51 protein-coding genes (1 of these 51 running past the window's edge) are annotated in these 56073 nt (G+C 68.0%); 24 read left to right on the forward strand and 27 right to left on the reverse strand.

The window, feature by feature from the left end; genetic code table 11:
* Positions 1-1256, forward strand: partial view of a M16 family metallopeptidase gene (locus tag IEY31_RS12140; RefSeq protein ID WP_188972333.1) — the 3' portion only. 19 nt of this gene lie to the left of the window's left edge; only the last 1256 of its 1275 coding nucleotides appear in the window; its start codon lies beyond the left edge, outside the window; it ends in the stop codon at positions 1254-1256.
* A gap of 42 nt (positions 1257-1298) precedes the next feature.
* Here the strand turns inward: IEY31_RS12140 and IEY31_RS12145 are convergent, their stop codons facing one another.
* Positions 1299-2477 (reverse strand): CaiB/BaiF CoA transferase family protein, encoded by a 1179-nt coding sequence (locus IEY31_RS12145; protein WP_188972335.1) that lies wholly within the window; start codon positions 2475-2477, stop codon positions 1299-1301.
* A 174-nt stretch (positions 2478-2651) separates the two neighbouring features.
* Here IEY31_RS12145 and IEY31_RS12150 point away from each other — a divergent pair, with 174 nt between their 5' ends.
* Together IEY31_RS12150 and IEY31_RS12155 are read left to right on the forward strand one after the other, a co-directional pair.
* Complete coding sequence (locus IEY31_RS12150) at positions 2652-4913, forward strand: xanthine dehydrogenase family protein molybdopterin-binding subunit (protein WP_188972337.1); 2262 nt, start codon at positions 2652-2654, stop codon at positions 4911-4913.
* Positions 4914-4936: 23 nt separating this feature from the next.
* Positions 4937-5557 carry a GNAT family N-acetyltransferase gene (locus tag IEY31_RS12155; RefSeq protein WP_229723558.1) on the forward strand — a complete coding sequence of 207 codons (621 nt, stop codon included), beginning with the start codon at positions 4937-4939 and terminating at the stop codon, positions 5555-5557.
* Positions 5558-5608: 51 nt separating this feature from the next.
* Here IEY31_RS12155 and IEY31_RS12160 read toward each other — a convergent pair whose 3' ends face one another.
* The 12 genes from IEY31_RS12160 to IEY31_RS12215 all read right to left on the reverse strand — a co-directional run bounded on the left by IEY31_RS12160 (position 5609) and on the right by IEY31_RS12215 (position 17208).
* Positions 5609-6283: a V-type ATP synthase subunit D gene (locus tag IEY31_RS12160; RefSeq protein ID WP_188972339.1), complete on the reverse strand. Its 675-nt coding sequence runs from the start codon at positions 6281-6283 to the stop codon at positions 5609-5611.
* Positions 6284-6387: 104 nt separating this feature from the next.
* A complete protein-coding gene (locus tag IEY31_RS12165; protein WP_188972341.1) occupies positions 6388-7806 on the reverse strand; it encodes a V-type ATP synthase subunit B in 1419 nt (472 codons plus the stop codon).
* A complete protein-coding gene (locus IEY31_RS12170; RefSeq protein ID WP_188972344.1) occupies positions 7803-9551 on the reverse strand; it encodes a V-type ATP synthase subunit A in 1749 nt (582 codons plus the stop codon). Before IEY31_RS12170 ends, IEY31_RS12165 begins: the two co-directional genes overlap by 4 nt.
* Before the next feature lie 116 nt (positions 9552-9667).
* Positions 9668-10027, reverse strand: coding sequence for a V-type ATP synthase subunit F (locus IEY31_RS12175; protein ID WP_308424328.1), 360 nt, complete (start codon positions 10025-10027; stop codon positions 9668-9670).
* Entirely contained in the window at positions 10024-11001 is a 978-nt protein-coding gene (locus IEY31_RS12180; RefSeq protein ID WP_188972346.1) for a V0D/AC39 family V-type ATPase subunit, read from the reverse strand. The genes IEY31_RS12175 and IEY31_RS12180 overlap by 4 nt, the downstream gene beginning before the upstream one ends.
* A gap of 8 nt (positions 11002-11009) precedes the next feature.
* Complete coding sequence (locus IEY31_RS12185) at positions 11010-11588, reverse strand: V-type ATP synthase subunit E (RefSeq protein WP_188972348.1); 579 nt, start codon at positions 11586-11588, stop codon at positions 11010-11012.
* Position 11589: 1 nt separating this feature from the next.
* A complete protein-coding gene (locus IEY31_RS12190) occupies positions 11590-11895 on the reverse strand; it encodes a V-type ATP synthase subunit K (RefSeq protein WP_188972350.1) in 306 nt (101 codons plus the stop codon).
* Positions 11896-11912: 17 nt separating this feature from the next.
* Positions 11913-13979: a V-type ATP synthase subunit I gene (locus IEY31_RS12195; protein ID WP_188972352.1), complete on the reverse strand. Its 2067-nt coding sequence runs from the start codon at positions 13977-13979 to the stop codon at positions 11913-11915.
* A complete protein-coding gene (locus IEY31_RS12200; RefSeq protein WP_188972354.1) occupies positions 13976-14293 on the reverse strand; it encodes a V-type ATPase subunit subunit G family protein in 318 nt (105 codons plus the stop codon). The genes IEY31_RS12195 and IEY31_RS12200 overlap by 4 nt, the downstream gene beginning before the upstream one ends.
* Before the next feature lie 368 nt (positions 14294-14661).
* Positions 14662-15966: an ammonium transporter gene (locus IEY31_RS12205; RefSeq protein ID WP_188972356.1), complete on the reverse strand. Its 1305-nt coding sequence runs from the start codon at positions 15964-15966 to the stop codon at positions 14662-14664.
* Between the two features lie 29 nt (positions 15967-15995).
* On the reverse strand, positions 15996-16367 hold the full coding sequence (locus tag IEY31_RS12210) for a P-II family nitrogen regulator (protein ID WP_188972357.1): 372 nt from the start codon (positions 16365-16367) through the stop codon (positions 15996-15998).
* A 280-nt stretch (positions 16368-16647) separates the two neighbouring features.
* Positions 16648-17208 carry a DUF4126 domain-containing protein gene (locus IEY31_RS12215; RefSeq protein WP_188972359.1) on the reverse strand — a complete coding sequence of 187 codons (561 nt, stop codon included), beginning with the start codon at positions 17206-17208 and terminating at the stop codon, positions 16648-16650.
* A gap of 318 nt (positions 17209-17526) precedes the next feature.
* On the opposite strand from IEY31_RS12215, the gene rpmI reads away from it, so the two are divergent.
* Positions 17527-17733: a 50S ribosomal protein L35 gene (rpmI, locus tag IEY31_RS12220; RefSeq protein ID WP_188972361.1), complete on the forward strand. Its 207-nt coding sequence runs from the start codon at positions 17527-17529 to the stop codon at positions 17731-17733.
* Positions 17733-18101 carry a 50S ribosomal protein L20 gene (gene rplT, locus IEY31_RS12225; protein ID WP_188972363.1) on the forward strand — a complete coding sequence of 123 codons (369 nt, stop codon included), beginning with the start codon at positions 17733-17735 and terminating at the stop codon, positions 18099-18101. Before rpmI ends, rplT begins: the two co-directional genes overlap by 1 nt.
* Before the next feature lie 145 nt (positions 18102-18246).
* Here the strand turns inward: rplT and IEY31_RS12230 are convergent, their stop codons facing one another.
* Both IEY31_RS12230 and moaA read right to left on the reverse strand, forming a co-directional pair.
* Positions 18247-18939 carry a GntR family transcriptional regulator gene (locus tag IEY31_RS12230; RefSeq protein ID WP_188972365.1) on the reverse strand — a complete coding sequence of 231 codons (693 nt, stop codon included), beginning with the start codon at positions 18937-18939 and terminating at the stop codon, positions 18247-18249.
* Between the two features lie 297 nt (positions 18940-19236).
* Positions 19237-20250, reverse strand: a complete 1014-nt coding sequence (gene moaA, locus IEY31_RS12235) for a GTP 3',8-cyclase MoaA (RefSeq protein ID WP_188972367.1) — start codon at positions 20248-20250, stop codon at positions 19237-19239.
* A 131-nt stretch (positions 20251-20381) separates the two neighbouring features.
* Between moaA and IEY31_RS12240 the strand changes: the two genes are divergently transcribed.
* The 7 genes from IEY31_RS12240 (at position 20382) to IEY31_RS12270 (ending at position 25585) form a co-directional block, all read left to right on the forward strand.
* A complete protein-coding gene (locus IEY31_RS12240) occupies positions 20382-20672 on the forward strand; it encodes a YbaB/EbfC family nucleoid-associated protein (protein ID WP_188972369.1) in 291 nt (96 codons plus the stop codon).
* A gap of 58 nt (positions 20673-20730) precedes the next feature.
* Positions 20731-21342: a recombination mediator RecR gene (recR, locus tag IEY31_RS12245; protein ID WP_188972371.1), complete on the forward strand. Its 612-nt coding sequence runs from the start codon at positions 20731-20733 to the stop codon at positions 21340-21342.
* 148 nt (positions 21343-21490) lie between these two features.
* The gene (locus tag IEY31_RS12250) at positions 21491-22090 is read left to right on the forward strand and encodes a DedA family protein (protein ID WP_188972373.1); all 600 of its coding nucleotides are present in this window, start codon (positions 21491-21493) and stop codon (positions 22088-22090) included.
* A gap of 162 nt (positions 22091-22252) precedes the next feature.
* A complete protein-coding gene (locus tag IEY31_RS12255) occupies positions 22253-22996 on the forward strand; it encodes an endonuclease III domain-containing protein (protein WP_188972375.1) in 744 nt (247 codons plus the stop codon).
* Entirely contained in the window at positions 22993-24051 is a 1059-nt protein-coding gene (locus IEY31_RS12260) for a 3'(2'),5'-bisphosphate nucleotidase CysQ family protein (RefSeq protein ID WP_188972377.1), read from the forward strand. Before IEY31_RS12255 ends, IEY31_RS12260 begins: the two co-directional genes overlap by 4 nt.
* Positions 24048-24656 carry a GNAT family N-acetyltransferase gene (locus IEY31_RS12265; RefSeq protein ID WP_229723560.1) on the forward strand — a complete coding sequence of 203 codons (609 nt, stop codon included), beginning with the start codon at positions 24048-24050 and terminating at the stop codon, positions 24654-24656. Before IEY31_RS12260 ends, IEY31_RS12265 begins: the two co-directional genes overlap by 4 nt.
* Positions 24657-24661: 5 nt before the next feature.
* Positions 24662-25585, forward strand: a complete 924-nt coding sequence (locus IEY31_RS12270; RefSeq protein WP_188972379.1) for an NAD(P)-dependent oxidoreductase — start codon at positions 24662-24664, stop codon at positions 25583-25585.
* Between the two features lie 71 nt (positions 25586-25656).
* Here the strand turns inward: IEY31_RS12270 and IEY31_RS12275 are convergent, their stop codons facing one another.
* From IEY31_RS12275 to IEY31_RS12285, 3 genes are read right to left on the reverse strand one after another with little or no spacing between them, the layout of a single operon-like run.
* Positions 25657-26265, reverse strand: a complete 609-nt coding sequence (locus tag IEY31_RS12275) for a site-2 protease family protein (protein ID WP_188972381.1) — start codon at positions 26263-26265, stop codon at positions 25657-25659.
* A gap of 35 nt (positions 26266-26300) precedes the next feature.
* Positions 26301-27416 (reverse strand): CCA tRNA nucleotidyltransferase, encoded by a 1116-nt coding sequence (locus IEY31_RS12280; protein ID WP_188972383.1) that lies wholly within the window; start codon positions 27414-27416, stop codon positions 26301-26303.
* A gap of 41 nt (positions 27417-27457) precedes the next feature.
* Positions 27458-28849, reverse strand: coding sequence for a S1C family serine protease (locus tag IEY31_RS12285; protein WP_188972386.1), 1392 nt, complete (start codon positions 28847-28849; stop codon positions 27458-27460).
* A gap of 79 nt (positions 28850-28928) precedes the next feature.
* Here IEY31_RS12285 and IEY31_RS12290 point away from each other — a divergent pair, with 79 nt between their 5' ends.
* Positions 28929-29939 (forward strand): nucleotidyltransferase domain-containing protein, encoded by a 1011-nt coding sequence (locus IEY31_RS12290; protein WP_188972388.1) that lies wholly within the window; start codon positions 28929-28931, stop codon positions 29937-29939.
* A 58-nt stretch (positions 29940-29997) separates the two neighbouring features.
* Here IEY31_RS12290 and hslO read toward each other — a convergent pair whose 3' ends face one another.
* Positions 29998-30909 (reverse strand): Hsp33 family molecular chaperone HslO, encoded by a 912-nt coding sequence (hslO, locus tag IEY31_RS12295; protein WP_188972390.1) that lies wholly within the window; start codon positions 30907-30909, stop codon positions 29998-30000.
* Between the two features lie 380 nt (positions 30910-31289).
* Here hslO and IEY31_RS12300 point away from each other — a divergent pair, with 380 nt between their 5' ends.
* The 3 genes from IEY31_RS12300 (at position 31290) to IEY31_RS12310 (ending at position 36879) form a co-directional block, all read left to right on the forward strand.
* Complete coding sequence (locus IEY31_RS12300; protein ID WP_188972392.1) at positions 31290-33110, forward strand: ABC transporter substrate-binding protein; 1821 nt, start codon at positions 31290-31292, stop codon at positions 33108-33110.
* 104 nt (positions 33111-33214) lie between these two features.
* The gene (locus IEY31_RS12305) at positions 33215-33916 is read left to right on the forward strand and encodes a response regulator (protein ID WP_188972394.1); all 702 of its coding nucleotides are present in this window, start codon (positions 33215-33217) and stop codon (positions 33914-33916) included.
* A gap of 62 nt (positions 33917-33978) precedes the next feature.
* Complete coding sequence (locus IEY31_RS12310; RefSeq protein WP_188972396.1) at positions 33979-36879, forward strand: GAF domain-containing protein; 2901 nt, start codon at positions 33979-33981, stop codon at positions 36877-36879.
* Here the strand turns inward: IEY31_RS12310 and IEY31_RS12315 are convergent.
* Together IEY31_RS12315 and IEY31_RS12320 are read right to left on the reverse strand one after the other, a co-directional pair.
* Positions 36863-37696 carry a nitroreductase family protein gene (locus IEY31_RS12315; protein WP_188972398.1) on the reverse strand — a complete coding sequence of 278 codons (834 nt, stop codon included), beginning with the start codon at positions 37694-37696 and terminating at the stop codon, positions 36863-36865. The genes IEY31_RS12310 and IEY31_RS12315 overlap by 17 nt on opposite strands.
* Before the next feature lie 94 nt (positions 37697-37790).
* Entirely contained in the window at positions 37791-38816 is a 1026-nt protein-coding gene (locus IEY31_RS12320) for a YkoP family protein (RefSeq protein WP_188972400.1), read from the reverse strand.
* A 166-nt stretch (positions 38817-38982) separates the two neighbouring features.
* Here IEY31_RS12320 and IEY31_RS12325 point away from each other — a divergent pair, with 166 nt between their 5' ends.
* Positions 38983-40200: a glycosyltransferase gene (locus IEY31_RS12325; RefSeq protein WP_188972402.1), complete on the forward strand. Its 1218-nt coding sequence runs from the start codon at positions 38983-38985 to the stop codon at positions 40198-40200.
* Here IEY31_RS12325 and IEY31_RS12330 read toward each other — a convergent pair.
* On the reverse strand, positions 40145-40834 hold the full coding sequence (locus IEY31_RS12330; RefSeq protein WP_188972404.1) for a glycosyltransferase: 690 nt from the start codon (positions 40832-40834) through the stop codon (positions 40145-40147). The genes IEY31_RS12325 and IEY31_RS12330 overlap by 56 nt on opposite strands.
* A 77-nt stretch (positions 40835-40911) precedes the next feature.
* Between IEY31_RS12330 and IEY31_RS12335 the strand changes: the two genes are divergently transcribed.
* Positions 40912-42153, forward strand: a complete 1242-nt coding sequence (locus IEY31_RS12335) for an MFS transporter (RefSeq protein ID WP_188972406.1) — start codon at positions 40912-40914, stop codon at positions 42151-42153.
* Between the two features lie 3 nt (positions 42154-42156).
* The gene (locus IEY31_RS12340) at positions 42157-42897 is read left to right on the forward strand and encodes a polysaccharide deacetylase family protein (protein WP_229723562.1); all 741 of its coding nucleotides are present in this window, start codon (positions 42157-42159) and stop codon (positions 42895-42897) included.
* 8 nt (positions 42898-42905) lie between these two features.
* Here IEY31_RS12340 and IEY31_RS12345 read toward each other — a convergent pair whose 3' ends face one another.
* Positions 42906-43583 carry an NUDIX hydrolase gene (locus IEY31_RS12345; RefSeq protein WP_188972408.1) on the reverse strand — a complete coding sequence of 226 codons (678 nt, stop codon included), beginning with the start codon at positions 43581-43583 and terminating at the stop codon, positions 42906-42908.
* Positions 43584-43681: 98 nt separating this feature from the next.
* Positions 43682-45718 (reverse strand): amylo-alpha-1,6-glucosidase, encoded by a 2037-nt coding sequence (locus IEY31_RS12350; protein WP_188972410.1) that lies wholly within the window; start codon positions 45716-45718, stop codon positions 43682-43684.
* A 180-nt stretch (positions 45719-45898) separates the two neighbouring features.
* Between IEY31_RS12350 and infC the strand changes: the two genes are divergently transcribed.
* Together infC and IEY31_RS12360 are read left to right on the forward strand one after the other, a co-directional pair.
* Complete coding sequence (gene infC, locus IEY31_RS12355; protein WP_188972412.1) at positions 45899-46597, forward strand: translation initiation factor IF-3; 699 nt, start codon at positions 45899-45901, stop codon at positions 46595-46597.
* Between the two features lie 194 nt (positions 46598-46791).
* Positions 46792-47037, forward strand: coding sequence for a glutaredoxin domain-containing protein (locus tag IEY31_RS12360; protein ID WP_188972413.1), 246 nt, complete (start codon positions 46792-46794; stop codon positions 47035-47037).
* Positions 47038-47214: 177 nt separating this feature from the next.
* Here IEY31_RS12360 and IEY31_RS12365 read toward each other — a convergent pair whose 3' ends face one another.
* Complete coding sequence (locus IEY31_RS12365; RefSeq protein ID WP_188972415.1) at positions 47215-48579, reverse strand: serine hydrolase domain-containing protein; 1365 nt, start codon at positions 48577-48579, stop codon at positions 47215-47217.
* A 110-nt stretch (positions 48580-48689) separates the two neighbouring features.
* On the opposite strand from IEY31_RS12365, the gene IEY31_RS12370 reads away from it, so the two are divergent.
* Positions 48690-49148, forward strand: a complete 459-nt coding sequence (locus IEY31_RS12370; RefSeq protein ID WP_188972417.1) for a DUF488 domain-containing protein — start codon at positions 48690-48692, stop codon at positions 49146-49148.
* 92 nt (positions 49149-49240) lie between these two features.
* On the opposite strand, the gene IEY31_RS12375 is transcribed toward IEY31_RS12370, so the two are convergent.
* Both IEY31_RS12375 and dnaE read right to left on the reverse strand, forming a co-directional pair.
* The gene (locus IEY31_RS12375; RefSeq protein WP_188972419.1) at positions 49241-50089 is read right to left on the reverse strand and encodes a hypothetical protein; all 849 of its coding nucleotides are present in this window, start codon (positions 50087-50089) and stop codon (positions 49241-49243) included.
* Positions 50090-50134: 45 nt separating this feature from the next.
* Positions 50135-54139 carry a DNA polymerase III subunit alpha gene (gene dnaE, locus IEY31_RS12380; protein WP_188972421.1) on the reverse strand — a complete coding sequence of 1335 codons (4005 nt, stop codon included), beginning with the start codon at positions 54137-54139 and terminating at the stop codon, positions 50135-50137.
* 93 nt (positions 54140-54232) lie between these two features.
* Here dnaE and IEY31_RS12385 point away from each other — a divergent pair, with 93 nt between their 5' ends.
* Together IEY31_RS12385 and IEY31_RS12390 are read left to right on the forward strand one after the other, a co-directional pair.
* Positions 54233-54760, forward strand: a complete 528-nt coding sequence (locus tag IEY31_RS12385; protein ID WP_188972423.1) for a GNAT family N-acetyltransferase — start codon at positions 54233-54235, stop codon at positions 54758-54760.
* A gap of 137 nt (positions 54761-54897) precedes the next feature.
* The gene (locus tag IEY31_RS12390) at positions 54898-55974 is read left to right on the forward strand and encodes a TRAP transporter substrate-binding protein (protein ID WP_229723564.1); all 1077 of its coding nucleotides are present in this window, start codon (positions 54898-54900) and stop codon (positions 55972-55974) included.
* The last annotated feature ends 99 nt before the right edge of the window (positions 55975-56073 follow it).

The raw sequence follows: 56073 nt of genomic DNA on the forward strand, positions 1-56073 counted from the left end.
GCTCCAGGACGGTTGAGGGCCTGAGAGGGCCGGTGCGGCACGTTCTGCCGGGCGGGCTGACCCTGCTGCTGGAGGCCGATCCTGACGCGCAGACCGTCGCCGCCGGGTACTTTGTGAACACCGGGGCACGCGACGAGCGGCCCGCCGAGATGGGCGCCAGCCATTTTCTGGAACACCTGATGTTCAAGGGCTCCGAGCGCCTGTCGGCGGGCGTGCTGAACGAGCGCCTCGACGATCTGGGCGGCCAGTCCAACGCCTTTACCGGCGAGGAGGCCACCGTCTACCACGCCGCTTGCCTGCCGGAACAGACCGCTGAACTGCTGGACACCCTGACCGAGCTGATGCGCCCGGCGCTGCGCGCCCATGATCTGGAGGCCGAGCGCGGCGTGATTCTCGAGGAGATCGCCATGTACGCCGATCAGCCGGGCGTGCGCGTGATCGACGAGTTGCGGGCCGATTACTGGGGCACGCACCCGCTGGGGCATCTGGTGCTGGGCACGGCAGACACCGTGGGGGCCCTGACCCGCGAAGTGCTGGCTGAGGACCACCAGCGGCGCTACGGCGCGGACCGCGTGACGCTGGCGCTGACCGGCCACTTTGATCCGGAGGCGGTGCTGGCGTGGGCCGCCGCGCATCTGGCCGGGTGGCCTGCGGCCGCTGCGCCTGCCGCCGAGGAGCCGCCCCCCATTCCAGTCCACCCCGGCCACGTGCGCGTCATCACCGATCCCGAGTTGAACCGCGTGCAGGTGGCCGCCGAGGCCCCTGGCCTGAGCGTGACCCACCCGCTGCGCGAGGCCGCCGCCGTGCTCGCGGACCTGATCGGCGGTGAGAACGGCGCGCTGTACTGGGCGCTGCTGGACACCGGCCTGGCCGACAGCGCCGACCTGGCCCACCTGGAATACCGCGATGCCGGGGCCTTTGAGGGTGGCTTCTCCTGTGATCCAGAGCGGGCCCAGGAGGTGCTGGACACCTTCCGGGCCGTGTTGCGCGACGCCGGAGCACTGATCACCGAGGAAGCGGTGCGCCGCGCCGCCCGCAAGCTGGCCGTCTCCACGCTGCTGCGCGCCGAGACCCCACAGGGCCGCCTGTTCGCGCTGGGCATGGAGCACCTCGCCACCGGACGGGCCGAGACGACAGAGCAGCTGGTGGCCCACTACTCGGGCGTGACGGCCAGGGACGTGCGTGAGGTGCTGAGGCTGTGCCCGCTGGACCGCCTGACCGTGGTGGCGCTGGGGCCGCTCAAGGCGCTGCAGTAAGAAGCGCTGGAGTCAGAAATGCTGCTCCGGCCTGCGGACCGGCTATTCCTTCAGCTCCTTCAGAATCTCCGCCGTGTGCTGCCCCAGCGTGGGCGGGGCGCGGCGGACGGGCAGCGGCTGGCCCCCGATTTCCCACGGCGGCGAGGTCACGGTGGTGTGGCCCAGCGACGCGTGTTCCACCCGGACCGCCACGCCCCGCGCCCGCACATGCGGGTCGTCGAAGACCTCGGCCATGTTGTTGACCGGGCCGCACGGCACGCCCGCCCGCTCCAGCCGGGCCATGATCTCCTGACGGGTGTAGCGGGCCAGCCCAGCCAGCATCAGCGTGTCCAGTTCGGCGCGGTTGTTCACGCGGCCCTCGTTGGTGGCAAAGCGCGGGTCCGCGCCCAGTTCATCCAGCTCCAGCGCCACGCAGAAGCGCCGCCACAGCGCGTCGTTGCCCACGGCGATGTTCACGAAGCCGTCGCCGCAGGCCACCGTGCCGTACGGCACGATGCTGCGGTGGTCATTGCCGACCGGGACGGGAATCTCCCCGGTGGCCAGGTAGCGCCCCACCTGCGATGACCCCAGCGCGATCACACTTTCCAGCAGGTTCACGTCCACCCGCTCGCCCTGTCCGCTGCGCTCCCTCTGAAACAGCGCGGCCAGAATCGCCTGGGTGATCAGCGATCCGGCGAACACGTCGGCCACGGCCACGCCCACCCGCAGCGGCGGCCCACCGACGTCGCCGTTGTAGCTCATCATGCCGCCCATACCCTGCGCGATCACGTCGTAGCCGGCGCGGTCCCGGTACGGCCCCGACAGGCCGAAGCCGGATATGCTGGCGTAGACCAGCCGCGGATGAGCGGCATGCAGGGCGTCCCAGCCCAGGCCCAGGCGGTCCAGCGTGCCGGGGCGGAAGTTCTCCACCAGCACGTCGCTGGTGGCGATCAGTTCGCGGGCGGCGGCCATCCCTTCCGGCGTCTTGAGATCCAGCTCCACGCTGCGCTTGTTGCGGTTGACGCTCAGGAAGTAACTGGACTCACGGCCCTCCGGCGACTCCTGAAACGGCGGCCCCCAGGCGCGCGTGTCGTCGCCGCCGGGCGGCTCGATCTTGATCACGTCCGCGCCCAGATCGCCCAGCAGCATGGTGCAGAACGGCCCGGTCAGCACGCGGGTAAAGTCGGCCACCCGGATGCCGGACAGCGGGAGGCCGGAAGCGGCAGCGACAGACTCGGTCATGGGTGGGGGGCAGAACAGGGCATGGCGGGACAACCTCCAGGAAGAACGGGGTGGGCGTGCAAAGGATTCCGCCGGAGTGTAGCCCAGTGCCCGCCCCCTGACTGCTGCGGGCCTGGTGGTGTCGGCTGCGGTCACCCCGTAGAATCCCGGTAACACACCCCACTGGAGGTCCGCGTGAAGGACACGGTTCATCTTGGCAAACGGCGCAGGATCATTGACGGCCTGGAAAAGGTCAGCGGCAAGGCCCGCTTCACGGCGGACGTGGCCCTGGCCGGCATGCTGCACGCCCGCCCCGTCCTCTCGCCCTATCCTCATGCCCGCATCCGGGCCATCGACACCGCCGCCGCCCTGGCCCAGCCTGGGGTGACTGCCGTGCTGACCGGGTCTGACCTGAACGGCGGGCGCACCGCCCACTCGCGGCCCAGCATGTTGCTGGCGCAAGGCGAGGTCCGCTTTGCCGGTCAGCCGGTCGCGGTGGTGGTGGCCGCCACCGAGGCCCAGGCCGCCGACGCCGCCGCCCTGCTCGACATCGACTACGAGGTGCTGGACAGCGTGGACGACGCGGCCCAGGCCATGACCGACGAGCGGCTGGTGTGGCCCCAGGGGGTGCCGCAGGCCGACAGCAGTCTGGCCAGCCTGCACGGCGGTGAGGCGAGCGTGCAGGGCGACGAGACGAGATCGAACGTCGACGAGCGCCGGGTCTTCGCGCGTGGCGACGCCGGGGCCGCGCTGGCCGCCGCACACGTCGTGATCGAGCATACCTACACCAACGCGCGGGTTCATCAGGCCTACTTGGAGCCGCACGCGGTGGTCGCCGAGCCGGGCCGGCGCCCCGGACAGGTCACGGTCTACACCAGCACCCAGGGCCAGTACGCGGTGCGCGGTGAGGTGGCCGGCGCTCTGGGCCTGCGCGAGGGCGATGTGCGCATCGAGCCCATGACCGTGGGCGGCGGCTTTGGCGCGAAGTACGGCATTGTCGACGCCCTGGTGGCGGCGGTGGCGCTGCACGTGGACCGTCCGGTGCGGCTGGTTCTCTCGCGCAGTGAGGACATGCTGACCACCATGCCGGCCCCCAGCACCTCCATCCGCGTGCGCCTGGGGGCCGATGAAAGCGGTCAGATCGTCGGCCTCGACGTGCAGGCCGTGATCGAGAACGGCGTCTTCCGCTTCGGGCACGCGGGGATCCTGGCCACCGTGATGGGGGGGATGTACCGCTGCGACAACGTGCATATCGAGACGCTGGAAGTCCTGACCCACCGCGCCCCGGTCGGGGCGTACCGCGCGCCCGGCGTCCCGCAGGCCCTGTTCGCCCTGGAATCGAGCGTGGATGAGCTGGCCCGCGCCCTCGGCCACGATCCGCTGGAGTTGCGCCTGCAGAATGCTGTGGAAGGCGGCGACTCCACCGGCACGGGGCGTCCCTGGCCCGACATCGGCCTGAAGGCCTGTCTGGAACGCGCCCGCGAGCATCCGCTGTGGCGCTCGCGCGGCACGCGGCCCCACGAGGGGGTGGGACTGGCGGTGGGCGGCTGGCCGGGGGGCTTCTCGCCGGCCGGGGCAGTGTGCCGCGTGGACACCGACGGCACCGTGCGGCTGCATGTCGGCAGCGTGGACATCAGCGGGGTCCACAGCTCGATGGTTCTGATCGTCGCCGAGACCCTGGGGATTGACCCTGAAACTGTCGAGATCGTTCAGGGGACCACCGACAGCGGCCCGTACGCCCCGGCCTCGGGCGGCTCGCAGGTCACCATCAGCCTGTCGGGCGCGGTGCTGGGGGCCAGCCAGCAGGTCCGCGAGCAGTTGCTGGACCTCGCGGCCTCGCATTTCGAGGCGCACCGCGACGACATCGAGCTGGCTGAGGGGCAGGCCCGTGTGCGCGGCGTGGCCGGACAGGGCGTGACGCTGGGGCAGCTCGCGCAGCGGGGACAGCGGCTGGCCGGTGGTCCCGGCCCTGTGGTCGCCGAGGGCCGCGCGGCCCTTAAGGGTGGCGCTCCCGGCTTTACCGCCCAGCTGATGCGGGTGCGGGTGGACCCCGACACCGGCCACGTCACGCCGCTGGAGGCCGTGTGTATTCAGGACGTCGGCTACGCCCTCAACCCATTGCTGGTCGAGGGCCAGATGCACGGCGGCGCGGCGCAGGGCCTGAGCATGGGCCTGTACGAGGGCCAGCACTTCGAGAGCGGCACGCTGGCCAATCCGAATTTCCTGGAGTACGTCTTTCCCACCGCCAGCGACGTGCCGCCCATCGACGCGGTGATCGTCGAACGGCCCTCCGAGAACGGTCCCTTCGGGGCCCGCATCGTGGGCGAGCCGCCCATCACGGCGGGGGCCGCCGCCATCGCCAACGCCATCCGGGACGCGGCGGGCGTGCGCGTCACGGCGCTGCCTGCCACGGCTGAGCAGGTCTGGCGGCTGATGCAGGAGCAGGAGCGCGCCTGAGCGGGCACTGGCCCCTGTTCGCGTTGCGGCTCGGGACGCCGCGCCTGGAACTGCGCCCGCCGGATGACGGGGAACTCGCCGCCCTCGCGGACGTGGCTGCAGGTGGCTTGCACCGTCCCGGCGAGCGTCCGTTTCTGACGCCCTGGACCCACCTGCCGCCCCGGGAACGCGCCCTGTTCGTCATGCAGCAACACTGGCTGTCGCGCGGGCAGTGGCGGCCAGAGGCCTGGAGTCTGGGGCTGGGCGTGTTTCACGCTGGTCAGCCCATCGGCATGGTGTCGCTGCGGGGCCACGACTTTCCCATCCTGCGCGAGGTCAGAAGTAGTTCCTGGCTGGGCCTGGAGTTTCACGGCCAGGGCTTTGGCACCGAGGCCCGCGCGGCGCTGCTGCATCTGGCGTTTGCCGAACTGGGCGCGGTGGCCGCCCTCAGCGAGGTCTTTCAGGACAACGCCGCTTCCCAGGGCGTGTCGCGCAGGCTGGGCTACCGGCCAGACGGCCTCTCGCGCGACGTACTGGACGGCCAGCCGGTTGTCTCGGATCGCCTGCGCCTCACGCGGGAGGACTGGGAATGCAACCGGTCCACACCCGTCACAATCACGGGACTGGAACCATGCCGACAGTTCTTCTTCCCCACTTCCGGGTAAGCCACAAAAAACCGCCCCCACTTGGAGGGCGGCTTGGCATGACACCAGGATTCAGCCGGCGGCGGAGCCGCGATTCCCGGCCTGCATGTTCTCGCGTTCGCGCTCGGCGTCGGCTTCCAGCTTGGCCTTGATCTTCTTGAGGGTGAAGCTGGCCTCGCGTTCGCGCTGGTCCAGCACGCTGCGGATAAAGCGGATGTCGTCCTGAATGCCGGGAATCAGGACCTGCTCCAGCGCGTTCACGCGGCGCGAGGTCTTCTTGATCTCCTCGCCAATCCGGCGCAGCTTGGTCTCGGTGGCGGCCACCTTGACGATGCCGTCCATCACGCCGCCGAAATCGGTGGCGGCCTGGATGGTGCGGGCGCCCACGTTGATCGGGCTGAATGCCGTGGTCGTGTCGCGCTCGGGCAGCTCAATGCGCGGCACTTTCACGCCGTACAGGTTGTCAATCTGCATGTTGATGGAGTAGTCGCCGCTGCCGGCCAGGCTCAGGCTCTCGACGGCTTCCGGGGTGTCCCAGGCTTTCGCGCCGAACAGGCTGGTGTACGCGCCCTTGCTGACGCCGGAAAGTTCCTCGCGGGCGGCCAGCGCGTCCTTGACCAGCGCGAAGAACTCGCCGATCAGGGCGTCGCGCTTGCGCTTCAGGAGGTCCGCGCCGCTCTGCGCGGTCTTGAGGCTGGCCTTGCTGGCCAGCATCGCGCTGCGGGTGGGGCTGATCTGTCCTGCCATGTGTGTTCACCTCCTCTGTCGGTGAAGGGCTCACCGTCTACAGGTCACACCGTCTCGCCGCGCTGGGCCGCTTGACGGTGTGACCGTTAGACGGTGGGGCCGGTTTACATGCTCATGTTGCGGCCGCCGCGCCACATCTCGTCCATCTTCTCGCCGTAGAACTTGTCGATCGAGTCCTTGCTCAGGCGGGTCAGCTGGCTCTGCGGCAGCTTGGACAGGATGCCCCAGGCCACGGTCAGGCTGTCGTCGATGCTGCGGTCCTGGTCGCCCTGGCCGATGAAGTACTGCTCGAAATCGTCGGCGAAGCGCAGGTACAGCTTGTCGGTGTCGGTCAGCGCGTCTTCACCAGTGATGGCAACCAGCTTACGCAGGTCCAGCCCGTTGGCGTAGGCCGCAAACAGCTGATCAGACACGTTCTTGTGGTCGGCGCGGGTCTTGCCCTTGCCGATGCCGTTGCCCTGCAGGCGGCTCAGGCTGGGCAGCGGGTTGATCGGCGGGAACACGCCCTTGGCGTTCAGGGTGCGGTCCACCACGATCTGGCCTTCGGTGATGTAGCCGGTCAGGTCGGGAATGGGGTGGGTAATATCGTCGTCGGGCATGGACAGAATCGGAATCTGCGTGACCGAGCCGGGCTTGCCCTGCACCACGCCGGCGCGTTCGTACAGCGACGCAAGATCGGTGTACATGTAGCCGGGGAACCCACGGCGTCCGGGGATTTCCTCGCGCGCCCCGCCGATTTCACGCAGCGCCTCGCAGTAGTTGGTCAAATCCGTCAGGATCACCAGCACATGGTAGCCGTGCTCGAAGGCCAGGTACTCGGCGGTGGTGAGCGCCATGCGCGGGGTCAGCAGACGTTCCACGGCCGGATCGTCGGCGCGGTTCAGGAACAGCACGCTGCGGGCCAGCGCCCCGGTGCGCTCGAACTCCTGGGTGAAGAAGGATACCTCGCGCTGGGTCAGACCCATTGCCGCGAAGACCACTGCGAAGTCGCCCTCGTGGCCCGGCACCTTCGCCTGACGCGCGATCTGGGCGGCCAGCTCGTTGTGCGGCAAGCCGCTGCCCGAGAAGATCGGCAGCTTCTGTCCACGGATCAGGCTGGTGTTCACGTCGATGGTGGAGATCCCGGTCTGGATGAATTCCTCGGGCTTGGCGCGGGCGGTGGGGTTCATCGCCTGCCCGTTGATCGAGAGGCGCTTCTCGGCCACCACGGCGGGCAGCCCGTCGATGGGGCGGCCCAGGCCGTCGAAACGGCGGCCGATCATTTCCTTGCTGACGCCCAGGCGGGCCACGTCTTCCACCAGGCTCACCGAGGCGGTGGCCAGGTCCAGGCCGCGCGTTTCCTCGAACACCTGAATCACGGCATTCTGGTCGGTCACGCTAATGACCTGACCGCCGCGCAGCTTGCCGGTACCGTCCTTGATGTTGACGATGGCGCCGTAGGCCAGGTCCGAGGCGGCATTCACGAACAGCAGCGGCCCGGAGATGTAGGCGACGTCGTTGTATTCCTTCTGGAGAAGGGTCATGCGGTTACTCCCTTGAAGGTCTGGTCGAGTTCGTCCATGACGCCCTCGCCGTAGCTCATGAATTCATCCTCGGCGACGTAGCGGGCGCGGGCCAGCTTCTCGATCACCGGGTTCTGGATGATGTCGTCGATGGTGGCGCCGTTCTTGAGGGCCGAGTCGGCTTCCTCGTAGAACTTCAGGAACATCTTCATCAGGCCGTAGTTCTTGGGCATCGAGGACGAGGCGTCCACGGCATCGAACCCGTTCTGCTGCAAGAAGTCCTGACGCAGCATGCGCCCGGCCTCGATGATCAGCCGCTCGTTGTCCTGCAGGGCGTCGGGACCGACGAGCTGCACCACTTCCTGAAGCGCGGCCTCTTCCTGCAAGATGTTCTGGATGCGCTGGCGCAGTTCAGGAAAGTCCTGTCCGACGTTCTGGCGGTACCAGCCGTCCAGAATCGGCGTGAACAGGCTGTACGAGCCGTTCCAGTTGATCGCCGGGAAGTGACGGCGGCGGGCCAGACCCGCGTCCAGACGCCAGAACGCGCCGGTGATGCGCAGCGTGGCCTGGGTGACGGGTTCGGACATGTCGCCGCCGGCAGGAGAGACGGCCCCGATCACGCTGACCGCGCCGTCCTCGCCGCCCAGGGTCTTGACGGCCCCGGCACGCTCGTAGAACGCCGCCAGCTTCGCGCCCAGGTAGGGCGGGTAGCCTTCTTCTGCGGGCATTTCTTCCAGTCGGGAGCTGATCTCGCGCAGCGCCTCGGCCCAACGGCTGGTGCTGTCGGCCATCAGCGACACGCTGTAGCCCTGGTCGCGGAAGTACTCGGCCAGGGTGATGCCGGTGTACACCGACGCCTCACGCGCCGCCACCGGCATGTTGGAGGTGTTGGCGATCAGGATGGTGCGCTGCATCAGGGGGTTGCCGGTCTTGGGGTCTTCCAGTTCGGGGAATTCCACCAGCACGTCGGTCATCTCGTTGCCGCGCTCGCCGCAGCCCACGTACACCACGATGTCGGCGTTGCCGTACTTGGCCACCGACTGCTGGGTCACGGTCTTGCCCGATCCGAAGGGGCCGGGAATCGCCGCCGCGCCGCCCATCACCAGCGGGAACAGCACGTCCAGAATGCGCATCCCAGTCAGGAAGGGCAGGCTGGGATCGAGCTTCTTGGCGACAGGACGCGGGGCGCGCACGGGCCAGTAGTGGGCCAGACGCAGTTCAGTGCCGTCTTCCAGCGTGGCGATGGTGTCATCGATGGTGTACTCGCCGGCAGCCACGATGTTCCTGATCCGGCCGCTCTTGTCGGGCGGGGTCAGGATCTTGTGGGTAAAGGCGAACTCCGGCACGGTGCCCAGGATCGAGCTGCCGATCACTTCATCGCCCGCCTGAACGCTGGGGGTAAAGCTCCACTTGCGGGTGCGGTCCAGGCTGGAGACCTCGATGCCGCGCGCGATAAAGTCGCCCGACAGCTCGCGGATCTTGTCCAGCGGGCGCTGGATGCCGTCGTAGATGCCGTTGAGCATCCCTGGCCCCAGTTCCACCGACAGCGGCAGGTTAGTGGTTTCCACCGGCTCGCCCACGGTCAGACCGGAGGTATCCTCGTACACCTGCACGAAGGCGGTGTTGCCGTCCAGGCGGATGATCTCGCCCACCAGCCGTTCCGTGCCCACTCGCACGATGTCGTACATCTTCGCGCCGTACATGCCGTCCGCGATCACCGCAGGTCCGGCGATGCTCTGCACGACGCCACTCTTGTTCTGGGTCATAAAGCTCCTTGAGAGAGGTCTAAAAAGTCGAGAGGTCAAACAGTCTAGAAGCGGAACAGGGCGGCATTTGTGCTTTGTGCCGTCTGGCCGTTAGACGGTTTGACCCCAGAGACTGGTTACAGCTTGATATCGAAGCCGATGGTTTCTCGCACCAGCTTGCCCATGTACGCCTTGGCGTCCACGGTGTCGGGCGAGAAGGCGTCTTTCAGGCTGGGAATGGGCAGCAGGATCGGCAGATCACGGCCCCGCATGACGCGGGCGGTGGAGGCCAGCGGATCGGCGATCAAACCGGTGTCCACCGCCACCAGGCCGTAGTTGCCCTCAGTGATCAGCTTTTCCAGCGCTGCCTGGGCGGTTTCTGGCGTCGCCTCGGTTACGAAGACCCCGGCCAGACGGTACCCGGTGGCCGTTTCAGCGTCGCTCAGGACGGCCACCTGACGGGTGTTGCCCGCTTTGAGACCCGAGGAACCGGTCATGCCTGAACCTCCTTGCGAATCTGCTCGTTGCTCAGGTCATAGAACTTGCCGCGTGCGATCAGACGCAGTTTGGCAATCTCGATTTCCTTGCGGCGCAGGAAATCCAGGATGATGCCCACGCCCTCGGGGTCCCCGGCAGCGCTGTTGCGGGCGGCGCGGTCGAGCGTGTTGCGCGCGGCCACCTCCGCCTCTTCCAGCGTGGGGGCTTCGAGAATGGCGGCGATCTCGCTGACGCCGCCCGCGTCCCCGCCCGCCAGACGTCCGTAGCCGGCGGCGTCCAGGCTGCCTCCGGCGACAAACAGGCTGGGGTCGGGGGTCTGGCCGCGCTGCGTGCGCGCGATCAGGGCGTTGGTCACGTCGATCTCGCGGGTCAGGTAGCGGCGCAGGCTGGTGTTGCGGGCCACACCCAGGGCGTAACGGTAATAGCCCTGGTCCAGCGTGACTTCCATGTCCAGCAGGCGTCCGCTGGCCGCGTAGGCGGCGGCCCCGTCGCGCATGGCCTTGGCCAGCGGGTGTCCGCTGACCGCGATGGCGGCGGCGGCGCTGGGCAGATCGGCGCTGGCCGCAGCGGTCTGCAGGGCCGCAGGCTTGATGGTGCCGCCCTCGATCAGCCCACTGCGGATGGCCTCGACGCCCCGGCCCCCGGCAATGCCGCGTGCCACGGTCTTGAGGTTGACCAGGTCCCACTTCATCAGCAGGGTCTGGATCTCACGCTTGGCGTCGCCGTCCGCGAAGCCCAGCACCCGCTGGGAGGTGTCGAAGAAGTTGCGGCTCAGGGCGCGGTCCAGCTCACCCAGGCCCGCCCCCTCGCCGGTGGTTTCGCGCAGGTTGGGGGCCAGGTCGGTCTCGGTCAGCACCCGCAGAAATTCGGCGTAACTGCCCGACGCGAGCGCCGAGTCCAGGGCGCGCCCGTCCAGCAGCTTGGTGCGCATGACGCGCACGCGCGTATTGATGTACGAGTAATCGTCGGGCATAGCTCTCCCTACTCGGCCAGCAGCCGGGTGATCTGCGGCGCAAGTTCCTCGCGCACGCGGCCCAGACGGCCCACCAGCGTGTTCTGAATGCTGGTCTTGCCGTCCGGCCCGATCAACCGCACGCCGGTCTGCACGCTGTCGTTGACGCGCACTTCCACCGTGCTGGCCTCGCCGCCCAGGAAATCCAGGGCGCGGCGGGCGGCGTCCTGCTCGTCCGTGTGGGTTTCCACCGCCACGGCGCCCGGCAGGGCCTGCAGGCCCTCGCTGATCAGCTTCATCATGATCTGCGGGTACTCGGGCGCGGTGACCGAACTGCGGATGTACTGCTCGGCGGTCTGAAAGGCCTGCGCCTGCAGGGTGTCGGTGGCCGTCAGGCGCTGGGCGTTGCTGTCCAGGTCAGCGGCGCTTCGCGCGCGCACCAGGCCCGACTGCCGGGCAACGTCCAGCGCGCGGGCGCGGCCCGAGACCAGGGCCTCGGCGCGTTCTCTGGCCCCGGCGACGATGGCGTCGGCACGTTCCCTGGCCTCGGCGCGGATGCGCTCGATTTCAGTCTGGGCCTCGTTTTCCAGCAGCTTGTCGAGCGCCATATCAGTTCAGGATGAACAGCGCGAGGAAGCCGAAGATAACCAGCGTTTCGGGAATCAGGAAGTACAGCAGCAGGCTGCCGGCCTTGCTGGAGTCCTCGGCGACGGCGCCGACCAGCGAGGAACCGATGCGCGCCTGCGCGATGCCGGTGCCGACGGCACCCAGACCCAGGGCCAGACCGGCGCCCAGGGCGCGCAGACCACGGTACATCTCGTCGTTGTTGGCGGCGACCGTTTCGGTCTGTGCCAGACCGCTGGTGGCGAGGGCGAGAACGAGGGAGGCGAGGACGATCTTGTTGTATTTGGTCATATCAAAGCTCCTGGAGGTTATTTGACCTGCCCGCTGCCGGCGGCATTCGGGCTAAGGCGGCGAAGAGGATTGTAGGCGGGGCTGGTGTCGGTGTTGAAGCCGGTGGGGTTCAGGAACTCCACCATCTGAAGACGGATGGGCTGCACGATGTGGCCGATCAGGGTCAGCGCCAGCACGAAGAAGTGCAGCGCCGCGCCCACGATCAGGCCCACCAGGATGCCCAGCACGCCGATGTTCTCGTACAGGCTCCAGCCCAGGTCGGTGGACAGCCGGGCCAAAATGGCGCTGACCAGACCCACGGCAAAGATACGGGCGTAGCTGACCACCGCGCCGCCCTGCGACAGCAGTTCGATGGGCAGCAGCGGGTACTGCTTGATGACACGGATCCAGCCGATCAGGAACAGCGCGAAGCCGATGTACATCACGATGATCAGCGGGTTGGCAAAGTTGGTGAACTGGCCGAAGTCCTTGCCCGCCTGCGTGGCGAAGGCCAGCATGATCAGGGCCAGCACGCCGCCGAACAGCGCAATGCCTTCCCAGGTATGGACGGGATCACGGTGCTTGACGCCCTGCTGGATGCGGATGCCCCAGCCCCACAGCACCTGAAGGATGCCGAAGAGCAGCGCGAAGACGAGCGCAACGTTGCTGAAGTAGCTGGTCTCCAGGCGCGGGAACAGGATCGGGATCAGGCCGTAGTGCTTGACGCCCTCTTCTTCCAGGTAGCGCACGCCGGTCCAGCCCCACAGGTTGTTGAGCAGATCGGGGTTGATGTAGAAGAAGTGCAGGTGCTCCAGCAGCGTGCCGAAGAACTCGCCGGTCAGGAAGCCCCACAGGATGGTCCACGCGGCCATCACGTTGACGACGAAGCCCAGGTTGCTGAGGGTGGCGGGCGGCACAAAGGCACCGAAGAAGCTCAGGTCCCAGCCCTCGCCCCGGCGGGCCTTGCCCAGCAGCCACATGCCGAACCACAAGAACAGCAGTCCGTACCCGATGTCGGCGATGATGATGCCGAAAAACAGCGGGAAGAAGAAGGCAATCACGCTGGTGGGATCGAAGGTGCCGTACCTGGGCAGGCTGAGCAGCCCCATCACCACGCTGAAGCGGCTGGCGTAGCTGCTGTTCTTCAGCTCCACCGGCACCGTCTCGTCGTGCAGTTCGTCAACGGGATGCAGTTCGTAGCTGACCGCGTCGCCGAAGTTGCCCAGCGCCGAGGTCAGGGCCGGCACCCGGTCCACCGGCACGAAGCCCTGCATCACCAAGCTGTACTTGCCACGGGCGGACACGGCGCGGACGTCATGGACGGCCACCCGGTCTTTCAGGGCGTCACGTACCGCATACAGGGCCGGACCATGCTGCCGGGCCAGCGCGTCGCGCTCGGCGTGCAGCTGTTGCTGCCGCGCGTCCCCGTCATGCTTGATGCGCTCCATCTCGGCGGCGGCCTCGCCCAGCGGCATGCTGTCGAAGCGGCCCGGCAGGCGCAGTTCACCCAGCCGGGCCTTGCCCAGGGCCGCACGCGCCGCGTCGCGTTCGCGCCCCAGCGTGACGATCAGGCCCACCCGGTTCTGGCCCACGGTCTCGGTGGCCAGGGCATAGCGCTCAGGCAGGGCCTCGCGCAGCGCCGCGTCCAGCTCTGCAACGTCGTCGCTGGGCTGCAGCAGGAACGGCAGCAAGCTCAGGCGGCGGCTGCGGTCCAGCGGTCCGGCCATGCGGGCCAGGGCGCGCACCGCCTCGCCGTAGGCCCGCTCGGCGTCGGCGTCGGCCTGCAGTTCCTGGCGGCTGCGCGCCAGCAGGGAGACCGGGCCGGCCGCCGCCTCCACGACCTCAGCCCACTGACCGGGGTCCGGCAGTGGGGAGGGGGCGGGACGGTAGGTGCCCAGCTCGGCGATGGTGCTGTCGGCACGCGCCAGCAGCCGCTCGTCCTCGCGGCGGGACTGGGCGTCCCCCTCGGTCAGCGAGCCGGTACTGAGGGGACCACCCGTGATGGGTTTGAGATGCAGCACCCCGGCGTCTTGCAGGGCCGTGATGACGGCGTCGCTGCTGCGGCTGCGCGTCGCGATCACAACTTGCTGCATCGGGTTGATCACGGCAGCACCGCCCGCATGATGGTTTCGACCGCCTGACCCAGCTTGGCGCCGGCCTGCTCACGCGTGCCCTGGGCCTGCTCACGGGCCTGTGCCCCGGATTCTTCACGAATCCGGGCCACCTCGGCCGCAAGCTGCTCGTCGTGCTGGGCCTGCATGGCCGCGGCCTGTGCTTCGGCGTCCCGCATGATCCCGGCGGCCTGCGCCTCGGCAGCGGCGACGGTCTGCCGGGCTTCCTCGCGCGCCGCTTCGATCTGCGCGTCCAGCGCCGCTTCCCGCTGCGCCAGTTCACTTAAGACCTTACTTGAGACGTCCAAAACTTCACTCCTCCTTTTCCTGCGTTCCAGCAAAACCCAGCGTTCAGCCGCTTCAAAAGCCCCATCCTTTGGGGATGAGGTATCTGGGGTGAACTCCAAGAATTGCGGCGGCCCGACCCTCTTGTGATAGTTGCGTCAGACTCGCCCTGCATCGTAACACAGGCTTCACAGACGCCAACGGGGGCAAGCGTCCCTGGCGGGGGGACCATGGACCACTTCAGGGTGCGCGGTTGGCCACTCCAGGCACCCCTCGCCGCCGGAGCCGGACAACAGCCAGCCGCCGGAACAGGGCCGGGGCTGGCTGGGCATGGGGCTGGAAGGGTGGGGCTGAACGGAGGGAAATGGACGGATGGGGGGTGGGCGGCGGGTCAGTCCCCGCCCACGAACACCGGGGCGCCCAGGCCCGTCTCGCTGTCGGCGTAGCCCTGCTCGCTGTGGGCGCTGATGTCCATGCCGCCCACCTCCTGGCTGGCCGGAACCCGCAGCGGCATAACCACGCTGACCAGCTTCAGCAGGAGGAACGAACCCACGCCCGCCCACACCAGCGAGGCCACCACGCTGATCAGCTGGGTCAACAGCTGTTCGGGCACCGGCTTGCCCTGCCCGGTGGTCCAGGCCAGCGCCCCGGTCAGCAGCGCGCCCGCAATCCCGGCAACGCCGTGGCACGCGAACACGTCCAGCGAGTCGTCCGCGCCCAGCCGGTGCTTGAACTGCACGGCCCCGTAGCTGGCGGCGGCGCCCAGCATGCCCACGATCACGGCGGCCCAGGGGGTGACGAAGGCGCAGGCGGGGGTGATGGCGACCAGCCCCACCACCAGTCCGGTGGCGGCCCCCACGGCGGTGGGCTTGCCGGTCCGGCTGTTCTCGAAGCCCAGCCAGGTCAGCATGGCCGCGGCGGGGGCGACCAGCGTGTTGAGAAAGGCCAGTGCGGCGGTCTGGTTGGCGGCCAGGGCGCTGCCTGCGTTGAAACCCATCCAGCCGAACCACAGCAGCCCCGCACCCAGCAGCACCAGCGGCACGTTGTGCGGCATGTGGGCGTTGCGCGGAAAGCCGATGCGCGGCCCCAGCACAAAGGCGGCCACCAGGGCGCTGATTCCGGCGGCAATGTGAATCACCGTGCCGCCCGCAAAGTCCAGCGCGCCGTCCTTGAACAGCCAGCCGTCGGCGCTCCAGACCCAGTGGGCCAGCGGCGAGTAGATCAGCAGGGTCCACAGCGCCCCGAACAGGATGAAGGCCCCGAAGCGCATGCGCTCCACCACCGCGCCCGAGATCAGCGCCAGCGCGATGATGGCGAACATGGCCTGGAACGCCGCGAAGACGTAACTGGGAATGGTGCCGGTCAGCCCGTCGGCCAGGCCGGTCAGGCCGACGTTCGCCAGCGAGCCGATCAGGGCATTGCCGCCCTCCCCGAACGCGAGGCTATAGCCCGCCAGCATCCACAGCACGCCGACCAGCCCAATCGAGACCACGCTCATCATCATGGTGTTCAGCACGCTCTGGGCGCGGGTCAGGCCGCCGTAGAACAGGGCCAGTCCCGGCGTCATCAGCAGGACCAGCGCCGCCGAGGCCAGCATCCAGGCAGTGTCGCCGGTATTCAGTGTGGGGGCCGTGTCCTGCGCCAGTGCCGCGCCGCCCAGGCCTATGGTCAGGGGAAGAAGGGATTTGACGTTCATGGGGCGCACACTCCTCGGGAAGCTGGACTTCATGCGGGGGTCAACCGTGTCTCGGTGACGGGCGTCAGGGCGGCGTCGCCCTCCTCGCTGGTGCGGATGCGGATCACCCGTTCCAGCGGCTGCACAAAAATCTTGCCGTCGCCCACCTCTCCGGTGCGTGCGCCCCGGCAGATCGCCTCGATGGCCGCCTGCTCAAAGGGTTCGCTGACCGCGATGCGGATCTCCACCTTGTCGCGGAACTCGATCATCACGCGCCTTCCCCGGTAGTGCTCCACGATTTCCTGCTCGCCGCCGTGACCGCTGACCCTGGAGAGCGTGATGCCGCTGATGCCTGCCTGAAACAGCGCTTCCTTGACCTGCTGAACCCGTTCGGGCCTGATGACTGCCGTGACCAGTTTCATGGCGTCCCTCCCTGCGCGTGCAATTTGCAGCGTTTGCACCTCTGCATGCCCGAAGCCTAGGGCCAGGCTTGCGACTTGTCAAAGATAATCTGGATATTTGGCTAGATTTAGGTGAACACCCTGCGAATCCGAGTCGAGGTGCTGCCAGTCGTTCGGGCCGCATGGGACAATCGGCACGACTCTGGCCAACAGCCGGTGGCCTTTCCGAGAATGACGACACAAGAAGGAAAAGGAGAGGCCCGCTGACCCCTCCCCCCGGTCTGCCCTTTGGGCTGGGCCGCTACAGCGCCCGGCGTCGGCCCCGCAAGCGGCCCCACAGGCGGTAGCCGACGAACACCAAGACGGCCAGCAGCAGCACGGCCAGCACCGGCACGAACACGGCCAGCACGGCCATCAGCAGACTCGTTGCGTCCTCCAGGGTGCTGACCACCGGGTTGCCCAGCCCGCCCGTGGTGGCGGTGGCGACGGGGCGAACCGCCGTGCGGGTGGCATGCACCCCGCCCGCCACGATCACGCCCAGCGCGAGGCTTAGGGCCGGAGGCACATCGGCCACGCCGGTCTGCGCGGCAAACAGAACTGCGCCTGCCGCCGTGTTGACCACGCCCCCCAGCAGATGCAGCGCGGTGTCGATGCCGGGAATCTTGTCGCCCACGAAATCCAGCAGACCGATCACGCCGATGACCAGCAGCACCCAGGGATTGCCCAGCAGATTGAACGGCTCGTTGAGGTTCATGACCCCGGTCCGCGAAAGCAGGCCGACCAGCAGCAGCGGCACGTAGGCGTTCAGGCCCGCCGCGCCCGACAGGCCCAGCGAGGACAGGAGGCCGGACAGGAGTTCCATGGTGCATTGTGACCCGTCTGGCAGGCGGACGGTGCCGGTGATGCCGGGGCTGCCACAGCGGCATGGAGGAGAATGGCCCAGACGCTGCTGAGCTGGAGCCCCGAGACGCCCTGCTCCACTTGCCCTGTTTGTACATGGCTTCCCCCACCTTTCGTGGGGCTCTTGCCCTGCCCGCTTCACCTCGCGTATAGTCTTCTCTTGGTCAAGTGGGGCAGGGCGACCAACGGCACAGGCGCAGGATCAGAGCCTGGGCGGCCCGAACCCCAGACGTGAACCCGGCAGACGCTGGTGTGAGCGGACTACACAGGAGGGCCAACCATGCCCAAGATGAAGACACTCAAGAGCGCTGTGCGCCGGATCAAGATCACCGGCACCGGCAAAGTTATGGCGTTCAAGAGCGGCAAGCGCCACCAGAACACCGGCAAGAGCGGCGACGAGATTCGCGGCAAGGGCAAGGGCTTCGTGCTGGCCCAGAGCGAGTGGGCGCGCATGAAAAAAGCGCTGCCCTATAAGGGAGGCAAATAATGGCCCGCGTCAAGACCGGTATCGTCCGCCGCCGCCGTCACAAGAAGGTGCTGAAGCGCGCCAAGGGCTTCTGGGGCTCGCGCAGCAGGCAGTACCGCAACGCCTTCCAGACGCTGCTGAACGCTGCCACCTACGAGTACCGCGATCGCCGCAACAAGAAGCGCGACTTCCGCCGCCTGTGGATCCAGCGCATCAACGCCGGCGCACGTCTGCACGGCATGAACTACTCCACCTTCATCGGTGGCCTGCGTCTGGCCGGCATCGACCTGAACCGCAAGGTGCTGTCCGACATCGCCGCCCGTGAACCCGAAGCCTTCAAGGCGCTGGTGGACGCGGCCCAGGGCGCGCACAACAACAAAGCCGCCTGAACTCCGTGCTGTAAATAGCGTGCTGTAAATAGGTCGCAAAGAGACCGCCTCCTGACCGGGGGCGGTTTTTTGTGGTCCAGGCCAGGCGCCAGAACAGCAAAAGGCGGCCGGAAGGGGGTGCCTTCCGCCGCCCCCTTATCCCGACTTACGGTTCGAAGGTGTCCTGGAAGGCGTAGCGGTCCCCGCGCACCCAGTAGTTGACGTAGCTCGCGCGCCGGGTGCCGCTGTAGGTGGTGCGGCGCAGCAGGAAGGCGGCGGTGCCCAGCGGCACGCGCAGCAGGTCCGCCTCCTCCTGACGCAGGTTGACGGCCTCCAGGTTCTGCTCGACCCGGGCCATCGGAACGCCCATGCTGACCATGGTCTCGTGGATGCTCTCGGCGCTGAGGTTCTGGTCCAGCAGTCCCGGCGCCAGCGCGGCATTGACGTAGCGTTTCTCGATCACCAGCGCCTCGTCCCCGGCGTTGCGCAGGCGGTGGACGAAGATCACCGGATCGCCCGCCTGAATCTGCAGCACGATGGCGATTTCAGGCGTGGCCTCGATCTGCATGGCCCGCAGGACGGTGGTGCGGTGGTCCGGGTGACGCGCCCATTCCTTGAAGGGCCGGACGCGGAAAGTGCCCTGCCGGAAGCGTTTGCCGGTGGGAAAGGTGCCTGCGCCCTGCACGCGGTACACGTAGCCCTCGCGCTCCAGCTCGTCAATGGCGCGCCGGGCGGTCATGCGCGAGACTTCAAATTCACGGGCCAGTTGAGGTTCGCTGGGAAGAGGCAGCCCCTCGACGTAGTGGCCGCCCAGCAGCCGGTCCTTCAAGGTTGATTTGATCAGCGGGTACTTCGCCATGCATCCCTCCCAGGCACTCCAGGCGTGCCGTTCCAGGCACGCGCCAGAGCTTGAGCCTATCTTATGGTTAGTGTCCGGGGTACACAAGGTTGTCTGGACAGTCGACCGTCCGGGAGGGACACCCGAAAGAGGTCAAGGCCTCCAGTTCGGATGGTAAATAGCTGGGAATAAACGATGTGCGGCACGGCACAAAATCAGCGGAACCGCGTGGTAGAGGGAAAGACGGGCCTCTAGAGGCAAACCGGCCCGAGCGCTGCGCAACGCCGCGGGTAACACCCGTGCTTCGGCCCGCCAACGCTAACCGCCGATGTGCGACATCTCGACTTTCTGCTCTTTCCTCTGCGCCCGCGTGACCTCGCCGCGTTCCTCGCTGTAGCGGTCCTGCCGCGCACGCCACACGTCCGCGATCAGGCGGTGCATGGCCGTGTCGTCGGCCCCGGCCCGCAGGGGCGCCCGCAGGTCCGTGCCGCTGCCGGCAAACAGGCAGCTGTACAGCACGCCCACCGCCGAGACGCGCGCCCGCGAGCAGTCGCCGCAGAACGGCGCACTCACTGAGGAAATCAGCCCGATTTCGTGGCCGTCCGCGCCGACGTGGCGGGCGGCCACCTCGCCCGCGTAGTTGGGGCTGACCGGCCTGAACTCCGCACCGGTGCCGTCGGCGCTCAGGCGGGCCAGCACCTCACGCGACGGCACCACGCTGTCCAGATTCCAGCCGTTGTGGTTGCCCACATCCATGAACTCGATAAAGCGCAGCACCGCCCGGCCACGCAGCGCCAGCCACAGGTTCCGCAGCCCGTCCTCGTTGACGCCGCGCTGCACCACCGTGTTGATCTTGACGCCCAGGCCTGCCGTCAGCGCGGCCTCGATACCGTCCAGCACCTTTTGCGGGTGGGTGCCCAGGCCGTTCATGCGCCCGAAGACCTCGGGATCGAGGCTGTCGATGCTGACCGTCACGCGGTTCAGGCCCGCTGCCTGCAGGTCCGCCGCCAGACGCGGCAGCAGCAGTCCGTTGGTGGTCAGGGCGATGTCCTGCACGCCGTCAATGCGGGCCAGCCGCGAGATCAGCTCCGGTAGGTCGCGGCGCAGCGTGGGTTCGCCGCCAGTGATGCGCAGCTTCTGTACGCCCAGACCGACAAAAGTGCGGGCCAGCCGTTCGATTTCCTCGAAGCTCAGCAGTTCGGTGCGGGGCAGGAAGGCGTAACTGGGGCCGAAGATGTCGGCGGGCATGCAGTAGGTACAGCGCAGGTTGCAGCGGTCAGTCACGCTGATCCGCAGGTCTCGCAGGGGCCGTCCCAACTGGTCAAGCAACATCGCCTTTCAACATACGCCGTGCGGGGCGCGGCAAAGGCAGGGTAGGGCCCAAATGCCATCCCAGGGCCCACGCCGCCGCGCCGCATCAGTCCACCTTCGCCCGCCGGCGTCCCGGCTAGAATGCACGGACCATGGACATGAAGAAACTGATGAAGCAGATGCAGCAGGCCCAGAGCGCCGCCGCCAGGATTCAGGAAGACCTGGCCGCCAAATCGGTGGAGGGCAGCGCCAGCGGTCTGGTCACGGTCACCATGAACGGCCACGGCAAGGTCACGGCCCTCAAGATCAAGCCCGAGGCGGTGGACCCGGACGACGTGGAGGCCCTGGAGGACCTGATTCTGGTGGCCATTCAGGACGCCAGCGCCCAGGCCGACGCCCTGCAGCAGGACGCCACTCGCGGGCTGGGAATTCCCGGATTTTGAGCCGGGTTGTGGGCGGTGGGCCGTGGGGTGTGGCGCCGGGGACTGACGGTGGTCACCGGTGAAATACCCGCCCTCCCTGGTTGCCCTGATCCGCGAGCTGTCGCGCCTGCCGGGCATTGGCCCCAAGAGCGCGCAGCGGCTGGCCTTCTACCTGTTCGAGCAGCCGCGCGAGGACATCGAGCGGCTGGCCGGATCGCTGCTGTCGGCCAAGCGTGATCTGCACAGTTGCCCGGTCTGTTTCAACATCACCGACGCCGAGGTCTGCGACGTGTGCAGCGATCCGGCGCGCGATCAGGCCATCATCTGCGTGGTGGAGGAGCCCGGCGACGTGATCGCCATTGAGCGCAGCGGCGAGTACCGGGGGCTGTATCACGTGCTGCACGGCGTCCTGAGCCCCATGAACGGTGTCGGCCCTGAGCAGCTGCACATCAAGCCGCTGCTGCCGCGTGTCACCGACGGGCAGGAGGTCATCCTGGCGACGGGCACCACCGTGGAGGGCGACGCCACGGCGCTGTACCTTCAGCGGCTGCTGGAGCCGCTGGGCGCGACGGTCAGCCGCATCGCCTACGGCCTGCCGGTGGGCGGCGCGCTGGAATACGCCGACGAGGTGACGCTGGGGCGCGCCATGACCGGACGCCAGCGGGTCAGCAAGCCCCGCCCGCCGGGCTGAGCGGGAAAGCCCCGCCTGCCTGCGCGGAGGTCCGCCATCTGGCCCATCAGTTCCCCTGGCCGGGAGCTGATTTTTTGTTTGCCCTCCGCAGGTCCCCTCCCTTTGGATGACCCACCCCTTGCCCGAATCGGATAGCCTGTCGTCTTAGATGGAATCCCTGATTGACGCAATCCTGTCCGCCTCCTACCTGGGGATCTTCTTTATTGTCTTCGCGGAAACCGGTTTGCTGGTGGGCTTTTTCCTGCCGGGTGACAGCCTGCTGATCGCGGCGGGGCTGCTGGCGGCGGGCGGCAAGCTGAATCTGGGGGGCATCATGGCGGCGGTGGTGGTGGGCGCCATTCTGGGCAACACCGCCGGCTATTTCATCGGCCAGCGCTTCGGCCCCGCCGTGTTCCGGAACCAGGACTCGCGCTTTTTCAAGCCTGAATACGTGGTGGAGGCCGAGAAGTTCTTCCTGAAATACGGGGCGCTGGCCGTCATTCTGGCCCGGTTCGTGCCCATCGTGCGGACGCTGGTGCCGACGCTGGCCGGCGTGAGCCGCATGCCCTTTGGGCTGTACACGCTGTACAACGTGATCGGCGCGCTGCTGTGGGGCGTGGGCCTGACTGCCCTGGCGTATTACCTGGGTCAGCTGATCCCCGATCTGGACAAGTACATCCTGCTGATCGTGGCCGTGGTGCTGGTGGTCAGCGTGATTCCGATCGTGCTGAAGTTCCTGCAGGCGCGGCGCGGCGGCGTCAAGGGCTAGGCAGCGGAAGTGGGTTGTGGGGAGGCGAGGCCTCCCTTTTTCCTTTTCTGAACTGTTTGCTTTTTTGAACTGCGGTCCTCTGGTTGCGCGCTGTGCGGGCAGGCGGCCGGCCCACGCCCTGGGCTACGGTATCGGACCCGTCCTCACCTCTAACCTGTCCCCATGACCGCCCGTCCGCCGTTGCCCCAGAAGAAGCTGCCCAGCAAGCTCCCGCTGAGCCAGCAACAGCCGCCGGGCCACCTGCCGGAAATCGCGCGGCGTCTGGCTGAAGAGTATCTGCCTGATCCGCCCCAGCCCAGACGCGCCGCCGAGCCGCTGGACGGGCTGATTCAGACCATTCTGTCGCAGCAGAACACGGCCCCGATCACACGGCGGCAATTCCAGGGCCTCAAAACTGCCTACCCACGTTGGGAAGGGGCGCTGGCCGACGGTCCGGACGGCATCGAAGCGGTGCTGAAGGCGGCGGGTGGCGGCCTCTCGCGGGTCAAGGCCGGGTACATCCACGCGCTGCTGGCAGAACTGGACGAGACGCGCCCCAGCCTCTCGCTGCGGGAAACGCGTGATCTGGATGACACGGCGGCGCGGCGTCTGCTGGAAAGCCTGCCCGGCGTGGGCATGAAAACCGCCAGTTGCGTGCTGCTGTTTGATCTGGTGCGGCCTGCCATGCCGGTGGACACGCACATTCACCGCATCGCGCAGCGGCTGGAACTGGTGCCGGAAGCCTGGAACGCGGTCAAGGTGGAACGCTGGTTCGACGAGGTGCTGCCGCGCGAGTGGGCGGCCCGCTACACCTTTCACGTTTCTGCCATTCGCCACGGACGCCAGACCTGCCGCGCCCGCAACCCGGCCTGCGGCGTGTGCGTGCTGCGTGACCTGTGCCCGTCGGCAGCTATTCTGGGCCGATGACCCTGCCAACCCCCACCCATGATCTGGCCCATGAACGAGAGGTGGCCTCCCGGCTGGCACGCGAGGCGGGCGCGTTGCTGCTGCGGTGGCGCGCCGTCGGCTTCGACGTGCAACACAAGACCAGCGTGGAGGACCCCGTGACGGCGGCCGACCGCGAGGCGTCCGCGCTGATCGTGGCCGGGCTGGCAGAGGCGTTTCCCCAAGACGGCCTGCTGAGCGAGGAGGAGACCGACGGCGCGGCCAGATTGTCGTGCCCTCGGGTGTGGATCATTGATCCCATCGACGGCACCAGCGAATTTATCAAGGGCACGGCGGACTACTGCGTCAGCATCGGTCTGGCGGTGGGGGGTTCCGCCGTGCTGGGCGTGGTCTATGCGCCCACCACCGACGAGCTGTTCGCGGGCGTGGTGGGGCAGGGGGTCTGGAAGAACGGGCAGAGGGTAGCGCGTGCCCCCCGCACAGAAGGCTGGCGCATCGCCGTCTCGGACACTGAGTTCGGACGTGAGCTTAACCGCCATGACCTGCCGGGGATGCTGCCCAGCGGCAGCATTGCGCTGAAGCTGGCCCGCCTGAGCGCCGACGAGGCCGACGCCACCTTCACCATGTCGCCGCGCAGCGAGTGGGACATCGCCGCCGGGGACGCGCTGTTGCAGGCGGCGGGCGGCATGCTGCGGCGCCGGGACGGGGGAGAGGTGCGGTACAACCAGCCCCAGCCGCATCTGGAGCAGGGCCTGATCGCTGGTGTGCCGGGTGCGGTGGGCTGGCTGGAGGGTGAGCTGTCGCGCCACCGTCTGCCCACTGCGCATCTGGGGTTGCAGGCGTCGGCCCCGGCGTGGCAGCACCTGCAAAGCGGCGATCAGGCCGCGCTGAACGGCCATGCCGGGGTCAGCATCCGGCATGCGGGCGCAGAGGTGCTGGCGCTGCTGGTGATCGATCCCGAAACCCGCGCCGTGGAACGCGCCGAGGGTGACGCCTTTCATCTGGAACGCCTGACCCGCGACGTGGTCCGGGCGGCGGGACCGCTGTCCATTGCGGACGCTAAACTCAGTTCATGATGAACGGCATGGCTTCCCCGGACCTCCCGGCAGCGGGCGGGGGGTGGGGGCGGGTTAGCCTCAAGCCGATGCTGGAGCTGGACCACGCCGAGTGGCACATCCTGCACGGCTTTTTCCGGGACCGCGAGCTGGCGGACTGGAACGATGCCAAACCGATCAAACTGCCTGAATGGCTGTTCCGCAAGGTCATGCAGGATGAGGAACGCGGCGGCGAGCGTGTGGGGTTTGGCGTGCTGGACGAGCGCGGCGCCCTGATCGGCAGCGCCGAGCTGTATGACCTGCGTCCCTCGCCGCCGCTGACGCCCACCACCGGCACGCTGGGCGTGATGATCGGCTTTCCCGCGCTGTGGGGCCACGGCTACGGACGTGAGGCAGTCTCGGCGCTGCTGGCATGGTCCTTCGCGGGCTGTCCGGTGCCGCTGAGGCGGGTGCGCCTGACCACCTTCGCCCACAACCGTCGCGCCCAGCGGGCCTTTGCCGCCTGCGGCTTCCGCGAGGTGGGCCGCACGCCGCAGGCACACCGCACCGACGTGCATATGGAAATTACCCGTGAAGAGTGGCAGGCGCTCTCAGACCCGCCGCCGCCGGACGGTGCGGCACAATAGGCGCCATGCGCGTTCTGCTGCCCGATCTGCCTGAATTCCACGCCCTCTCCGGCCACGATGAACACGGCGTTCCCGGCGTGGAGTTCGACTTCTATTCGCCGGAGCACGTGCCCGCCGACGGGGCCGAGGGCGTGGTGCTGTGGCTGGCACGCGGCGAGACCCGCGAGAAATTGCTGAAGACGCCGGGCCTGAAATGGGTGTTGACCCTGACCGCCGGGATCGACCACGTTCAGCCGCATCTGCCGGAGGGGGTGGCCCTGTACAACGCCAACCGCCTGCATGACCGCGCGGTGGCGGTGCATGTGGCGGCGCTGATGCTCTCGGCGCTGCGCGGCCTGCCGCAGTTCCGCGACGCCCAGACGGAGGGCCGCTGGGCCTCGGCAACAAATCCACGCGACTCTGGCCTGCACACGCTGGACGGGCAGAAGGTGGTGATCTGGGGCTACGGGCAGATCGGGCGTATCTTGGAAGGCCTGCTGACCCCATTCGGGGCCGAGGTGGACGGTATTCGCAGCGCCACCCCGGAGCTTCAGCGCGACGGCCTGCTGTCCCGCGCCGACTGGGTGGTGCTGCTGCTGCCCAGCACGCCTGACACGCGCGGCATCGTGAACGCCGAGACGCTGGGCCGGCTCAAGCGTGGGGCGTGGTTGGCAAACGCCGGTCGCGGCAACCTGATCGTCATGGACGATCTGCTGGCCGCACTGGATTCCGGTGGGCTGGGCGGCGCGGTGCTGGACGTGACCGATCCTGAACCGCTGCCGGAAGACCACCCGCTGTGGGCGCGGAAAAACGTGACCATCACCCCGCACATCGCCAGCACCACCACCGATCTGGTGGCGCGGGGGGCCAGCCTTACCCGCGATTTCCTGCTGACCATGCAGCAGGGCCAGGAGCCGGAAGGACGGGTGACGCAGGGCCAGAAGTACTGAATAGGGGGCTGGGCAGCAAAACACCCCTCTCCGGCAAGGGGAAAGGGGCAGGCCGCAGCCGGGGGGGGTGGCTACACGCCCACCACGTTCAGCACCCAGCCCTGCACGCTGCGGATGACGCCGCCGATGGGATCGCGGGCCAGGAAGATGAAGCCCATCACGATCAGGAAGCTGAAAGGCTGGGCCTCGAACTGCGCCAGGCTGCGCCCCAGTGACGGCACCAGCGCCCCCAGGATGCGGCTGCCGTCCAGCAGCGGAATGGGAATCAGGTTGAAGATGGCCAGCACCACGTTGATGCTCATGACCGTCAGCAGGATGGTCAGGGTGAGGGTGGTGGGCGGCAGCACCTTGAGCAGGACCGCGCACAGCACGGCAATCACGATGTTGCTGATCGGCCCGGCGGCAGCCACCCACATGGTGCCCCAGCGGCCCAGGTTGCCCGGGTTGATCGGCACCGGCTTGGCGAAGCCGAAGCCCGCCACCAGCAGCAGCAGCGTGCCGACCGGGTCCAGATGGGCGATGGGGTTGAGGGTCACGCGGCCGTAGCGGCGCGGCGTGGGGTCGCCCAGGCGGTCGGCGGTGTAGGCGTGCGCGAACTCGTGAACGGCGAGGGACAGCACCAGCGCCAGCGCGATGATGATGAACGCGCCAGGGTTGGAGGTGAGCAGACTAAGCAGCATATGGGGGGCATTCTACGGGCGTTTCTGGCAGCCGTTCAGCCGCCCCAGGTACCTTTTCCTTCCAGGTACTGTTGCAGCGCCTCCTGCTCGTCCTCCCGGCTGCGGATCTGACCGTCCCGGCGCAGCCGCGCCAGATGCGAGAGCGCCTCGCCCACCGCGCGGCCCGGCGGCACGCCCAGCGCCAGCACGTCGCGCCCGGTCAGCGGCACCGGGGCGTCGGGGCGCAGCAGGCCGCGCAGCACCCGCTCCGGCGTGTCGTCCGGGAAATACGTGTCCGAGAGGGCGCGGGCCAGCAGCCCGGCGGGGCGGTCCCCCAGGCCCAGCCGGGCGCCCAGCTGCGCCGGATCGGCGGAGGCGTGCAGGGCGGCGGCGGCGTATAGCTGGGGCGAGACGGGTTGCCCGTTGTCCTGCAGCCTGTCCAGCCCTTCCAGCCACGGCACGCCGGGCAGCACCCCCCCCGCCCCCCACCGCTCCAGCGTGCGTGCCGCCGCGCCGGGGCGGGCCTCGGACAGCAGCAGCTTGAGTTCGGCCCACAGGCGGGGCGTGTCGCCGGCCACGGCCAGGGCGTCTGGCACCTGCCGCAGCAGTTCGGGGTCCGCCGTGAAGCCCAGCCGCGCCGCCAGCCGCGCTGCACGCACCAGCCGGCTGGCGTCCTCGTGCAGGGAGTGCGGGTGCAGGGGCCGCAGCACCCGCGCTGCCAGGTCCTCCAGCCCGCCCACCGGGTCCAGCAGCGAGACCCCGCCGTCCGGGCCGATGTGCAGCGCCAGGGCGTTGGCCGCAAAATCGCGCCGCCACAGGTCATCTTCCAGAGTGCCAGGATGCGGCACAGGATTGCGCCCCGCCACCGGGTACGTCTCACGGCGGGCACGCACCAGATCGGTGGCGCGGCCGTCCGGCAGGGTCACGGTGGCGTTCTGGAAGGCCGGATGAAACAGCACCGGCAGCCCGGCGGCGCGGGCCAGGGCTTCCACGTTTGCGCCCTCGGCCACCACGTCCAGATCCAGGGGGGTCTGGCCCAGAAACGCGTCTCGCACCGCGCCGCCCACCAGCGCCACGCGGGCATGAGGTCCGGCCTGCCGCGCCAGGGAACGCAGCCACTCGCGGTCTGCTGCCTGCAACCGGCTCCAGAGGTGGGGGGCGAGGTCAGTCATGGGGACAGTGTGTCAGAGGCCGCCGCGGGGGGAGGGCCGCCTTACTCGAAGGCCGCCGCGTCCAGCGTGACCTTGACCTCGCGCTGCTGGCTGCCGCGCACCACGGTGAGGGTCACGGTGTCGCCCTGGGTCTTGTTGATCAGTGCGGCCTGTAGGTCTTCCAGGGCGTCCACCGGCTGGCCATCGGCGGAGGTGATCACGTCGCCGCCCAGGCTGACCACGCCGCCCCGGAACTGCTGTTCGCTGGTGCCGCCCCGCAGTCCCGCCCGGGCGGCGGGCGTGCCGGGCTGCACCTGCCCCACCACTAGACCGGTGTCGGGCAGCTTGAGTTGCTGCTTGCCCTGGCTGCTGAGCAGGCCCAGACCTACCGGCAGCGCCCCCTGCGGTCCCTGGACCAGCAGCCCCACCACGATGCCGATGCGCGGCAGGGTGACCACGCCGCCGTCGGCCGCCTGCAGGCGCGGCAACAGGTTCTTGGCCGCATTGATGGGAATGGCAAAGCCCACGCCCGCACTCTGGCCCACCCCGGTGGCCTGTCCGGCCGGCGAGAGAATCTGGGTGTTGATGCCGATCACCTCGCCCGCGCTGTTCAGGAGTGGCCCGCCGGAGTTGCCGGGATTGATGGCCGCGTCGGTCTGGATGGCCTTCTGCGTGATGCCCTCGCCAGTACCCGAAAACCCGATGGGAATCTGGCGCGCGGTGCTGCTCACGATGCCCTGCGACACGCTGAAGGCCAGACCAAAGGGAGCGCCCATGGCGATGGCCTTCTGCCCCACCTTGAGGGTGTCGCTGTCACCCAGCGGAATGGGCCGGATCAGCGCCTTGTCCAGGCCCTCGGCGCGGATCAGCGCCAGATCGTACTGCGGGGCGAGACCAATGACTTTTGCCTCCACGCTCTTTTCCTGGTTCATCAGCCGGACGGTGATCCGGCTGGCCCCACGCCCATCGCCCGCCACGACGTGAAAGTTGGTCAGGATGTCTCCGGCGTCGTTGACAAAAAAGCCGCTGCCCACGCCCTGCTGCACCTGCGCCCCGCCGCCCATCATGCCGAAGAGGTCCTGCGCCGTCACCTGCTGCTCGGTGCTGATGTACACCAGCCCCGGCTCGAAGCGGCTCACCACGTCGATGGTGTTCTGCTCGGATTGCAGCATCGCGCCCGCTTCCAGCCCCAGCGCGTCTGGGGCGATGCTGGCGGAGTCGCCGCCTGGGGTGGAGGCCGCCCCTGTGGGGTTTGCCGCCGTCTGTGTGGGTGCGGGCTGCTCGGGTGCCGTTGGTGCAGGGGCCGTCTGCGCTGGGGGCGTCTGCGCTGGGGAGGTCTGGGTGGTGGGCTGCGTGCCTGCTGTCTGCTGCGGCCCCGTGTCGCAGCCGGCGAGGCCCACGGCGAGGCCGCCCAGCAGCAGGGCGGTGGCAGCAGCGGTTGCCTTGAGCGTCATGCGGTCAGTATCGCCAGATTGGGGGCGCTACGCATAAGAGCGGATGTGGCGGGGGCTTTACCCATGCTCTTCTGGGGCGATGCATGACCTGATTGCCGCCGTTCAGCAGCTGAAAGTGGCGCTGGGTGACTATCTGGCCGGAGGACGGCAGCAAGGGGTCTTCCACGCGCAAGTCGGCGGCCCGGGCAGCGTGCCTGCCCTGGCAGACCTGGACCTTCCTGAACTTCATCTGGACCTGTTGCCGGAATCTCCGGGCCAGGAACAGCGCCGCATCTTGTGGGCGCTCGGCTACGTTCCAGCGGGCGAAGCTTACGTCCACCCCGCAGGCTGGCGGCTGGTGCTGCCGGATCACAGCAGCGGGTGGCGCGCGCAGCAGGGGGCACTCCGGGCGCTGCTGCTGGCGGATGGGGACGCGGCGGGCCGGTACCGTCAGGTGTTCTTGAAACGTGGCCGACTGGCGGCGGACGGGGCGCTGCAGGCCGAGGCCACCGCCCACCACGCCCGCACCGTCGGCTTTGCCCCCGCGCAGTTTGCGGCGCAGGCGCTGCGCGGTCTGGACGCGCCGTGGATGTTCGCCGCAGGCGTGGCGCTGGACCTGCACCTGGGGCGCGTCACCCGCCCCCACGATGACCTGGACGTGGCGGTGGCGCGGGAGGCCCAGCCGCAGCTGCTGCATCTGCTGGCGGACTGGCAACTGGACGCGCCGCAGGACGGCTGCTACCGGCCCTGGACCGCCCCGCTACAGCCGCCGCTGCACCAGATTCACGCCCGACACCCCGGCTTACCGGACGTGCTGATGCTGGACCTGCTGCTCACCGACCTGGGCGGTGGGTGCTGGCACTACCGCCGGGACCCGCGCATCACCCTGCCGCTGGACGAGGCCCGGCGGTGGTCTGCCGCTGGCCTGCCGTATCTGGCCCCGCAGGCAGCGTTGCTGTTCAAGGCGTCCACTGGGGACCGCGAAGTGCGCGGCAAGGACCGGCGGGATTTTGAACAGGTGCGCCCCACCCTGTCATCCGGGGCGGCAGGGTGGCTGCGTGGGGCGCTGGAAACCATTGACCCACAGCACAGCTGGCTGGAACAGCTGTAGCGCTGGAACGGTAGAAAAAAGCCCCCTCCGCAGCGGGAGGGGGCGGGGTGATGGAGTTTTACGCCCGCGCCCGTTCCGGCGGGGCGTCCAGCGCGGCGATCTCGGCGGGGCTGATGTGGTACCGCTCGCCGCACCAGTGGCACACGATTTCCTGGCCGCCTGTGTCCATCATGTCCTGGCGCTCTTCCTCGCCGAAGAACCTCAGGCTGTCCTCGGCCTTCTGGCGCGAGCAGCGGCACTCGAAGCGGGCGGCCTGCGCGCCGGGAGCCAGGGTCAGCCCCAGGCCCTCGGTCACGCGGTTCATGACGTCCAGAATCCCGCCCCGGCGCAGGCCGTCGGTGATCTGGCCCAGCGCGCGGATGTTGGCCTCCAGGTGAGACAGCGTTTCATCTGTCACGCCGGGCATGGCCTGAACCAGCAGGCCGCCAGCGTGGGCCACCCGCCCGCCTTCCTCGTAGACGCCCAGCATCACGGCGTTGGGAATCTGCTCGGAGACGCCCAGGTAGCTGCTCACGTCCTCGGCGATCTCACCGCTCACCAGTTCAATGGTGCCGGTGTAGGGTTCGCCGTTGTCCAGCAGGCGCGTGACCGCCAGTTCGCCCGCCGTGCCCACGATCCCGCTCACATCCAGCTTGCCGTCCGATTCGCGCAGTGGCAGGTCCGCTCCCGGCTCGCGCACGTAGCCGCGAATCTGGCCGCCCGCGCTGCCCTCGGCGACGATCCAGCCCAACGGGCCGCCGCCCTCGACGCGCACGGTCACGCGGCTGTCCGGCTTTTTGCCTAGCACCACGGCCAGCAGCGCCGAGGCGGTCAACGTGCGCCCCAGCGCGGCGGTGGCGGTCTTGCTCAGGTGGTGTCTGACGCGGGCGTCTTCCACCACGCGGGTGGACTCCATGCCCACCAGCCGCAGCGTGTTGCCCGCCGCAGTGCCACGCAGCAAAAAGGAATCGGGAGTTGCGGAAACAGTCATTAGGAAATCTTACAGGAAGGCGCTCAAGGGCGGCTGTGTGAGCCCTTTCATTTTTCCGGGACTGTTGGAGGGAAAGCTGCGCCTGGAGCGGTCAGTTCGCCGCCACCCTGCGCGCATGGCGTGTGTGAAGCACTCCCGAATCTGATCCCTCCCGTCCACTGCAGAGAAAACCTTAGCCGTCTTGCCAATACGCTCTCATGTGTCCTGTCTAAGCTGATCTGCTGAAGAAAGGTTTTCCATAGAGATTTCATTTCCAAACTTTCATTCCCGAACTTTCCTCTGTGCCCTTGCCATTCCTGGCAACACTGCCCCCGCGCAGGGATACGGTCTTTCTCCCACCTGCGCCACCCTTATCCACTTTCCCTATCAAGGAGTCCTTCATGTCCACCCACACTTCCCCCCTGACCGGCAAGAAGATTCTGAGCGCCACCCTCCTGACCACCCTGGCCCTGAGTCTGGCGGCCTGCAAGACCAACGACACTACGACAACCACAACAGACACGACCACCACAACCGACACCACGACAACGGACTCTGCTGCCGAGCCTACCGGCGTGCTGGTGGTACAGGAGTCCGCCGACATCCCCACGCTGGACCCCGGCACCACCTACGACACCGCCAGTGGTCAGGTTGTGGAGAACCTGTACGAGACGCTGCTGACCTATGAGGGCAACAGTCTGTCGGAACTCAAGCCACTGCTGGGTACCGAATGGACTGAGGAGGAGGGCGGCCTGGGCTACCGCTTCACCCTGCGTGACGGCGTGAAGTTCCATACCGGCAATCCCTTTGAGTGCAAGGACGCCGAGTACACCTTCCGCCGCAATCTGGTGACCAATACCAGTGACAGCGGGAACTGGTTCCTCTCGGAGAGCCTGCTGGGCACCGGCAGCAACGCCAACGACGACACCAGCATCACGTGGCAGCGCATCACCGACGCCGTGCAGTGCGACGGCGAGGTCCTGGTCTTCAAGCTGCCCAAGGCGGACCCCGCCTTCCTGTCGAAACTGGCCTACGTGGGTCAGTCGATTGTGGACAGCGCGCACGCCAAGGAGATTGGCGAGTGGGACGGCACCGAGGCCACCTGGAAAGATGCGGTGGGCAAGGACATCACGGGCAGCCCGCTGTCCCAGGACCCCAGCGGGACCGGCGCGTACAAGCTGCTGGACAAGACTGCCACCGCCGTCACCGCCACCGCCTTCATGGACTACTGGGGCGAGAAAGCCAAGATCAAGAACGTGATTCTCCAGAAGATTCCCGAGCAGGCCGCGCGCCTTCAGGCTTTCGAGAAGGGCGACGCTGACATCGTGGAAACCGGTGGGCGCACCATCATCGAGGCGCAGCTGGCCGACAAGCCGGGCATTACCATTCTGGACGATCTGCCCAACACCAGCGCCTTTGGCATCAGCATGAACCAGAAGATCAGCGGCACCGACGCCATCGGCAGCGGCAAGCTGGACGGCCAGGGCATTCCGGCCAACTTCTTCAGCGACGTGGACGTGCGCCGCGGCTTTGTGGCCGCCTTCAACACCCCGCAGTACATCGAGGACGTGCAGAAGGGCAAGGGTGAGCCGCTGAACTTCCTGCTGCCCCTGAGCTTCCCCGGCTACGACACCTCGGTTGAGGCGCCCACGTACGACCTTGAGGCCGCCACCGAATTCTTCAAGACGGCCTGGGACGGTCAGGTGTGGGACAAGGGCTTTACCGTGAACGTGTCGTACCGTGCGGGCAGCGCCACTGCCCAGACCGGCATGGAAATCCTGAAGAAGAACATCGAGTCCATCAACCCCAAGTTCCGCGTGAACATCGTGGCCAAGGAGTGGAGCGAGATCATCAAGGGCAGCAACCAGGGCAGCGAGGCGATGGTCATGACCGGCTGGGCCCCCGACTACGCCGACCCGGACAACTTCGTCCACACCTTCTATAGCTCCGACGGGTACTACAACCCGCGCATCAACGCCAAGGATGAGCAGATCGACGCCTGGATCAACGAGGCGCGTAGCATCACTGACACCGAGAAGCGCAACGAGCTGTACTCCAATATCACCAAGCGGGTCATTGATCAGGCGTGGTACATCAACATGCCCAACCAGCCTGGCATCCTGGCCTACCGCGACAACATTCAGGGGGTGGGCCTGGACACCTTCAACCCCATGCTGAGCTTCGCCACGGGCACCCTGTGGAAGGACCTGAGCAAGGGCTGAGTCCCGGCAGCCGGACCCTGGGTCTCAGGCGGGCCACCCTCCTTCGCGGGGGTGGCCCGCTCTTCTCTGACGGGGTCATGGGCCGGGCCGGATATTCTGCGCCCATGCCTGACCCTGCCCGCGACTCCGACAGCACCTCTGAAACGGGCCTGTCCCGCCGCATCTCCCTGCTGCTGGTGGACGATCATCCGGTGGTCCGTAAGGGCACCCGCGAACTGCTGGAGGGCGAGCCGGACCTGCACGTGATCGGAGAGGCCGCCAGCGGCGAGGAGGCGATTGCCCAGGCCCGCGCCCTGAGGCCGGATGTCATCCTGATGGACGTGTCGATGCCCGGCATGAACGGCATCGAGGCCACCCGCGCCATCAAGGCCGAGCAGCCGCGCGTGGGGGTGCTGGTGCTGACCAGCTACGACGACGACGCCTACGTGTTTGCGCTGCTGGAAGCCGGGGCGGCCGGCTACCTGCTCAAGAACACCAGCGAGGACGATCTGCTGGGCGCGGTGCGGGCGGTGGCCGCTGGGGAAAGTGCGCTGCACCCCAGCGTGGCCCGCAAGGTGCTGGAGCGCTTCAGCGCCGCCGCCCAGCCCACCCCGCCGGAAGATGACCTGAGCCCGCGCGAACTGGAGGTGCTGCGGGTGGCCGCCACCGGACGCACCAACAAGGAGATTGCCCGCGATCTGGACATCAGCCCACGCACGGTGCAGGTGCATCTGGCGAACATCTTTTCCAAGCTGGGCGTCGGCAGCCGCACCGAGGCGGTGCTGCACGGCATCAAGCGCGGCTGGATTGACCCGAAGATGCTGTGAGCGCGGCGCGGGAGGCCAGCGCGCCTGCGGACCCCTCTTTCAACCCCCGGCCCAACCCTGAGATGACCCCTCTGCCCCCCACCCTCGCCGCCGCCCAGACTGCCCGCGCCTTCGCGGCGGCACTGGCGGAGTACACCTGCCAGGTCACGGCGGCGCACGGCGTTCAGGTGTGGGTGACCGAGGAGGCGGGCGGACGGCTGGAAGTGCTGGCCCAGGAGGGACGCGGTCTGGGCCTCAGCGACGGCACGCTGGCCCGGCGCGCGGTGGACGGCGGCCATCTGCTGGAAGAGGGGATGCTGACCTGCCTGCCCTTTGGCTGCGGGGTGCTGGAATGTGTGGGCGCCAGTTCGGAGGGGGTTGCGGAGTTGTCGGCGCTGGCGCCGCTGCTGACGCTGGCGCTGGAAGGCGTGCAGGCCCGCGAGGCCCGGCGCGGACGCGGGCGCGTGGCCGAGACCGTGGAGGCGCTGGTGCGCCGTCTGGGGGGCAGCCTGGACCTGGCCGAGGTGCTGACCGGCACGGCCCAGAGTGCGGCGCAGGCGCTGGGCTTCTCGCGGGCCTTTGTGGCGCTGTTCAGCGAGCTCGGCGAGGGTGGGGCCAGGACCGGTGACGTGTTCTCGCACGGCTTCGACGAGGCGTTTACGGGCGGCGTGGGTGTCGGCCCGGTCAGTCTGGAAACGCTGATCCGGCGCGGCGAGGCCATCCGCTTCGAGCGGGCCAGGGACGCCGACTCGCCGATGGCGCAGGGCCTGCTGGAACTGAATCCGGAGGCGGCGGTGATTGCGCCCCTCAGCGCACGCGGGCAGCCGCTGGGGGTGCTGTACGTGGACAGCCGCACCCCTGGGGCCACTGCCAGCGAGGATGACGCCCGGCTGGTGCTGGCGCTGGCCGAGCAGGCCTCGCTGGCGATTGACAATGCCCGCCTGTACGGCATCGAGACTCGCAAACGGGCCGCCGCCGAGGCGCTGCGCGAGGCCGGGGCGGCGCTGGCGGGCAGCCTGCACCTGGGCGATACCCTCTCGCGGGTGCTGGAGCGCGCCATCACCCTGTTTCACGCCGACGCGGCGGCGGTGTACGAGGCCCAGCCGGACGGGCGCACCCTGAGCATCCGCAGCGCCGTGGGCCTGCCCAGCGAGTACGTGCTGCGGGTGCGCGCCAAGATGGGCGCGGGGGTAACCGGGCGGGCGGCCCAGGGGCGCGAACTGGTGGCCGCACATGACCTGGCCACCGCCCACTATGGCGGGGGCAGCCGGTACACGCGGCAGCTGCTGGCGCAGAACCGCTACCCGTACAAGGGGGTGCTGGGGCTGCCGCTGGTCACCCGCAGCGGGGTCTTTGGCACCCTGACGCTGTACTGGGAAGCGCCGCTGCCGCTGGACGACGACGATCTGGCGCTGGCCGGCGTGTTTGCGGCGCAGGCGTCCCTGGCGGTGGAAAACGCCCGCCTGTACGAGGAGGAACTGCGCCGCGAGCGCGAGGCCGCCGTGCTGCTGAACGTGGGCCGTGTGCTGGGAGAGAGCCAGGACGACGCCGCGCTGGCCGGGGCCGTGCGCCTGACCACCCTGGCCCTGAACGCCGGGCGCGGCCTGATCGCCCTGACCGATGACCTGGGCGAGGTGTCCCGCTGCGCGACCTTCAACCTGTACCCGCCCACACCGGAGGAGCTGGCCTCGCTGAAAGCGCAGCTGGGGCGCGGCCCCCGGCCCCTGCCACGCCGCGCCTGCCTGCCGGTGGCGGGCAGCGGCCTGATCGTGCCGCTGGGCGATGAGGCCCATCCACTGGGTTTCCTGTACGCCGACGATCCCAGCCCGGAAATGCCCGGCGACCACGTTCTGCAGCTGGCCCGCAGCGTGGCCGATCAGATGTCCCAGACCCTGACCCGCGTGCGGCTGCTGTCCGCTCTGGAGCGCGAGGAAGCCCGCTACCGCCAGCTGGCCGAGGGCGCGCACGACCTGATTCTCAGCGCGGATGTGGGTGGCGCTGTAACGTATGCCAATCCCGCCGCCTCCCGGTTACTGGAACCCCTGACCGGGCCGCTGGTGGGGGCGAGGCTGCTGTCTCTGCCCACCCCGGCCACCCGCGACGCCCTGCGCGCCGCCTGGGACGCCGCCCGCACCGGCAGCGCCGGGGGCCGCGCCGAGATTGGCATTGGCCCCCACCGCCTGGAGGTGCGCCTGAGCGCGGTGCAGGCTGGCCCCGCAGACAGGGGGAACGGGGCCGGCGAACCCGCGTCCGGCATGCTGCTTGTCGCGCGTGACCTCTCGGAGCTTCAGACGCTGGCCGACGAGATCACCCGGCGCGGGCAGGCGCTGGAGGCCGCCACCTCGCGCCAGAGCGAGCTGCGCACCTACCTGTCGCTGTTCACCCAGGCGCAGGAGGAGGAACGGCGGCGCATCAGCCGCGAGCTGCACGACGACACCGCGCAGGTGCTGACCGCCTCGGGCCGCCGGGTGGCTCGGCTGGCGCGTGAGTTGAGCGGCGAGCAGCGCGAACGTGCCGACGACATTCTGGCGGACCTGAACGCCGCCCTGGACAGCGTGCGCCGCTTTGCCCGCAACCTTCGCCCCAGCGTACTGGACGACCTCGGGCTGCTGCCCGCGCTGGAATGGCTGGCCGGACAGGCACAGACCCCCACCCGCCTGGAGGTGGGCGGCCAGGAACGTCGCCTGGGCGCGGCCACCGAGCTGACGGTCTTCCGGCTGGCACAGGAGGCGCTGAACAACGTGGACAAGCACGCCGGGGCCGGCAGCGCCGCCATCCGCGTGATCTTCGGCAAGGGCGGCGTGGAGGTGGTGATCAGCGACGACGGCCAGGGCTTCACGCTGCAGCAGGCCGAGGCCCGCGCCCAGGAGGGCCATCTGGGCCTCACCGGTCTGCGCGAGCGCGTTGCCCTGGCCGGGGGGGAGCTGGACGTGGACAGCACGCCGGGGCAGGGGACAGTGCTGCGGTTCAGCCTGCCGGGGTAGGGACGTCCTCGTCTGCCTGAGTGGACATCAGCGTCTCCGGCAGGAATCCCCGTCCACTGAGCGCCTCCAGCACCTGCTGTGAGGTGGCCGCGTAGGCCTCCGGGTCATATTTATAGGGACTGGTGTACATCTGCGCCAATGAGGTGATGCCGCCCTCCTCGCACATGGCCCTGAGATGCGGCATGGACATGTAGCGCTGCCAGCCGCTGTCCTCGCGCGCCCGGTACAGGTCTTCCAGCTCAGCCGTGCTGGGGCGCCGGTACGTTTCGTCATGAACATAGGCCCGCATCGGCAGGCGTTCGCGCCGCTCCGGCTGCTCGTCGGGCACACCCACCACGATGGTGGTGATGGGCAGGCAGGTTTCGGGCAGGTTCAGGTATTCGGCAATGGCCCCCATGGCCTGCAGCGTGGTGCCCATGTAGCAGATGCCGTAGCCGCGCGCCTCGAAGCCCAGCGTCACGCTCTGGGAAATCAGCATCGCCTCGTTGGCGGCCACCTGATAGCCCAGGAAGTTGTTGAAATTGTCCCGCGCCCCCCGCAACCGCAGCCACTGCCGCGTGCGGTGCCAGTCGGCGCAGAAGGTGATGGCCAGCGGCGCTTGCAGCACGAATTCCTGCTCGCCGTGCAGTTCGTACAGCCGCCGTTTCCGCGCCGGATCACGGGTCACGATCATGGAATAGCTGTTGAGGTTCCCCGACGAGGACGTGCCCACGATGGCCTCGTGCAGCACCTCGTCGAGGGTGGCCTGGGGAATTTCATCGGGTTTGAACTGCCGGATGGAACGGTGGTTGAGGAGCGTCTGGGCCACAGTCTGCATGCCCGAAACTATAGGGGGCGGCCCCACTGCCCGCTCGTCCCAGATTGCGATGACCCGTGAGCATCATCCGGGCGCGGCAAGCAGCCCTCCCGGCTCACCCGTACTTCGCCAGAAACGCCTCGCGGGTCATCCACGCCATCTTCGGCTCTCCCTCGCTGGGCGGGCGGGCGGTGCCGTACACGGCGCGCAGCACCCGGAAGCCCAGACCGTACAGGCGGGCGCGGGCCGGGGGCAGCGGCAGCAGCGTGAAGCCCCCCTGTTCCAGCGGCGCGTGAAACAGGGTCACGGCAAACACCGCCTGCGCCTCCTGCAATTCGGGCCGGGTTTTCATGGCGGCGGCCACGTCTTTCAGGCTGCGGAGGTAAGCGCGGTAGGCGGTCAGCGCACCCCGTCCGGCCAGCCCCACGATGCGCGGCGAGTGCAGATGCAGCTCGGCGGTGGGCGCACCGTGCGGCAACGGCAGTGGGGCGGGCGCGTGGTCCAGTGGGGCCACCCGCATCACGGCGTCAGCCCGCTGGGCCAGATCAATCACGCCGTGCTCGCGGGCAAACCGCGCCTCCACGGTCTGCGTGTAAACGTGGACCAGCAGGTCACGCGGCCCCGCCCGCCGCAGACCCGGCACGTCGCGTACCGGAACGGGCCGGTAACCCAGCGCCCGCAGGTGCCGCAACTGTTCGCCCAGGTGTTCCGGCTGCACGCGCACGGTTTGCCCCGGCTGCGGCGTGCCCAGCGGGAACGGCAGCGGGCGAAGGCCCTGCGCGGCCAGCCGGCGCAGGCTGGCGCGGTCCAGACCGTCGGCGGCCCAGCTCTGGACCAGCTGGGCTGAGGCGGCCTCCAGGGCGCTGGGCAGGTCCGGCTGGCCCGCCCCGGCGATCTCGTGCCCGGCCTGCGTGGCGGCGTGGAGGGCGTCTGGTGCCAGGAGGGCCAGGGCGGGGGAGACCAGCAGGGTTACCGTGGCTGACGCCTCCAGTGCCCCGGCCAGCACGCCTTCCAGGGCCAGCCTGCTGTGAATGGGAACCGTCACGCCCACTTCAGGAGCGCCGGGATTTCCGCCCTCCCACGCGCCGTAGGCCCCGGCGCGCAACTGGGCGGCAAGCAGGCGGGACGGCAGGCGGCGCATCTCCCGAATGTAGCGGGTCCGGGCCAGCCGGGTGAGGCCGCGCCACACCAAAGATTGACGACCCTCTCATCCCCGGCGTCGTATGCTCCTGTCTAGCGATGCCTCAGACCTCTCCCTTCTCCGCAGGCTGGACCATCCCGGAATGCACGTCTCCTGGCGGGAACCGATGAGACCGCTCAGAATCGGCCTGTTTACCGACACCTTCCTGCCCGATCAGAACGGCATCGTGACCAGTGTGGGCCTGCTGAGCGACGAGTTGAGGGCGCAGGGCCACCACGTCGACGTGGTGGCCCCCGACTTCCCCGGCAATGTGGACACCCGGACCGACGTGCGGCGGGTGCCCAGCGTGAGCTACATGTTCCTGCCCACCTACCGGCTGGCGTGGCCCACCCGCAAGGATTTCGAGCAGAAGTACGACGTGGTGCACACGCACACCCCACTGACGCTAGGGCTGGCGGGGGCGCGGCTGGCCCGCAAATGGAACGTGCCGCACGTGGCGACGTACCACACCCACATCGAGGCGTACACCCATTACGTGCCGGGCATGACCGCCCTGCAGCGCCACACCGGGGCCGTCACCCGCATCATGGGTCTGCTGTACGGTCGCGCCGACGCCGTGATCACGCCCACCGCCGGGGTGCTGGACGTGCTGCACGCCATGCGGGTCCGCAACCCGGTGGTGATTCCCACCGCCATCGATCCCGCTGTGCTGAACGCCGCGCCGCCGATTGAGAACCCCTGGCCCGCGGGCAAGCGCCGGCTGCTCAGCGTGGGCCGGCTGGCCCGCGAGAAACGCTTTGATCACGTGCTGGACACGGTGGCCGAGCTGCCCGACACCCATCTGGTGCTGCTGGGCGAGGGGCCGGAGCGCGTGCATCTGGAAGCGCACGCCCGCCGCCTGGGCATCGAGGGCCGCGTGAGCTTTCTGGGGGTCAAGCCCTGGACCGAGATCGGCGCGTATTACCGCATGGCCGAACTGTTTCTGTTTGCCAGCGACACCGAGACCCAGGGGCTGGTGTTGCAGGAGGCCGAGCTGATGGGCGTGCCTGTGGTGGCCGTGGGCGCCCGCGGCACCCTGAGCAGCGTGGCCCACGAGCGCAGCGGCTATCTGGTGGCCCCGGCGGACGTGAACGCCCTGGTCCACCACGCCCGCGCCATTCTGGGCGACGCGGCGCTGTGGGGCCGCCTGTCCGCCGGGGCGCGGGAGTTCGCCTCGGGCAACTGCCCGGCGGGCGTGGCGGCGCGGGTGCTGGACGTGTACGCCGCTGCGCTGGGCATGCCGCGCGACGTGCCCTTTTCTTCAGAGGCCGGGCTGGGCTCCGCTGGTCTTAACGCGGCGGGTCTGGGTGTTCCGAATCAAAGTACCCTCGCGTATGACCGGTGATGTTGCGCAGGTGCTGCCACGCGAAGGGCAGCGCGCCCCGGTCCAGGCGGCGGGCACTGGTCTGCACCAGCGCGCCCGGCACGTAGGCCACCGTGCCCAGCTGGGCCAGGGCCTGGCCCAGCATCACGTCCTCGTAGGCCTCGACCTCCGGGTACCCGCCGGCCAGCAGCGCCGCCTGACGCGAGAACGCCATGTTGGCCCCGGCCAGATTGGGCTTGCCCACCACCCGGCAGCCGTGCAGAAAGCCGCTGTAGGCCTGCTGCGACAGCCAGCTCCAGTGCGGGGCCACGCCACAAAAGCCCATTGGACCGTACAGGGCCACCCGGCGCGGCGCGGCGGCGTCCAGGCGTTGCAGCCACTGCGGGCTGGGCAACGAGTCCGCGTCGGTGGTGGCCACCCAGTCGGTGCGGGCGGCCTCCAGGCCCCACTGCCGGGCGCGGGCCACGCCCGGCTGCGTGCAGTGCAGCACCCGCGCGCCCCAGGCCCGCGCCACGTCGGGCGTGCCATCGGTGCTGCCGTTGTCCACCACGATCACCTCGGCGGGGGCCTTGTGCTGCGCCTCCAGCGCCCGCAGGGTCAGGGGCAGGTACGCCGCCTCATTGCGGGCCGGAATGATCACCGAGAAATCGGACACGGCCCCAGGCTAGCAGGCGCAGGCCGGTTTCCTGATGGAGGGAGTGCGGCGAGCTGCCGGGGTGCGGGGACCGGGCGATGGGCGCCGTGACCTCCTGGCAGGACCGCCTGCCTGTCAAACCCGGCACCCTACCGGGTCTGCTGGTGGCGGCGCTGGTGCTGGCGTGTTCGGAGTTCGTCCGCAGCGGGCTGTACGGGGCGTACCTGCCGCAGGCCACCGGCACGCTGCTGGGCCTGCCCCGGACCGACGCGGTGGCGGTGGCCGCCACGGCCTTTACCCTGCACTTCATCACGGACACGGCCATGCGTGGCCCGGCCGGGGCCATGATCAGCCGCTTCGGGGCGCGGACGGTGATGTTTGCGGGGGCGGCCCTCTCGCTGCTGGCGCTGGCTGGGATGGCCGCCTCACACACCGCGTGGACGCTGCTGCTGGCGGCGGCGCTGCACGGCATCGGGTTCAGCGCCATGTGGCCGGGGGCCATGAACCTGACCGCCGACGCCACCCGGGACACCCACAAGGGCCGCGCGGTCACGGCCATGAGCCTGGGCGTGATGCCGTTGATCGGCGGCGGGTTCCTGCTGCTGGGAGCGCTGGCCGAACGCCCACGCGCCGTGGTGTTCACCATCATGCTGTCGGTGCTGGCCACGGCGCTGCTGGCAGCCCTGTTCGTCCCGGACCGGTTGCGCCGCGCCGCCGCCGACCGCCCGCCGGACCGGCGGGCCCGGCTAAAGACGGCGCTGGGTGCCCTGGCCCCGCTGTTTCCGGCGGCCTTCATGCAGACCCTGACCATGACCCTGCTGGGGCCGCTGCTGTTCACGCTGTACCGCGATCTGGGTCTGACGTACTGGGGCATGGTGGCGCTGCTGGGCACCGGCGGGGCCGTGGCCTTCGGCAGCCTGCCGCTGACCGGCCGGGTGGCCGACGGGGGCCGCGCCCGGCTGGCGGTCACGCTGGGCTTCACGCTGCTGGCGCTGGGCCTGGGCGGCATTGCGACCACGCCGCCGATGTGGGCGCTGTTCGTTCTGGCCGCGCTGGTGGGCCTGGGCTACGCCTTTATCATGCCCGGCTGGGCCGCGCTGGTCACCGGCCGCCTGCCCGAGGCCGAGCGCCCCGCCGCCTGGGGGGCCCTGATGACCGTGGAGAACGTGGGTACCTCGCTGGGGCCGCTGCTGGGAGCCCTGGCCTACCGCCTGTTGGGACCGACCGGGCCGTTCATCACCGGCGCGTGCCTGTCGCTGCTGACCGCGCTGGGCTACGTGCTGTTCCGGCACCTGCTGACCACCCGGCCCGACGAAACGGCGCTGGAGAGCCGGGCGTAGACCGTGGGCAGGGGAGCTGGTTGCGGGCGGTTCCCGGTACGGTTCCTGCTGGCCTCTACGCTGGGGCTGCTGGGGGCCGCGCTGGTGGCTGACGTGCTGGGCCGCGCCGCCGGCTGGGGGGCGCTGGGCCGTGGCCCCCGTGCCTCAGGCCGGGTCGCGCTGACCTTCGACGATGGGCCCTCGTCGCGCACGCCGGAGCTGCTCGCGGTGCTGGCCCGGCACGGTGCCCGCGCCACCTTCTTCGTCACCGCGCCGGCCTGCGCGGCCCATCCCGCCCTGTTGCGGACGCTGCTGGAGGGTACCCACCAGCTGGAGGCACACGGGCGCTGGCACCGCCACGCGCTGCTGCTGACACCGTGGCGCGAGTGGGCGCAGCTGCGGTGGCATCCCCGCGCCGCGGCACCGGGGCCGCTGCTGTACCGCCCGCCCTACGGGGGCCACAGCCCGTTGACCCGCGTGCTGGCGCGGCTGGCCCGGCGGCAGATCGTCCTGTGGGACGTGGAGGGCCGCGACTGGACGGGGGCCGACGCGGCCACGCTGGCGGCGCAGGCCCTGGCCCGCGTCCGTTCCGGCAGTGTGGTGCTGCTGCACGACGGCCCGGCGGTCACCCCCGAACTGCTGAAGCTTTTGCTGGATGGACTTGAGGAACGTGGATTGCAGCCCGTCATTCTGGCTGAGTTGCCCGCGCAACGCATCGGGCTGCGGCAGGGATTGCAGCGGGTGTGGGCCAGCTACGGGGGTTGATGGTCCCGTTACAACGCCGCCACCCGCACGTTCTTGGCCCGCCGGTACACCTGCGCGGGCCGGCCCACGCCGCTGCGCCGCTCGCCGCTGGGGGTCAGGATGCCCTGGGCCAGCAGGCGTTTGCGGAAGTTGCGCTTGTCCAGCTGGCGGTTGAGGATCGCCTCGTACACGCCCTGCAGTTCCGGCAGGGTAAAGGTATCGGGCAGGAATTCCAGCGCCAGATTGGCGTACTCCAGCCGCAGTTGCAGGCGCAGCAGCGCCCGCGTCAGGATCGTCTGGTGATCGAAGGCGAGGCGGGGCGGGTGGTGGGCGCTGAGCCACTCCGCGCCCAGGGTGTGGCCGCCGCCGCTGACGCTCACCGTGCCGTGCGGCAGCACCGCCAGATGCGCCACGCTCACGATGCGGCCACGGGGGTCACGGCCCACCTCGCCGAAGGTGTAGAACTGCTCCAGGTGGCGCGGTTCGAGCTGCACGGTGGTCTCGGTCCGCAGTTCGCGCAGGGCCGCCTCGTGCAGTTCCTCGCCGGGCTGCACGAAGCCGCCGGGCAGCGCCCAGTCCCGCGCGTGTGGCAACTCGCCGCGCTGTACCAGCAGGACGCGCAACTCGCCGCCGTGCATGGCAAATGCCGCAACGTCCACCGCCAGTCCCACCTGCGTGGCTTGTGGGGGCAGGGCAAGGCGGATCATACCGACGATGCTAGGGTTAGTGTCTGGTGTACGTCAAGTTCAGGTGTCTAGCCATAAGTGTGCAGGGGGTCTGGCGGGAACTGGCCCTGAGACGCGGTTTAGCCCGACTTTCGGGTCCTGGCCTGCCCGGCCTCAGCCTGCGAGACCAGTGCGTGCCCGCGCAGCATCTCGGCCACGCTCCAGGCCTGGAAGGGGCAGCCGCCCGGCAGCAGCGCGTCGCCGCTGAACACCTCCGAGACGTGGCCGACGCCCGCCTCCCAGACGTGGCCGCTCAGGCCGCCCAGTGCGGCGCGAGCCGGGGTCACCTCGCCGCGCGACAGCAGCAGTTCCAGGTGCGCGGTCAGCGGCCAGGGCCACACGGTACCCTGGTGGTATGCGGCGTCGCGCAGCACCTGCGGGCCGCCGTAGTTGCCCCGGTAGCGCGGGTCCTGCGGCGCGAGGGTGTGCAGGCCCAGCGGCGTCTGCAGTTCGGCCCCGGTCTGCCGGACGGCGGCCTCCACCTGCGCGGGGGTGGCGGGCGTGTCCGGCAGTGCCAGGGCCAGCGCGGCGTTGGGGCGCACGCTGGGGTCCAGGATGCCGTCCGGCCCCAACACGTCGGCGAACTGCTGGCCGTTCCAGAACTGCCCGAAGCTGCGGCGGGCCTGTGCCTGCGCTGCGGCAAAGGCTGGCGGTTCGCCCAGCACCCCCGAGAGCCGCGTCTCCGCGCCCAGCGCCGCGAGCCACAGCCCCTGAATCTCTACCGGCTTGCCGTGGCGGGGCGTGACCACCCAGTCCGCGATCTTCACGTCCATCCAGGTCAGTTGCACGCCCGCTTCCCCAGCCAGCAGCAGGCCGTCTGCCGGATCGGCACGGATGCCGTGATCGGTGCCGCGCACATGCCAGTCCAGCAATTCGCGCAGCCGGGGCAGCGCGGCGCGTGCAAACTCCAGATCGCCGCTGGCGGTCACGTACCGTTCCAGCGCCACCGCCAGCCACAGCGCTCCGTCCACCGTGTTGTAGCCCGCGCCCTGGCCGTCCTCGTGAAAGTGGTTGGGAATCAGACCGCGCCGCAGGGTGGTCAGGAAGGTGTGCAGCAGGTCACGGGCCTCGGTCAGGCGGCCCGTGAGCAGGGTCAGGCCGGTCAGCGAGATCATGGCGTCGCGGCCCCAGTCGGCGAACCACGGGTAGCCCGCGATGACGCTGGTGCCTGCCCCTGCCGGGCTGCTGCGGCGGACCAGATAGGCGTCGGCCGCCACCGCCAGCGTCGCCACCAGCCCGTCGGCCACCCCGCAGGTCCGCTGCGCCCGCTCTGCCAGGTCACGGCGGCGGGCGGCCTCCTGCGCGTGGGCCAGCCAGGGATCGGGGATCTCGGGCGTGGTGCCTGCTATTCCCTGGACCACCAGCGCCACCTGTCCGCCGCCTGCCGGGAAGGCCACCTCCCACAGCGCCGCGCCCAGCGCGTGGTCGTGATCGGGTTCGCCGCGCGCCGCGTCGTGGCGGTAGTACACGCGCTGGGGAAAGGGCCGGGGGGGCAGGGCCGTGAGCTGTGCGTCTGTGGCGTGCGGCGCTTCCGGCAGGTGCAGCCGCAGCCGCGTGGTCCGCTCGCCGCGCACCGTGACCTGTGAACCCTCTGCCCTGAATTCCAGGTCGGGCGCTCCGGTGTGGACGTGGTGCATGTCGCGGTTCACGAAGTAGCCGCCCAGCGTCAGCGTGACCGCCTCCCGCGCCTCCACCGTGTACAGGTAGACTGCCGCGCCCGCGTGGGCCGGACTGACCATCTGCCGCGTCAGCCGCACGCCGGCCACCTGCTGCACCCGTTCGGGCAGCAGGTCACGCAGGGTCACGCCGCTCAGGACCTCCAGCCCGCGCCCCTCGAACACACCCGGCGCCAGTTCCAGGGCATGCAGGGTGTGGCGCTGCCCGCCCACCGTCAGCACCTCCAGCGGCGACACCAGATGCGTGAAGCGCTGCACCGGCGGCTGCTGGCTGACCACCAGCCCCGAGTAGCAGCGCGTCGGCACCCCGGCCACGCTGGACAGCGCGAAACCGCCCAGGCCGTCGGTCAGCAGCACCTCCAGGTCGGGGTCACGGGCGCGCAGGGGGCCGAAGTGGTGGGTGTGGGCGGGGGGGGTGGCAGTGGGAAAAGGGCCGCTCATCACCGGAGCATGGCAGAAACGGCCGGGTGGTCCCTGCGGGCGGCCTGCGTTGCAACAAAGTTCATGCCCACAGAAGCGGGCGGGGCGGGCGTGGTAAACTGACATGTTTGCCCGCCACAGCTTTGAACGTGAATGCGGGTGCAGCCGCCCAGCCTGCCAGCGTGCAGGGGGCGTGCGGAGGTGATGAACATAGCGAAAGATCACAAGGTCAATGAGCAGATTCGCGTCCGGCAGATTCGTCTGATCGGCGGGGAAGGCGAGCAGGTGGGCATTATCGACACGCGCGATGCGATGAACATGGCGCGTGAGGCGGGGCTGGACCTGGTGATGGTCAGTCCGCAGGCCGTGCCGCCCGTGTGTCGCCTGCTCGATTATGGCCGCTTCCGCTACGAGCAGCAGCAGAACGAACGAGAAAACCGCAAGCGTGCGCGTGGTCAGGAAGTCAAGGCCATCAAGTTCCGGGTCAAGATCGACGCGCACGACTTCAAGACCAAGACCGGGCATGTGCGCCGCTTCCTGGAAGACGGCCACAAGGTCAAGGTCACCATCATGTTCCGTGGCCGCGAGCGCACCCACCCGGAACTGGGCGAACGCATCCTGGTGCGCGTGGCCGAGACCCTGGCCGACATCGGCGTGCCGGAAAGCAACCCCAGCATGATGGGCATGGACATGAACATGATCATGACCCCCAGGGTGGCGCCCGCCCCCAAGAAGGAGCGCGGCGACGACGACAGCGATGGTGCGGCCACCCCGGCCCAGCCTGCCCAGTCGCAGCCTGCTCAGGCCCAGCCCGCCGCCGCGTCCGAAGCCCCGCAGGCCGAGGCCCCGGCCACGGACGCCAGGACGGACGCGCCCGCCGAGGCCCCCGCCTCCGCGTAACGCCCGGCAGCACAAACGGCCTGCCCCTGGGGTGGGCCGTTTTTCGTTTTGCGCTGTCCGGAGAGGTTGTTCTGGCACGCTCCTGCCAGCGTTACCCGGATCACTTGTTGTCACCGCTTTATTTTGTAAACTAGGCAGACCGCCGCGAGGACGGAATATCGCGCCACCCCATTTCCGAACAGGAGGAGTTTCCTATGATCAAGATGTACACCACCACCTGGTGCCCCGACTGCCACGCCACCAAGCGCGCCCTGAGCAGCAAGGGGCTGGCCTTCGAGGAAATCAACATCGAGCAGGACGAGCAGGCCGCCGAGTACGTCATGAGCGTTAACGGGGGCCGACGCAGCGTGCCCACCCTGGTCAGCGGCGACGTGGCCCACAGCCTCAGCGGCTTTCGCCCGCAGAAACTGGACGTCTTCCTGGCCGAGGCTGGGCTGTAGGACCGGGTTTCCAGCAGGGCATGCTCAGCAGAGAAACGGTGCGGTGACTGGCGACAGTCCGCACCGGTTTTCATGGGCGGTCTGCGGACCCTGCATTCCCGGCGGGTGTTACCCCTTGAGGCCCAGCAGTTCGGTAGTGGCGGGTTCGGCGGTGGCCCTGACGCGCAGGAGAGAAGGCTATTCCACTCCCGCCAGGAACGCCGCCAGCGGCCAGGAGCGCCCGCCGCCCTGGCGCACCCACTGGATCTCTCCGTTCTCCGTGCGCCCGAAGTGGTACGCCTCGCCCACCGAGCCGAAGCCGCCCTCCGGTTCCGGGCACAGGGTATTGGCGTCCTGCACGGTCAATTGCACGGCGCTGACGGACGGGTCACCCAGCGGGGTCAGGGCCACCAGCCGTCCGCCCAGATTCACGATGTCGAACAGGCCCCAGGCGTTGGCAAAGCGTCCGGTGAAGGAGTCCAGATCGTGCGCGGTGTCCGCCGTCTTCTCTGCGTTCTCGTGCGCCAGATCGATTAAACGGATCAGGTTGCCCGCCCATTCGGTGGCCGGGCCGCCCAGCGTGTTGGTCAGCACTGAGACCGACAGTCCGGTCCTGGGATCAAGCCACGACTGCGTGATGTGGCCGGGAAAGCCCCCGGAGTGGCCCACCAGCGTGCGTCCGCCGATCTCGTCCAGAATCAGGCCCAGGCCGTAGCCGCGCCGGGTGGGTTTGGTGATTTCTGACTCGCGCCGCGCCATCAGGCGTTTGGAGGCGTCCGAGAGCAGACCGTCACGGCCCAGGGCGTGCCGCGCCCAGTAGGCGGTCAGCGCCTCGGCGGTGCCGTAGAAGCCGGTGGCCGCCGCCAGCGCGCGGGTGTCGGAGGACGGCAGCGTGCGGCGGGCATCGTTGCCAAACAGGCGTGCGCCGTGGCCGGTGGCCAGCTCGGCCTCGCGCTCGGGGGGCAGTTCTGCGCCCAGGTCACTCAGCTCCAGCGGGCCGGTGATGTGGGTCTGGATGTAGTCGCCGTAGCTCTCGTCACTCGCCGCCTCCACAATCAGGCCCAGCAGGCCGTAGCCGATGTTGGAGTATTTGAAGTGCTGGTTCTGCGGAAACACCGCCTCGGCGCGGGCAAAGTCCAGCAATATCTGCCGATCCGGAAAGGCGTGCATCTGCTGCCAGTAGTCGCTGTCGGCCCCGTCGCGGTTGATGCCGGACTGGTGGCCCAGCAGCGCCCGCACGGTCATGTCGGCGGCGGATGAGCCTTGCAGTTCCGGCAGCCAGTGGCCCGCCGTGTCGTCCAGGCGCAGCTTTCCGGCCTCCACCAGTTGAAAGATGGCGGTGGCCGTGAAGGTCTTGGAATGCGAGGCGATGCGGAACAGGTGCCGGGTGGTCAGCGCCTCGCCGGTGTCCTCGTTGGCCTGCCCCAGCGCGAACGACGTTGCCAGCTCGTCGCCCACGCGCACGGCCACCTGCACGCCGGGAATGCGCTGAAAGTCTCGCCCGTATTCCAGCCAGCGTTCCAGGTAGGGGGCGACGTGCCGGACGGTTTCCAGAAGGCTCATGCCCCAGAGTTTAGAGCGCGGACTCTGGAGCGCGGCGCGGCAGACTGTCCCGCACTGTGGGCGGCACCCCGGCCACGGTTTCCCCCGGCCCGGCCCGTTACGCTGCCCCCATGACCGCCCTGCCCACGCTGCTGACCATCGGCTATGAAGGTGCCCAGATGGACGCCTTTCTGGACACGCTGGCCGCGCACGGCGTCACCGTACTGGTGGACACCCGCGAACGCGCCCAGAGCCGCCGCCCCGGCTACAGCAAGACCGCGCTGGGGCTGGCGCTTGCGGAGCGCGGCATCGACTATCGCCACCTGCGCTCGCTGGGCACGCCACCCACGCTTCGCAAGATGTACCGGCTGGATAGGGATTTTGCCGCCATGAAGGCCGGGTACACCCTGCACCTCGCCACGCAGACGGACGCGCTGGAGGAACTTGGCGCATTGGCCGCCCGCGAGCGCGTGTGCCTGCTGTGCTACGAGGCGAACGCGCAGGAGTGCCACCGATCCTTGATCACAGAGAGGTTGCAGAAGATGGAACTGGTGGGCGCGGTGGAGGATTTGACGGTTAGGGCGGCTTGAAAATTGCGAGCATGCTTTAATCAGCCCCTTTCGATCAGGCAAGATTATCGATGAAGATGGTGCCCGCTGATTATTGTTATGCTAATGATCGGTTATAGTATAATGGCGGATATTGCAGAAAAGAATAGTAGAAATATTATCACAATTAGGCTGGTATTTTCTTTAAAAGAGCGGGTTCCGCGCAAATCTTCCTGATACTTTTTAATTTGCTTCTTGTGCTGATCTATTTTCTGCCTCTCTTCTGGAGAGTCAAATAGATTATGTTTTTCTATGTAGTGGATCTGTTCACGCAGCTTCGAGATTTTATTTCGTTTGTCTGACCTATTTTTGTCTTGCCCGAAACTAATTACAAGCAGTATTGTGAGTAGTGGGATGGAAATCATCAATATCTTTAGAACATCACGGCTGTTATCGGGTTTACCTGAAATGTCTTTGATGCCCTCAATCCGTGCTGAAATTTGTACATTTGGCTGGCAGTCTTTGGTAATGAATCTAATCGTTGCAGAGTCCTTCGGATTCATCAGGCTCGGTTTAAATTTTGCCGAAAAACTGTCGCTAAGAATGTTTTCTGAAAAACCAGAGATCGCTTCTTCTGGATTGGATTCGATGATATTTGCCTCTAATATTCTACAAACCTTTCCAAAACCTATCGATATGCCCTCAATAATTTCCGAAGATTTAATTGTCTGATTACCGGTATTGGAAATCTTGATGTCGGTAATATACAACTTATCTGCAATTACATTTTTATAAGTTAATTGTACATCTGGCAAAGATGCTTCGAATACTTTATTTGTGGAGTATTGATAGCTAACTGAGCGTACCTGACGCTGAAAATACAATACGGATAGGGTGGCTAATATGGTGAGAATTCCAACTATAATCGGAATCTCTTGGCCCCTGATGCTGATCCTGTATTTGTCTTGAGGCGTATCGATCAAACTAGATCGTCCTCATATCGAATCTTTCGATCATCATGTGGTACTTCACGCCCGCATCCCCCCGCTCCCGTTCTGCTTGTTCATCCATGCCGGGGGCTTGGGCGCGAAGCGGCCCAGGATGGTCTGCTGATCGTAGGCCAGATAGGCGTCCATCCACGGGAAGGTCTGGTTCAGCACCCGGATCGCGTCGGGGCTGCCCATGCCGTGATCAAGCTGGTAGACCACGAACTGCTCCGGCGTTTGCAGCCGCAGGTAGGTGGGCATGCTGCCCGCGTGTTCGTCCAGCAGGCTCTGAAACTCGCCCACGGCGTCCGGGCTGGCGGTTTCCAGATCGATGTTCACGTACATGACCTTCGGCACCTCGGCCAGTTGCTCGATGCTCACCAGTTCCTCGGCAATGGCGCGCAGGCCGCCGTCCTCGGATTCCAGCTCCACGATCACCAGGGCGGGCGTGTCGTTGATCAGCTTTTCCTGAATGCGGTCATAGGCGCGGCTGAAGGCCACCAGCTCGGTCTGCCCGGACTCGTCGGCCAGGATGAAACGGGCCATCATGCCGCCGGATTTGGTGGGCTTGCGGACCACGCTTTCCACCATGCCCGCCAGCACCGCTTTAATGCGCTTGCCGGGGGCGACGTTCTGGGTGATAAACCACGTGTCCAGGTCACTAATTCGGCAACTGGCCGCCTCGCGCAGCCCCTCGTGCTGCTCCAGCGGGTGGCCGGAGATGTACAGGCCCAGCGCGTCCTTCTCGATGCTCAGGCGTTCCAGATCGGTCAGGGGCGTGAAAGTGGATTTCAGCGGCGGCTCCGGCGCGGTTTCCTCCAGCCCGAACAGCGCGTCCATGCCGCTACTGATCATGGAGGCGGCCCCCTGCGCCCAGGCCAGCGTCTCTTCCATGCTGTCCAGCAGCTGCCGCCGCTCCCCGAAGGCGTCGAAGGCCCCACTCTTGATCAGGTTTTCCAGTGCCTTGCGGTTGCAGGTCTTGTTGTCCACGCGGGAGCAGAAGTCGGCGAACGACTTGAAGCGCCCGCCGCGCTCGCGTTCCTCCAGGATGCGCTGCACTGCGGCCTCGCCCAGCCCCTTGATGGCGTACATCCCGAACAGGATTTCCTCTCCGGCCACCGCAAAATCCGGAGCCGAGCGGTTGATGTCCGGCGGCAGCACCTTCACGTCCATCTTGCGCGCGTCACTGATGTACTCGGCCACCTTGTCGGAATCGCGCCGTTCTACGGTGAGCAGGGCCGCCATGAACTCAACGGGGTAGTTGGCTTTCAGCCACGCGGTCTGGTAGGTGATGACCCCGTAGGCGGCACTGTGCGACTTGTTGAATCCATAGTTTGCGAACGCGTCCAGCAAATCAAAGAGTTTGTTGGCCTCGTCCTTGGGAACTTCATTGGTCTTCGCACCCGCCACAAACAGGTCACGCTGCTTGGCCATTTCCGCCACGTCTTTCTTGCCCATCGCGCGGCGCAGCAAATCGGCCCCGCCCAGACTGAAGCCCGCGACTTCAGAGGCGATCTGCATGATCTGTTCCTGGTACACCGGAATCCCATAGGTTTCGGCCAGAATCTTTTCCAGAAACTGCGCGGAGGTGGGAAAGCCGTCGCGCACGTAATCCACTTCCTCCAGGCCGTGGTGGCGGCGAACATAGGTGGGAATGTTCTCCATCGGGCCGGGTCGGTACAGCGCGCTCAGGGCGATGATGTCGGCCAGCCGGCGCGGTTTCAGGCGGCGGGAGGCGTCGGCGATGCCCGCCCCTTCCAGCTGAAACACGCCCTTGGTGTCGCCCCGGCTCATCAGCTCGTAGGTCTTGGCGTCGTCGAAGGGAATGGCGTCGAAGTCGATCTCGATCTTCTGCGACTCGCGCATGATGCGCTTGGCCTCATCCAGAAACGACAGCGTCCGCAGGCCCAGGAAGTCCATCTTGATCAGGCCGATGTCCTCCACAGCCTTCATGTCGTACTGGCAGACCATGCCCATGCCGGAGGTGTCGCGCATCACCGGCACCAGGTCGGTCAGCTTGTCGCGCCCGATCACCACCCCGGCGGCGTGGACCGAGGCGTGGCGGGTCAGCCCCTCCAGCTTCTGCGCGAACTCGTAGGCTTCCAGCAGTTGCGCGTCGCTTTCCAGCAATTGCGCGATGTCCGGCACGGCGTCCCGGGCCTGCTCCAGAGAGTAGCTCTTGCCGAACTTGATCGGAATCAGCTTGCTGACCTTGTCCACCTTGGCGTATTCCAGGCCCATCACGCGGGCCACGTCCTTCAGGCAGGCCTTGCTCGCCATGGTCCCGAAGGTGGCAATCTGCGCCACCTTGTCCTCGCCGTACTTGTCCTGCACGTACTGGATGACCTCGATGCGGCGGGCGTCGTTGAAATCGATATCGAAGTCGGGCATCGAGATGCGGTCCGGGTTCAGGAAGCGCTCGAACAGCAGCTCGAATTCCAGCGGATCGAGGTTGGTGATGCGCATGGCGTAGGCCACCAGCGAGCCTGCCCCGGACCCGCGCCCCGGCCCCACGCTGATGCCCTGATCCTTGGCCCAGTTGATGTAATCGGCCACGATCAGGAAGTAGTCGGGAAAGCCCATGTTGTTGATGACCGAAAGTTCGTACTCGGCGCGGCGCAGCAGCACCAGGGCGTGGGTGTGGTGCGCGCGGCAGGTGGTTTCTTCCTCGCTGCCGGGATCGAGCTGGATGGCCGTGTCGCTGGCCTCGCCCCTGCTGCGCTGCCAGTCGGTGCAGGCGTAGTCGGGCAGCGGGCCTTCTTCCGCCGCTTTCTCCATCACCTCCAGCGCCGGGTACAGGGTGTATTTCTCGCCCGCCGCCTTGCCGCGTGCCTCCCACTCGCTGCCTAAAAAGGCCACCAGGGTCAGCAGCGTGTCCAGGTCACAGGTGCGGGCGTCGCAGCCCTGGGTGCGCGACAGCACGCGTTCGCGCTCGTCCGGCTCCAGCACCGCCAGGCTTCGCACGGCATACTCGCGCAGCAGCGCCTCAGTGACGTGGTGCGGGTAACGCTTGAGGCTGCCGGCGTAGGTCTGCACGCGCAGTTCCTCGGCCATGGTGCGGCCTTCCGGGATGGGCAGCGCGGGCATCTGGTACACCCGTTTCTTGCCCACCGGGAGGTCAACGTTGCACAGGTCGGCAATCCGGGCGGTGTTGTCGAACACTTCCTCGCCCCACTCGCTGGGCGGCAGGGCGCGGCGCATCTCGTCCAGATCCTTGACGTAGAACTCGTCGCAGGGGAACTTGAAGCGGTTCTCGTCGGCCAGCGTGGCCTTCGTCTGGATCGCCAGCAGCGTCTCGTGGGCGGTGGCGTCGGACTTCTTGACGTAGTGGCCGTCGTTCGTCGCCACCATGCCGATGCCCAGCTCCTGCGCCCAGGCTTTCAGAATCGGGTTGTTCCTCGCCTGTTCAGGCAGCCCATGGTCCTGAATCTCGATGAAGTAGTTCTCGCCGAACAGGTCGCGGTACCACAGCAGACGCTGTTTGGCCTCGGCCTCGCGCCCCTGCATCAGCAGTTGCTGCACCTCCGAACCCAGGCAGCCGGAGAAGGCGATGATGCCCTTGTGGTGCTCGGTCAGCAGCTCGTGGTCGATGCGCGGCTTGTAGTAGTAGCCCTCGGTGTAGCCCCGGCTGCTCAGGCGGCATAGGTTCTGGTAGCCCTCGAAGTCGCGGGCCAGCAGCGTGAGGTGAAAGATGCCCTTCTCGCCGCTGACGCCGGGTTTCTTGTCACGCCGCGTGCCCATGCCCGGCACCACGTAGGCCTCGTAGCCCAGAATGGGCTTGACCTGCGCGGCCTGCGCGTAGTTGTAGAAATGCACCGCGCCGTGCATGTTGCCGTGATCGGTCATGGCGCACGCGGCGTCCTGGCCCTCCGGCGTGACCTCTTTCACCCACTTCAGAAGGTCCTTGAGCTTGGCGGCGCCGTCCAGCAGGCTGTATTGCGTGTGCTGGTGCAGATGTGCGAACCGGCCGCTGTACTGGGTGGGCGCGCAGCACGAGCCGTCCGGCAGATGAATATGGGACTTAGTGGGATCGGCGGGCGCGGTCATGGCTCAAGGATAGGCCGGGGCGGGGTGCGGTGTCCGTGACCCTGGGGGTTGACGGCCCGATACAGGCCGGGCCTGGAATGCTTAAACTCCACCATGACCGTCCGCCCCTCTGGCATCCGCCCCGCTACCCCCGCCGACGCCCCGGCCATCGCCCGCATTCACGTCGCCAGCTGGCGTGAAACCTACGCGGGCCTGATGCCGGACGACTTTCTGGACCGGATGACAGGCGAGGACATGCGGGAGCGGCGCGAGGTGAGCTGGGGGCGCACCATCATCCGGAGGCTGGAAACCGTACTGGTGGCTGAGCTGGATGGAACGGTGGTGGCCTTCGCCTCTGCTGGTCCGGCCCGTGACCATCCCGGTTTTGAAGCCGAATTGATGACGCTGTACGCGCTGAAATCCGTTCAGGGGCGGGGGCTGGGGCGGGCACTGTTCGGGGAAGTTGTGCAGACGCTCAGGGCAGACGGCATGCAGAATCTGGCGCTGTGGGTGCTGGACACCAACCCCACACGGGCGTGGTATCTGCGCCAGGGCGGACGCGAGGCGGGCGAGAAGCTGGACGGGGCGCTGCGCGAGGTGCGGGTGGTCTGGGACCGGCTGCCCGATGGTGGCCTGCCGTGAGGCCCTGGGCACCCCAGTGGGGCGGGCCGCCCCGCCGTATGACGGTCTGGCCAGGATTGCCCGCTATACTGTCCCATCTTCAAACCAACAGGACGCCGTGAACCCCACGGTTTATGGGCGTCGACAGGGGGATTGCCATGGGAATTGATCGTCGTAAGTTTTTGAAGGGAGCGGCCGTAACTGCTGCGGCCAGCACCGTCTTCTCGCCGCACAGCTTTGCCCAGACTGGCAACGTGCGCTGGAAATGCGCCACGAGCTGGCCCAAGAGCCTGGACGTGCTGTTCGGCGGCGCCCAGATGATCGCCGACCGCGTCAGCGCCATGACCGACGGCAAGTTCACCATCCGCGCCTATGAGGCGGGCGAACTGGTGCCGGGCCTGCAGGTGCTGGACGCCGTGCAGCAGGGCACCGTGGAGTGCGGCCATAGCGCCGGGTACTACTACGTGGGCAAGAACCCCACCCTGGGCTTTGCCACCGGCGTTCCCTTCGGCCTGACCGCCTCCGAGCAGAATGCCTGGCTGTACAGCGCGGGCGGCCTGGAACTGATCCGCGAGGTCTACGATGATTTCGGGATCATCAACTTCCCGGCGGGCAACACCACCGCGCAGATGGGCGGCTGGTTCAAGAAGGAAGTCAAGACAGCCGCAGACTTCAAGGGTCTCAAAATGCGCATTCCCGGGATCGGCGGTCAGGTTATGGCCAAGCTGGGCGTGAATGTGCAGGTGTTGCCTGGCGGTGAGATCTACCTGGCACTGGACCGTGGAGCCATCGACGCCGCCGAGTGGGTGGGTCCGCATGACGACGAGAAGTTGGGTCTGCAAAAAGCTGCCAAGTTCTACTACTACCCCGGCTGGTGGGAACCCGGCGCCACCTTTGACATGATGGTGGGCAAGAAGGCCTACGCCGCGCTGCCCAAGGCCTACAAGGAAATCCTGGCCAGCGCCTGCGCCGAGGCCAACCTAGCCGTGGCCGCCGATTACGACGCCAAGAACCAGGCCGCGCTGCAGCGCCTGAAGAAGGGCGGCACCCAACTGCGCCGCTATTCCAACGACATCCTTAAGGCAGGCAGCAAGGCCGCGCAGGAACTGCATGCCGAAAACTCGGCCAAGAACGCTGGCTACAAGAAGGTATACACGCCCTGGGATTCCTTCCGCCGCAGCATTCATTCCTGGCATCAGGTCAATGAGAAGCCGCTGATGGACTTCACCGGCTGAACGAGCCCTGGATGCGAAGGGTGCCCGTACTGTTTTAGTACGGGCACCCTCTCTGTTTTGGTGACGGCAGGGGGCGAGGGAGGTAATCCCCACCCCCGT

The organism is Deinococcus aerolatus, assembly GCF_014647055.1.
Classification (GTDB): domain Bacteria; phylum Deinococcota; class Deinococci; order Deinococcales; family Deinococcaceae; genus Deinococcus; species Deinococcus aerolatus.

Coding starts and splice junctions, on each gene's coding strand:
- dnaE (WP_188972421.1), bottom strand. CDS start 54,139: ATGACCGCGCCCGCCGATCCCACTAAGTCCCATATTCATCTGCCGGAC.
- IEY31_RS12285 (WP_188972386.1), bottom strand. CDS start 28,849: ATGACGCTCAAGGCAACCGCTGCTGCCACCGCCCTGCTGCTGGGCGGC.
- IEY31_RS12360 (WP_188972413.1), top strand. CDS start 46,792: ATGATCAAGATGTACACCACCACCTGGTGCCCCGACTGCCACGCCACC.
- moaA (WP_188972367.1), bottom strand. CDS start 20,250: ATGTTGCTTGACCAGTTGGGACGGCCCCTGCGAGACCTGCGGATCAGC.
- rpmI (WP_188972361.1), top strand. CDS start 17,527: ATGCCCAAGATGAAGACACTCAAGAGCGCTGTGCGCCGGATCAAGATC.
- IEY31_RS12305 (WP_188972394.1), top strand. CDS start 33,215: ATGCCTGACCCTGCCCGCGACTCCGACAGCACCTCTGAAACGGGCCTG.
- IEY31_RS12175 (WP_308424328.1), bottom strand. CDS start 10,027: ATGACCGGTTCCTCGGGTCTCAAAGCGGGCAACACCCGTCAGGTGGCC.
- IEY31_RS12260 (WP_188972377.1), top strand. CDS start 22,993: ATGACCCTGCCAACCCCCACCCATGATCTGGCCCATGAACGAGAGGTG.
- IEY31_RS12385 (WP_188972423.1), top strand. CDS start 54,233: ATGACCGTCCGCCCCTCTGGCATCCGCCCCGCTACCCCCGCCGACGCC.
- IEY31_RS12170 (WP_188972344.1), bottom strand. CDS start 9,551: ATGACCCAGAACAAGAGTGGCGTCGTGCAGAGCATCGCCGGACCTGCG.
- IEY31_RS12345 (WP_188972408.1), bottom strand. CDS start 43,583: ATGATCCGCCTTGCCCTGCCCCCACAAGCCACGCAGGTGGGACTGGCG.
- IEY31_RS12270 (WP_188972379.1), top strand. CDS start 24,662: ATGCGCGTTCTGCTGCCCGATCTGCCTGAATTCCACGCCCTCTCCGGC.
- IEY31_RS12325 (WP_188972402.1), top strand. CDS start 38,983: ATGAGACCGCTCAGAATCGGCCTGTTTACCGACACCTTCCTGCCCGAT.
- IEY31_RS12165 (WP_188972341.1), bottom strand. CDS start 7,806: ATGACCCTTCTCCAGAAGGAATACAACGACGTCGCCTACATCTCCGGG.
- IEY31_RS12370 (WP_188972417.1), top strand. CDS start 48,690: ATGACCGCCCTGCCCACGCTGCTGACCATCGGCTATGAAGGTGCCCAG.
- IEY31_RS12290 (WP_188972388.1), top strand. CDS start 28,929: ATGCATGACCTGATTGCCGCCGTTCAGCAGCTGAAAGTGGCGCTGGGT.
- IEY31_RS12280 (WP_188972383.1), bottom strand. CDS start 27,416: ATGACTGACCTCGCCCCCCACCTCTGGAGCCGGTTGCAGGCAGCAGAC.
- IEY31_RS12365 (WP_188972415.1), bottom strand. CDS start 48,579: ATGAGCCTTCTGGAAACCGTCCGGCACGTCGCCCCCTACCTGGAACGC.
- IEY31_RS12210 (WP_188972357.1), bottom strand. CDS start 16,367: ATGAAACTGGTCACGGCAGTCATCAGGCCCGAACGGGTTCAGCAGGTC.
- hslO (WP_188972390.1), bottom strand. CDS start 30,909: ATGACTGTTTCCGCAACTCCCGATTCCTTTTTGCTGCGTGGCACTGCG.
- IEY31_RS12215 (WP_188972359.1), bottom strand. CDS start 17,208: ATGGAACTCCTGTCCGGCCTCCTGTCCTCGCTGGGCCTGTCGGGCGCG.
- IEY31_RS12255 (WP_188972375.1), top strand. CDS start 22,253: ATGACCGCCCGTCCGCCGTTGCCCCAGAAGAAGCTGCCCAGCAAGCTC.
- IEY31_RS12335 (WP_188972406.1), top strand. CDS start 40,912: ATGGGCGCCGTGACCTCCTGGCAGGACCGCCTGCCTGTCAAACCCGGC.
- IEY31_RS12250 (WP_188972373.1), top strand. CDS start 21,491: ATGGAATCCCTGATTGACGCAATCCTGTCCGCCTCCTACCTGGGGATC.
- IEY31_RS12190 (WP_188972350.1), bottom strand. CDS start 11,895: ATGACCAAATACAACAAGATCGTCCTCGCCTCCCTCGTTCTCGCCCTC.
- IEY31_RS12180 (WP_188972346.1), bottom strand. CDS start 11,001: ATGCCCGACGATTACTCGTACATCAATACGCGCGTGCGCGTCATGCGC.
- IEY31_RS12145 (WP_188972335.1), bottom strand. CDS start 2,477: ATGACCGAGTCTGTCGCTGCCGCTTCCGGCCTCCCGCTGTCCGGCATC.
- IEY31_RS12350 (WP_188972410.1), bottom strand. CDS start 45,718: ATGAGCGGCCCTTTTCCCACTGCCACCCCCCCCGCCCACACCCACCAC.
- IEY31_RS12240 (WP_188972369.1), top strand. CDS start 20,382: ATGGACATGAAGAAACTGATGAAGCAGATGCAGCAGGCCCAGAGCGCC.
- IEY31_RS12160 (WP_188972339.1), bottom strand. CDS start 6,283: ATGGCAGGACAGATCAGCCCCACCCGCAGCGCGATGCTGGCCAGCAAG.
- IEY31_RS12390 (WP_229723564.1), top strand. CDS start 54,898: ATGGGAATTGATCGTCGTAAGTTTTTGAAGGGAGCGGCCGTAACTGCT.
- IEY31_RS12300 (WP_188972392.1), top strand. CDS start 31,290: ATGTCCACCCACACTTCCCCCCTGACCGGCAAGAAGATTCTGAGCGCC.
- IEY31_RS12315 (WP_188972398.1), bottom strand. CDS start 37,696: ATGCAGACTGTGGCCCAGACGCTCCTCAACCACCGTTCCATCCGGCAG.
- IEY31_RS12265 (WP_229723560.1), top strand. CDS start 24,048: ATGATGAACGGCATGGCTTCCCCGGACCTCCCGGCAGCGGGCGGGGGG.
- IEY31_RS12310 (WP_188972396.1), top strand. CDS start 33,979: ATGACCCCTCTGCCCCCCACCCTCGCCGCCGCCCAGACTGCCCGCGCC.
- IEY31_RS12275 (WP_188972381.1), bottom strand. CDS start 26,265: ATGCTGCTTAGTCTGCTCACCTCCAACCCTGGCGCGTTCATCATCATC.
- rplT (WP_188972363.1), top strand. CDS start 17,733: ATGGCCCGCGTCAAGACCGGTATCGTCCGCCGCCGCCGTCACAAGAAG.
- IEY31_RS12230 (WP_188972365.1), bottom strand. CDS start 18,939: ATGGCGAAGTACCCGCTGATCAAATCAACCTTGAAGGACCGGCTGCTG.
- IEY31_RS12320 (WP_188972400.1), bottom strand. CDS start 38,816: ATGCGCCGCCTGCCGTCCCGCCTGCTTGCCGCCCAGTTGCGCGCCGGG.
- IEY31_RS12185 (WP_188972348.1), bottom strand. CDS start 11,588: ATGGCGCTCGACAAGCTGCTGGAAAACGAGGCCCAGACTGAAATCGAG.
- IEY31_RS12205 (WP_188972356.1), bottom strand. CDS start 15,966: ATGAACGTCAAATCCCTTCTTCCCCTGACCATAGGCCTGGGCGGCGCG.